This window comes from Aequorivita soesokkakensis (assembly GCF_001641085.1).
Classification (GTDB): domain Bacteria; phylum Bacteroidota; class Bacteroidia; order Flavobacteriales; family Flavobacteriaceae; genus Aequorivita; species Aequorivita soesokkakensis.
This window is the reverse complement of record NZ_LXIE01000022.1, coordinates 1-45,388: the sequence shown is the minus strand read 5'-3', so window position 1 is coordinate 45,388 and position 45,388 is coordinate 1. Positions and strand designations below refer to the sequence as shown.

Sequence of the window (45,388 nt, the reverse complement as noted above, 5' to 3'; positions counted from 1 at the left end):
AATAATGAATAATGAATAATTCATAGATTAACCAACTTGTAAAAAAAGGCAACCTTATTCAGGCAAGCTCAAACCTGAAACCTGAAACCTGCAACCTGCAACCAAGAACAGAAACTAAGAACCTAAAACAATAAACAACCAAATGTTTCATTATTAAATACGTTACTTTATATTTGTCCATTAACAACCCTGCCTTTATGAAGCTTACATATCTATTGTTGTTTTTGATTGTTGCGGTTTGCGCCACTTCTTGTGTAACCACTAAACAACTTACCTATTTACAGGAAAATACCAGCAGTACCGATACGTTGGCGCTTTTAAGAAAAAGACAGGAGCCTTACCGACTTCAAATAAATGATTTGTTGAGCATTCGCGTAAAAGCTTTGGATCAAGAAACAGTGGGTATTTTTAATCCGATAAGTGATGCAAACCCTAATGCTACAGGGGAAGAAAGACTGTATTATGACGGTTTTGTGGTTGATGACCACGGAAATATCCGCATTCCAAGTTTGGGGGAAATGAACGTGCTGGGCTATACTGTTGATGAAGTTCGCGTGAGACTGGAAGAGATTTTATTAAAAGATTATTTTAAAGCCGAAGCCAATGTTTTTGTAACGGTGAAACTGGCGGGAATACGTTATACCATTAATGGTGAGATAGGAAGTCCTGGATCAAAGATTATTTACCGCGATCAAGTGAGTATTATGGAAGCCATTGCCAACAGTGGCGATATTGCAATTACGGGAGATAGAACTGATGTTGTGATTATTCGTCAATATCCAGCGGGGCAAAAAGTACATCATATAGATTTAACAAGGCTAGATGCAATGAATTCGCCTTATTATTATGTAAAACCCAACGATTTAATTTTGATAAATCCATTGCCACAAAAATCCTTGGGAACAGGAACTACTGGACTTCAATCTTTCACAACAATACTTACCATCGTTACCGCGCTGGCAACTACTATATTGCTATTTAACAAACTATAATTAGATGAGTGAAGAAATTGATATAAACGAGTCTCATACCACTTTTGATTTTAAAAGTTTTCTTTTTAGACTTTTAAGGCATTGGCCGTTGTTTCTTATTTCATTCATTATTGCTTTTTCAATTGCGTACTTTATCAATGTTCGCAAATTGCCCATCTATCAAATGGAGAACCTTATATCCATAAAGGATGACCAAAACCCTTTTTTTACAAGCAATACCAGTCTAACATTTAACTGGGGAGGAACTACTGACAAAATAAATACTGCAATAATTACTTTAAAGTCACGCTCTCACAACGAAAAAGTGGTGGAGCGGCTGCAGTATTATCTGGATTATCTTAAAGATGGGGAATACCAACAGGTTGATGCCTATAAACAAACTCCTTTTTTTGTTGAAGTAGATACCACCCATCTTCAAATGCTCAACAAGCAATTGAAAGTTGTTTTTAAGGATTCAGTAAATTTTAATTTAAGCACTGTTTTTGAAGGTGGGAATGTCACCCTTCAAGACTACCTTTCAAGTGAAAAATCGGTTATTTATATTGAAGCTGAAAATTTTTCCAAAGACTATAAAATAGGGGAGAAAATAGTGTTGCCTTTTTTTAGCGGCATTTTTATGCCCAACCCTGAAGTTATTGCCAAACCTGGAAAACCCTATTATATTGTTTTTAATAATTATAACGCAGTTGTAAAAAACTATCTTAAAATTAGCGTCGAGCCAGAAAACAAAGGATCTTCCGTATTAAAATTGAAGCTCAATGGGAATAACAAGGCTAAATTGGTAGATTATTTGAATACGTCGGTTGAAGTTTTGAGCCAGGATATGTTGGAACGCAAAAACCTATTTGCCACCAAAACCATCAAGTTTATTGACAGTAGCCTTGCCTTAAAATCTGCAGAACTCTCCGAGGTTGAAGACGAACTAAATACGTTTAAAAATAAAAATGCAATATTCAATCTTGAAAGTGAGGGAGCCGAAATAAACACAAAACTGAATGGCCTTGACCTAAGAAAGGAAAACGTAAACCGAGAGCTTAACTATTACAATACACTTCAAGATTATTTAATTAACCGTTCAGATTATCGCGACGTGCCCGCTCCTTCTGTTGCCGGAATTTCTGAACAAAGTGTAGTTACGGGAGTTGGCAGAATCGTGGCTTTGGCTGAAGAGCGTAATAAAATGCAGTATTCGTATAAGGAGAGCGCGCCAATTTTTAATGACATTGACCGCCAAATTGATGCTGTTAAATCGGTTTTGCTTGAAAATATACGTTCTTCAAAAAGCTTAAAAAATCAAGAACTAAATTCAATAAATAAGGATATAGGGAAATATGAAGGTGAAATCCGCAAACTTCCAAAGGAACAGCAAGACCTTTTGAACATTGAAAGACGTTATAGTTTAAGTGAGGGCACCTACAATCTTTTTTTGGCAAAGAGAGGTGAAGCCGGAATGGTGAAAGCTGCCAATGTAAGCGATGTTATGGTTATTGATATGGCTAAAGATACTGGTGGCGGAAAAGTTGGGCCAAATACACAGCTTAATTATATAATGGCAGGCTTGCTTGGGCTCATGTTCCCTATTTTATTTGTGTTTATAAGAGCATTTTTCGATAATAAAATAAGCAATGTAAAAGACTTGGAATTAATTACATCAATTCCTTTATTAGGCGTTATAGGACAAAGCCACATGGATACCAATCTTGCTGTGCTAACAAAGCCTAAATCTGCTATTGCTGAAGGGTTTAGGGCTCTACGCTCTAGCCTTCAATTCATCTATAAAAAACAAGGGATAAAAGGTGCAAAAACAGTATTGGTTACCAGTTCGGTGAGCGGGGAAGGGAAGACTTTCTGTTCCATAAACCTTGCTTCTGTTTTTGCTTTAAGTGAAAAAAAGACAGTACTTGTTGGCTTGGATTTACGCAAACCTAAAATATTTGGCGATTTTCATAAAGATAATTCCATCGGAGTGGTAAATTACTTAATCAATGAAGCAGACTTGGATGCAATTATTCAAAAAACACAGATTGAATATTTGGATGTGATTACTTCCGGCCCTATACCTCCAAACCCTTCCGAATTATTATTGGGAGAAAAACTGGATGAACTTATTGATAAACTTAAGGAGGAATATGATTATATTATTCTTGATTCCCCCCCATTGGGACTGGTTTCTGATTCGTTGGAATTAATGAAGCATGTAGATGCTACTATCTATATGGCAAGATTTAATTATACCCATAAAAACATGTTCACTTTTGTGAATGAGAAATACAAGACTGGAGAAGTAAAACATATTAGTCTTGTTCTTAACGATTACGAAGAAAAATCAGGTAGAGGCTACGGTTATGGATATGGTTACGGCTATGGATATGGCTCCTATGGAAATGGATATCATGAAAATGTTAAACCACCAACCTTTATTGAAAAAGTAAAGAAAGTTTTTAAGAAAAAATAATATCTATTTTCTTCAAACAATCATTCAAAGAGGATGTTTTTAAATTTAACATCACCTTTTCTAATAAAACCCTTAATTTTGCCATTTTAAATATTTTGCCACAGCTTTGGCATTCCCCAAACTTTTTAAACCCAAAATGAAACAAAACCCCACAATCGCAATAATAGGCCTTGGTTATGTAGGTTTGCCGCTTGCCGCAGCCTTTGCGGAAAAATATAAAGTAATTGGTTTCGATATTAATTCATCTCGTATTCAGCAACTTCAAAATGGCGAGGACAATACTTTGGAACTTTCTTCCGAAGAATTGAAAAAAGCCTTGTCGCAAAACGAAACCACGGGGCTTACAGTTACAGACGATCCATCAAAGATTGCTGACGCCACTGTTTATATTGTAACGGTGCCAACCCCTACAAACAAATACAACCAACCCGTTCTTATACCGCTTCAAAAAGCAAGTGAGACTGTTGGTAAAATTTTGAAGGAAGGCGATGTGGTTATTTATGAATCTACTGTATATCCAGGGGTAACAGAAGACATTTGCGTGCCAATTTTGGAAACATATTCTAATTTGAAGTTTAATAAAAACTTTTACGCAGGCTATTCCCCAGAGCGAATAAATCCGGGAGATAAACAACATACAGTTACCAAGATCTTAAAAGTAACCTCTGGTTCCACGCCAGAAGCTGCAACATACATAGATAATCTGTACGCTTCAATAATTACGGCAGGAACCCATTTGGCACCTTCCATTAAAGTGGCCGAAGCTGCAAAGGTTATTGAAAACTCGCAACGCGACATCAATATTGCTTTTGTAAATGAGCTTTCCAAAATATTCCGCTTGTTAAATATTGATACACAGGATGTTCTTGAAGCTGCAGGCACCAAATGGAACTTTTTAAAATTCACACCCGGTCTTGTGGGCGGGCATTGCATTGGGGTTGACCCGTATTATTTGGCACAAAAAGCGCAGGAAGAAGGCTATAATCCAGAGATTATTTTAGCGGGAAGGCGCATGAATGATGGTATGGGCAATTACGTGGCCCAAGAGGTTGTCAAGCTAATGATTCAAAAAGAATGTAAGGTAAAAGGGGGGCATGTGCTTATCTTGGGAATCACCTTTAAGGAAAATTGCCCTGATATCCGCAATAGTAAAGTTATAGACGTTATCCAGGAATTGCGCAAATATAATCTCAATATAGATGTTTATGATCCTTGGGCAAAAGTAGCAGAGGTTTCCAATGAATTTGGGTTGCGTTTACTAAGCGAGGAATCGCAACTAAAAAAGAATTACGAAGCAATAATATTGGCAGTTGGCCATAAAGAGTTTTCAGATTTTAATCTTGAAAACCACAAAGCCTCTCCTTCCGTTATTTTTGACGTAAAATCATTTTTTCCGAAAAAATTGGTGGACGGATGTTTGTAATTTTCGGTGCTCAGTTCTATGATTGCAATAACGGCTTTCAATATTACTAATGTCATACTGAGCGCAGTCGAAGTATAGTTTAATGAATTAACAAAATGTCATACTGAGCGCAGTCGAAGTATCAGTTTAATGAATTAACATAACTATTAACAAAGAAACCTCCAAAGGCACAATAAAACTTTGTGATCTTTGTGAAAAGCTCTGTGCCCTCTGTGGTTAAAAAATAAAACCTTATTTAAAAATTAGCGCATTGAAAACTTCTAAATATCATTCAGCCGACCTCTCAAAACTTACCTTCTTAATAACCGGAGGCGCAGGTTTTATTGGTTCTAACCTTGTTGAATATTTACTGCATAACAACGCCAAAAAAGTTCGAGTACTAGACAATTTATCAACAGGGTTTATGAAAAACCTTGACGCTTTTCAAGACAATCCCAGCTTTGAATTTATGGATGGCGATATTCGCGATCTGGAAACCTGTAAAAAGTCGATGGAAGACATTGATTATGTTTCCCACCAAGCAGCTTTGGGTTCTGTACCACGCTCCATCAACGATCCGGTTACTTCCAATGAAGTGAACGTGACAGGTTTTCTGAATATGTTGGTGGCGCAAAAAGAAAGTAAAACCGTAAAGCGTTTGGTTTATGCCGCATCCAGTTCTACTTATGGCGACAGTCCAAACCTTCCAAAAGTGGAAGATACAATAGGGAAACCGCTTTCACCGTATGCGGTCACCAAGCTTGTAAACGAACTTTACGCCGATGTTTTTTATAAAACTTACGGCACACAGACCATTGGCCTGCGTTACTTTAACGTTTTTGGTCCAAACCAATGTCCAACAGGAGCTTATGCGGCAGTAATTCCGCTCTTTATGCAGGCTTTAAAGGACGAAAAAGCACCAACCATTAATGGCGATGGCGAGCAGACCCGCGACTTTACCTTTGTGCAGAACGCCGTACAGGCAAATGTGCGCGCCTTTTTTGCGGAAGAGGAAGCCGTAAACCAAGTTTTCAACGTGGCTTATGGGGAAAGAATAAGCTTGAATACCCTTTGGAATGATCTTCAAAACATATCAGGTAAAAAGATAACCGCCATTTATGGTCCAGACCGCAAAGGCGATGTTCGTGATTCGTTGGCAAATATTGACAAAGCGCGAAAGCTGCTGGGCTATGAACCATTGTTTTCAGTAAAAGATGGATTGGGAATTACATGGGAGAAGTTCTAAGTAGTTTTCCGTTGTCCATTCTCAACTCACAGTTCTGAGTTATCGGTTATTTTTTTAAGTTTTAACCCATAACCTTTCATGCTGAGCTTGTCGAAACACACAACTCCCGATTCACAATTCACGATTCACTATTCCCGCTTCAAGTTTTACCCTTCACTTTTCCCAAACAAAAAGCCTTTTTCGGAAGAAATTTCCCTCATATTGAAGTTTTTAAAATGTTAAAGTTTTAAAAGCCACTCTTTTGACTTACAGCAAAATAAGTGTTTTCCTACATAAAAAATCCCCTTATCGAAAATAGAAAACATCTTGACGGATATTTTGAACTTTTTGCACAACCCCTTTAAAGACAGTAACTAACCACTCTAAAACTTGCAAATTTTCTAAATATGGGGTAACATTGAACAGCCCCTCTTTAACACAATTTAGTTTTTTTTTAAAACCATTATTTATGAAAAATATGTACGTTCCTCAACTAAAGGCTTTTGCTTTTTTTTGTCTTTTAACAATTTTTTCTCTTAGTGCTTTTGCACAAGTTGGTATAGGAATACCAACTCCTGCTGATGCATCTGTTTTAGATGTTACTAGCAGTACTAAAGGGGTATTGGTGCCAAGAATGAGTATTTCAAACTTAGCTACAATTGCTCCGGTTACAGGGGGGTCAACTACAAGTTTGTTGGTTTACAATACCAATACTACTACTGGGCCTGGATTCTTCTTTTGGAACGGTTCACGTTGGACGCCTATTGATGGTGGAAACGATTGGCAAACTAGTGGTAATGCAAATACAAACCCAGGAACGGGTGTAGGAGAAAACTATTTGGGGACCAGCGATAACACAAATCTTATAGTTGCCACCGATGGTACAGAACGTATGGTTGTTGAAAATGACGGGCAAGTTTCCGTAAATGGAGGACCCTTATATTCAACCGATAGATTTACTTCCTTAGGTGAGGATGGTGAAAGAGCAATTAGTGGATATTCCTCAGGCAGTGGCATTGGGGTTTATGGAAATAATAACGGTACAGGTATTGGAATTTACGGTGTTTCAGCTAGTGGCAATGGAGTTAAGGGTGAATCTGATTCAGATACAGGTACAGGGGTTTACGGTGTTAACACCAATACTGCAGGTACTGGCGTTGTGGGTTCCGGAAATAATTTTGGAGGTGTATATGTTACAGGCGGTAGCGGAGGTGCTTTTAGAGGCGCAACTGTAGGTGCAGCTTCTTGGGCAACTAATGCATCAAATGGAGTTGGTCTTTCGGCAGCAGGAAATAATAGAAATGTTACTACCATTGGTACAGTAGGTGCCGGAGGTTCATTTATTGGTACACAATGGGGTGTTACTGGTATCGCTGCTATCTCAGGGGCTTTTTATAATGGTGTAGATAGAGCAGCTTTTATAGGACGCTATGTTTCTGCTGATAATACTCAACAAACGGTTTATGTTGGTGCTCGTATTGGTAATACTCATTACAAAATATTGGGCACGGGCGGTGGCTCTGTCTCTACCACGATGTCCACATCACAGGGCGAGCGTGTTCTTTTCGCCCCTGAATCACCTGAAAACTGGTTTTTCGATATAGGGGAAGTACAGTTAAACAATGGAAAGGCAGTGGTGCATCTGGATAAAATATTTGGTGAAATAATTGCGGACTCCAAACCCTTTAAAGTATTTGTTCAAGGTAGTGAAGGTGCTATGGGCACCATACGCATTACGAGAAACATAAAGGAAAAAAGCTTTTTGGTGGAAGACTTGGGAGGGAGAAGCAATGGTACTGTCCAATACAGTATCTACGCTATTTGGAAAGGAAAAGAAAATCTTCGCTTTCCAGAACTTAAAAAAGAAAGTATTCCTGCAACATATAATTTAGAAGCCACCAATCCTGCCCCAGACGGGCCTTCACTTCCGTTAAAGGATAAACAATAATAAAAACGTGTAAATTATGAAAAATCTAAATTTATATCTTTTTCTTTTATTGCTGTCCACTACTGCTTTTTCGCAAGTAGGTATAGGCACAACTAATATGCAGGGTGATGCCATTCTACAATTGGAAAGTGCTAATAAAGGTCTTTTGATTCCGCGAATAGCATTGACAGATTTAACAACATTTGCTCCATTAACAGGAATTCCTGTAGAAAGTTTAATGGTTTATAACACTAGTAATGCTACGGGGCCTGGTTATTTTTATTGGAGCGTAACCGATACCGAATGGAAACCCATAGATGGTGGAAAAGATTGGAAAAGAGTTGGTAATACACCCACTACTCCTGGGACAGCGCCTGGTGAAAATTATGTGGGCACACCTGATACCGAAAACTTTATTTTGGCTACCAATGATACTGAGCGCATTACTTTTACAAGTGACGGTTTAGTTTCGGTGAATGATAATACACCTGCTGCTACAGATAGGTTTAGCGTTACTGGCCCTAACGACCATATTGCAGTTGCAGGATATGGTATAGGTGTTGGTGGTGGCGTATATGGTGAAAATACTACAACAGGAGGCGAAGGTGTTAAAGGAGACTCGCCAGGAAGCATAGGTGCTATTGGAGTTGGTTATACCGGAACTAATGTAGGTGCTTTAGCAGGTATTAATACTAATGCAAATGGAACAGGAATAATTGGCTTAGGTAACAATGTTCCGGAAAAAATAATTCCTACTGGAAGTGGTGCCGCTTTTTCTGGAACACAATATGGTACTGTAAGTTGGGCGCTTTATACTAATCCGAGTTATGGATATGCAGGCGCTGGCAATGGTTTAAACTTAGATGCTGAAATAGCAGCAAACTTTGCCGATAATACTGGAGGTATTTTTAAAGGCAATCAATGGGGAATAACTAGTATTGCAGCCATTACCGGAAGTGGAAATAATGGAACCAATAGAGCTACATTTATAGGTAATTATGTTAGTAGAAATAATAGTCAAGAAACTATATATGTAGGAGCTAGAATCGCAAATACCAATGTTAAGATTGCAGGAACAGGTGGTGGTTCTGTATCCACAACAATGCGCACAGCAAATGATGGGGAGCGTATTCTTTTTGCCCCTGAGGCTCCTGAAAATTGGTTTTTTGATATAGGAGAGGCCCAGTTAGTAAACGGCAAGGCAACTGTAAAGTTAGACCCTCTTTTTGTGGAAGTGCTTTCTACGGAAACACCGTTTAAGGTTTTTGTTCAAGGAGGTGAAAACACTTTGGGGAATATTCAATTGAAAAGAAACCAAGAAACCAAATCCTTCACTTTGGAAGACCAAGGCGGTAGAAGCAATGGAACCGTTTATTACAAAATTTATGGTATTTGGAAAGGCAAGGAAAATCTTCGCTTTCCAGAGCTAAAACCAGAAGATATGCCGCAGCAAGTTGCAGTACCTTCCAAAAAAGTGGAAGCCCAATTTGATTCTGAAAAAACAACAGCTCTTTTACAGTCAGCAAACCAAGAATAGTATAAATAATAATTTTTAGTAGGTTAATTATTAAAACCCTGTATAGCTTTTGTTACGCAGGGTTTTTTATTGGAGGATATTTGTTTGTTTTTAGTAAAATAAGCGCTGTAAAAAATGTTCCAAAACACAAAGCAAATATTTATGGGTCCCTAAAGTCTAAAGACTACTTACTATAGACTAACAACAAATTTCCTATCTTAGCACCCATCAAAAAAACAACAGCTTGATCCCCCATCAAAAAGATACTTGGCTTTACGAGATTTCTTCCAAAAAAAAAGCGTTTGACCTTAATTTAAAAGAAGTATGGCGCTACCGCGACCTCCTGATTCTTTTTGTGAAACGGGACATTACCACGGTTTACAAACAGACTATTTTGGGGCCATTGTGGTATTTTATACAACCGCTATTTACTTCGGTAATCTTTACCTTGGTATTTAACAATTTGGGAAATATATCAACGGGCGGCATCCCGCCTTTTCTGTTTAACCTTGCGGGTATTACGGCTTGGAACTACTTTAAGGAATGCCTCAGCAAAACTTCAAATACCTTTGCCAGCAACCAAAGTATTTTTGGGAAGGTATATTTTCCGCGCGTAATTATGCCAATGTCCATAACCATTAGCAATCTGTTGAAGTTTGGTATACAGTTTTTAATATTTATGGGTTTCTATATTTATTATCTTACCCAAGGGTATCAATTTGGGCTTAATATCAACTTATTATTGTTCCCTGTTTACATAATGATGATGGCCTTTTTGGGCTTGGGCTTGGGGATGACTATTACAGCTATGACCACCAAGTATCGCGATTTAAATGTATTGGTTGGTTTTGCAGTTTCGTTGCTTATGTATGTATCGGCAGTGCCTTACCCACTAAGCGAAGCCCGAAAAAAATTACCGGCCTTTGTAGCAGATTTTGTGGCGTACAATCCTTTGACACAAATTATAGAAGGTTTTAGATATATGTTGCTGAATACGGGAACGTTTACATGGTCTGGATTTATCTATACCTTATTTATTTGTATTGGAGTATTTTTTTTAGGCCTTGTGGTTTTTAATAGAACGGAGAAGAATTTTATTGATACGGTATAATGGGAGTGATTTTAAAAGCCGAAAACATAAGCAAGCAATACCGCCTTGGATTAGTAGGTACAGGAACTATTTCTCATGATCTTAATAGGTTTTGGCATAAGGTTCGCGGCAAGGAAGATCCGTATTTAAAGGTAGGTGCTTTAAATGACAGAAACAGCAAAGCTGCTGAGGATTATGTTTGGGCGCTTCGGGATATAAATTTTGATGTGCAATACGGTGAGGTATTAGGTATTATTGGGAAAAACGGTGCTGGAAAATCTACACTTTTAAAAATATTGTCGCGAGTAACCAGCCCAACTACAGGAGTAATAAAAACAAAGGGTAGAATAGCTTCTTTATTGGAAGTGGGAACAGGTTTTCATCCAGAACTTACAGGCCGGGAAAATATCTTTTTAAACGGTGCCATATTAGGAATGACAAAGGCTGAAATTAACAGTAGGCTTGATGAGATAATTTCCTTTTCTGGTTGTGAAATGTATGTTGACACCCCTGTGAAACGATACAGTAGCGGTATGCGGGTGCGATTGGCATTTGCTGTAGCAGCGCATTTGGAACCGGATATTTTGGTGGTAGATGAGGTGCTTGCCGTGGGCGATGCCGAATTTCAGAAAAAGGCAATCGGCAAAATGAAGGATATTAGTCAGGGAGATGGAAGAACCGTATTGTTTGTAAGCCATAATATGGATTCCGTGCAAAGTCTGTGTACAACGGGAATGGTGCTTGAAAACGGATATACAACCTTTACAGGTACTGCCAATGACAGTGTAAAATTCTACACAAAAAAACAACTTCAAAAAATATCCAGTTATCTGGAATTTGAGAACAAAGGAAACAATTTTGCCAAAATACATTCCATTGCCGTAAATAGAGATAAGGAATATTCCTTGATAGCAGACGATATAACTGTTGAATTGGAGTTTAGCCTCATGCAGGAAACCTCAAACCGTGTAGATATTTCGGTGGCAATTATCAATGAATCGGACTTAATGATTGCAAACGTAGGTACAGGCTTATTGGACGAATCGCCTATTGAAATTATTAAAGGGAAAAAGCAAAAGTTGAAATTCCAAATTAAACGTCCAAGTATAAATAGTGGTATTTACGGCATTACACTTAGGGTAATAGAAAACAGGGCCGGCCGAGCCCAGTTGCGTATAGACGATATTATTTTCTTCCAAATACGGAATGTTGCTACCGATACTATATTTGTAAACAATAGCGGCATTATACAGCCTAATTTTGAAGTAAACCTTTTCTAATGATTATAACCGATAAGTTTGTAATGATCAATTTCCCCAAAACGGGAACCGCTTTCACTAGAAAGATTTTAATGGATCTGCACAAAAATCACTCAACAAGGGACAAAATTCTATTTAAGTTAGGGTTAAAAAAGCAAGAACATTTTCAAAATCTGTTGCTGCCAAATATTCGGACAATTTCTGAAAGGAAAGACTTTATGAATGAGCACGGCATTTGCGACCAAATACCGGAAGACCATAAAAGCAAGCCTATTGCTTCTATAAAACGCGACGTTTTTGCACGCTATATTTCCATTTACAATTACGAACACTGGAAAAAATGGCCTTTTTTGGATTTGGAAATTGTTAGGGAAAAATTCCCGAAATATCCAGAATTGGGTTTTGAGGAATTCGTGCGTTTTTTGATAGAATTTAATCCGCTTTCCTATCTTCCACAAATCAACAGAAAAATACCAGTGGGACCACTTACTTCTCAATATATTCTGTTCTACTTTAAAAACTCCTTTCAGGTTTTAAAAAAAATGGATGCTGAATACCTAAGTGAAAAGAAATATTTAGCAGACCGTTATAAAGTTCACTTTTTAGACCAAGCAAATTTGAATAAAGATCTTTATGATTTCCTGTTGCAAATGGGCTATGAAAAGAATAGGATTGCATATATTTTGGATGCACCAAAAACAAACAATTCCACCCCAAAAGACAAAGGTGTGGATGATTATTTTTCAGATGAATTAAAGGCGTTAGTGCTGAAAGAGGAATCTTTATTGTTTGAATTGAATGCAATTGAAAATTAATCTATTTTAAAATTTATATCTAAAAATGGGCGAGCTTAATTTTGGAAGAGTAAAGCCAACTTTTATGATTATAGGTGCTCAAAAATGCGGCACCACTTCGCTGCATAAATATCTTTTGCAACACCCACGGTTGATTTCCCCAGAAAAAAAAGAGCTTCATTTTTTTGATAAAATGGGGAACGAAGCTATTTCAAATTATAATAGGCAATTTCCAGTACGGTTTTTTTCAAACCAACTTTCTTTTGAATCCACGCCAAGTTATTTGTATTATCCAGACGCAGCAAAGCGTATTTATGAATACAACCCAAAAATGAAATTTATTGTTTTGTTGCGCAATCCTGTGAAAAGAGCTTATAGCGCTTGGAATATGTTTAAGAATCACGCCAAACTTCCTGAAAAAGTAAAAATATATAAAGAAAATGGCGAAAAGGAAAGCTCGAATAAATTATATGAATTTTTTTATAAAAATGATTTCCCATCCTTTGAAGAATGGATGGAATATGAAATTGGGAACATTTTACAAACTAGTGTTTTGGAGCCTTCCATCATTAAAAGAGGATATTATAAAAAGCAGATTGAAAATTGGTTTTCGTATTTTTCCAAAGAGCAATTTTTGTTTATTGATTCAAGTGAATTAAAAAAAGAACCCTTGAAAATATTAAACAATATTTCGGATTTCTTGGGAATAGATGATTTTGAAGGTTCAAAGCTTAATTTGGAAATAAAACATAAAAGTGAATATGAAACACCAATTAATGACGAAACCTACCGTTATTTGTTGGCACATTATCAAAATAAAAACGAAGGATTGGAAAAATTGATCGATTTAAAACTTGATTGGTTGGAAAACTAAAAGCAACGAATGATTTTTAAAAAGAAAAGCAACGATAAAATTTTCTGTATTGGCCGAAACAAAACGGGAACCACAAGCCTTGAAAAAGCTTTGCGGGATTTGGGTTATAAAATGGGCAATGTTCCAAATGGGGAACGTTTGCTGAAAGATTACGAAAAAAGCGATTTTGGACCTATTGTAAAATTTTGCAAAACTGCCCAAGCTTTTCAAGACGCTCCTTTTTCTTGGCCTTACACGTGGTTGATACTTTTTGAGCACTTTCCAAACGCAAAGTTTATTTTAACGCTTCGTGATGAAGAAGAATGGTATGAATCCATAACATCCTATCATTCCAAACTTTTTGCAGGAGGAAAGCGCATTCCCACAATGAAAGATTTACAAAATGCAAAATACCGCTACAAAGGTTTTGTTTGGGATGCAAGCAGAGCTGTTTGGAAAACACCGGAGGATAATGTTTATAATAAGGAAATGTTTATTGAAAACTTCAAAAGGCATAATGAAGATGTGCTGCACTTTTTTAAGGATAAACCCAATTTTATTTCTTTGGATGTTTCCGAAAAAGGTTCTTATCTTCAACTTTGTAAATTTTTGAACAAGAAACCTCTTTATGAAGATTTCCCACATTTAAACAAAACCAGATCCTAACCGGAAAAGAACCTATGAGTTTTAAATCATCCTTAAAAAATATTGTTTCTGTTCTTATAAAACCAATTGCAACAAAAGCTGGTTATGTGAAGAAAAGTGGCTCAAAAGCCCCAAGTTTTGAAAAAGATAAACTGCTGGAAAACTTTTTCAGCAATATAAAAACGATGGGTTTCACCCCGAAACATATTGTGGATGTAGGAGCCAATCACGGAACCTGGACACGTGAAGCAATTAAATACTTTCCAACCGCACAGTTTTCTTTAATAGAACCGCAAAATTGGCTTCAACCATCCTTTCAGGATTTGTTGGATAACAATCCCAAAATAAAATACTATCCAATGGGTGTTGGTTCTGAAGTCGGGTCGTTTAAGTTTACCATTGTTGATAGGGATGACAGCTGCTCCTTTCGATTTACTGAGGAAGAAGCAAAAGCAAGAGGATTTGAACAAAAAGAAATTGCAGTTTCCACTATAAACGAATTGTTTAAAGATGCCCAGCCAGCCCCAGATTTAATAAAAATAGATGCAGAGGGTTTGGATTTAAGAGTTTTGGAAGGTGCCAGCAATTTTTTTGGAACTACAGAGATTTTGATGGTAGAGGCAGGCGTTGGCAATAAAAACATTGAAAACAACGCTTTGAATGTGATCGCTTTTATGGACAAAAAGGGTTACAGTTTATTTGAAATTACGGAAATGAACAGACCCTTTAAGCCTAAAATGCTTTGGCTTTTGGAATTGGTTTTTGTGAAAAGAGGTGGAATTTTGGATAAATTTGAAGTAATTTAAAAGGGAAATGATAAACGTAACCAAAACTTTTTTACCACCACAGGAAGAATACAACGCTATTTTAAAACGCGCTTGGGACAAGGTTTGGATAACCAATCGCGGGGAATTGGTTTTGGAACTAGAGCAAAAATTAAAAACCCATTTAAATGTTCCGAATATAATTGTCACTACAAACGGCACCTTACCTTTGCAGATAGCGATAAAAGCCTTGGGACTAACGGGAGAAATTATAACAACCCCTTTTAGTTATGTTGCCACCACCAGCAGTATTGTTTGGGAAGGCTGTACCCCAGTTTTTGTGGATATTGACCCAAAACATTTAACCATAGATGAAACAAAAATAGAAGCTGCCATAACCTCCAAAACTTCTGCGATTTTGGCTACACATGTTTTCGGTAATCCATGTGCGGTTGAAGAAATTGAAGCCATTGCCGAAAAACACAACCTTAAAGTAATTTATGATGCCGCCCATTGTTTTGGGGTTACTTATAAAGGCAAAAGTGTTTTTAATTTTGGCGATGTAAGTACTTGTAGTTTTCATGCCACCAAGTTATTTCACACTGGCGAAGGCGGGGCCATGTTTACTAATGATGGGGAACTTCATAAAAAATTGTTTTACCACCACAATTTTGGGCACAAAGGCAAGGATGATTTTTACGGAATCGGGATCAACGCCAAAATGAGCGAATTGCAGGCAGCTATGGGTCTAGCTGTTTTACCGCACTTAGATTTTATAATTGAAAAACGTAAAGCAGCTGTTTCAGCATATAAAAAATCTTTACAAAAAGATGCTGTTCAATATATGCACATTCGGGAAGCCGCAGAATGGAATTATAGCTATTTCCCCGTGATTTTGCATTCCGAAAAAGTTTTAGATAACGTTTTGGAAGAGCTGAATGAGAATAATATTTACCCCAGAAGATATTTTTATCCTTCCCTAAATACTTTGGAATATATTGAAAAATCTAATATGCCACATTCTGAAAATATCAGTAAGCGAATTTTATGTTTACCTTTATCCCACGATATAGAATTTGGGGTTATAGAATTTATTTCTGCAATAATAAACCAACATTCCAAGAGATAGACAAATGAAAATTTCCCACTCCAGAATTATTGACTTCCTTAAAGGGAACGATATTAAGTTTGAAGAAATTACAGCTTCGAACTTTGCTATGGAACAGGAATACATTTTTGCAAGTACCAAAAAACCAATTGCCGAAGGATTTTATTACATCAGCAAAGAATATCTCTCTACTGTAGAAAATGTTTCAAAAAGTATAATCCTTACAGACGCTGAAAAATCTGAGGTTAAGGATGCTAAAAATTCCTATATTTTTGTTGAAAACCCGCAGCTTGTGCATTATAAATTGGCGGCATTGTTTACCAATCAAAACAAGTCTGGGATTCACGAAACGGCAATTATTTCAAAAGAAGCCAAGATTAGTCCAACGGCTTATATTGGTCCGTTCTGCATTATTGAAAACTGTGAAATTGGCGATGCGGTGCAGCTTATCAGCAATGTTACGCTTCGCGATAATGTAGTGATTAAAGAAAATACAATTATTGAAGGAAACTCCGTTATAGGTGCAAGAGGTATGGCTTGGATTTGGGATACGGATGGCAAGCGCATTATACAGCCACAAACGGGAGGAGTTATTATTGGCGCCAATTGCATCATTGGAACAGATATTTCCATAGTAAGAGGCTCTCTTTCTGAAAATACCAAAGTTGGTGACCATACAATTATTGCCCACGGAACAAAAATTGGCCATGGTTCAAATATTGGTAGCCATGTTCATATCGCAAATAATGTTAGTTTGGCGGGGAATGCCCAAATAGGCGACCGCACATTTTTGGGAAGTGCCTGTGTGGTTTCCTCAAACGTTAGTATTGCGCCCAACTGTATTGTTGGTGCTGGCGCGGTAGTAAGTAAAAGTGTTGCTATTGAATATGCAACCTTGGCTGGAGTGCCAGCAAAAATTATTAAGACCGAAAATTATAAAGATAAACCCAAAGGTGCTCCAAAGCCTTTTCTAAAAGATAAATAGTATGAATACGAATGTAATTTCTTCAGATTTTAAGAGTGGTGAAAATTTTAAAATAGGTCATTTTTGTGTGATTGAGGAAGGAGTAGAAGTTGGAAACAACGTTTCTGTTGGCAATTACACTATTTTGCACAAAGGGGTTAAGATTGCAAACGATACCGTAATTGGTAGTTATTGCGAAATAGATTCCAACTGCGATATTCGTAATAATGTAATTATTCAAGGTCGTATCAGAATGGGCAGTAGCTGTTTGATTGAAAATAAAGTTGTTATTAAATATGGAACAATTCTTACTTCAAATGTTCTTTTAAAGGAAAACTGTTTCCTTGGGCCGAATGTAATTACCTTAGGTTCTACCCACAAACGTGTAACGGTTCACGGAACAACAATTGGCAACAATACATATATTGGTGCTGGCAGTAAAATTGCCGGAGGAATAATTATAGGAAATGACCTTACGGTTGGGGCGCTTAGTTTTGTAAATAAAAATTTGGATGAAAGTGGCATTTACGTTGGAACGCCAGTAAGAAAGATCCGTTAGTTTCTATGGAAAGTGGGAAAACACTTTTAAGTATATGTTTTATAACCTACAATCACGAAAGGTTTGTGAAGGATGCCTTAAAAGGTTTCGCATCGCAAAAAGTAAATTTTCCTATTGAAATTATTATTTATGACGATTTTTCAACTGATGCTACCCGCGATTTATTGTTGAAATTTAAGGAAACTTCGCCGTTTCCCGTCACCTTATTGTTCCCCGATGAAAATAAATATTCAAAGGGAGAACGTATTTTTCCAAAGACATTTGAGGTAGCCAAAGGAAAATATTTGGCATTATGTGAAGGCGATGACTATTGGATAGATCCTTTAAAACTTCAGAAACAAGTGGATTTTTTGGAAGCACATGAAGATTATAACATCTGTTTTCATAAAGTGAATATTTTCAACCAAGAAACGGGCGAAATCATAACCGATACCATTACCCGAAACACTTCAGAAACTACCGATATTACAGAACTCGCCAGAGGAAATTATATACATACAGCATCAGTAGTATTGCGAAATAATTTTAAGCTTCCTGATTGGTTTAGGGAAACCTTTATTGGAGATTGGAGTATGTATATGATTATGATAGCAGATAAGAAGATTAAGAAGTTTGATGAAGTAATGGCGCTATATAGAGTTCATGATTCAAGTATGTGGTCATCAAAACCATCTGAATTTATAAAGGTAAAAACGTTGAAATCGGTTATCTTAGTTTATGAAAACGCGCTCTTGCCTGAAGAAGTGAAGGGCATACTACATAGAAGAATTCACAAGAAAAAGAAAACGTTTTTGCAACGCTTCAAAAAAAAGGTAAAGAAATTTATAAAAAGAATTTTAAACGCCGAATAAAGCTATAGATGGTTACTAAAAACACGCCTTTACTTAGTGTGATTGTGGTTACTTATAACCACGCAAACTATATCGGGCAATGTTTGGATGGCATCCTTATGCAACAAACCAATTTTCCGTTTGAAATTATTTTGGGAGAAGATGAAAGTAGCGATGGCACCCGTGAAATTTGCCAAGAATATGCGGAACGATTTCCGCAAAAGATAAAACTTTTGCTGCAAAGTAGGGAAGATGTACTTTATATAAATGACAGACCCACAGGGCGAGCCAATTATATAGCTTGTCTTAATGAATGTAAGGGAAAATACATTGCGCAATGTGAAGGTGATGATTACTGGACAGATCCATTAAAATTGCAAAAACAAGTAGATTTTCTTGAAAACAATGATAACTATGTGGTTTGCTACCATGATGCCAGTGTAATAGATCAGCATGGAAATGCTGTGAGTGATTCAAAGCTTAAAAAAAATTATAAAAAAGACTTTACGTATAATGCTTTGAAAAAGGCACCTTTATTGATTTTCCATTCAATGTGCTATCGTAATGTGCTTAAAGAATTTCCATCACAATTCTACGAAGTAATCAATGGGGACTCTTTCATTATCAGTATGTTGGGAAATTACGGCGATGGAAAATACATGGATGAAATAGTTCCTTCCGTTCACAGACAACATAGTGGAGGAATGTGGACGTCCATTAAACAACTGGAAAAAATAAGTTTAAGACTCCGGTTTTATGAAAATTGCATCAGCTATTATAGGGAGCTGAAAGACAACGAAACAGTTTCTTATTTCAATCTGCAAGGGGTTAAAACGATTCAAAAGTATTTGACACTCACAGCCAAAAACCCAGTTGGAAACCATTTTTTTTTAGGTTTAAAAAAATATTTTGAATTTTCACCAAAATCAAAATCCCTCAGTTGGTTAATTTTTCCAATTAAAAAATCGGCTATTTATTTTTACTATTTTGTAACAAATCCATTTCGGCCTTATGGAAACAAATAGCTTGGTTTCGGTAATTATTCCCTATTACAACCGCCCCAAAAAATTTGAGCGGTGTTTGGATTCTGTTTTTGCACAAACGTATTCAAATATTGAAGTTATAGTTGTGGATGATTGCTCCGAAGTTTTACTATCTGTTGAAAGGGTTGATGTTATTTATATAAGAAACAAGAAAAATTCCGGTCCCGGCTATTCCAGAAATCAAGGTTTGGCAATTGCAAAAGGCGATTTTGTTGCTTTTTTGGATTGTGATGATTATTGGCATCCAGAGTTTTTAGAAAAAGCATTAAAGCCATTTTCTGAACAAAAAGAAATTGTTATGGTTTATGCCCAAGGTATTGAGATAGACGTGAACGAAAAGGAAATCGGAACAAGACGTGGAAACACGAAATTTGTAAAGCATATTCTGCCATATGTGCTTTTAAAGGCCCGACCATGGGGCACGGGCGGATGTCTTTGGGATTGTCATAAAATAAATGGTTTGCAGTGGCTAAATAATAGATCGTGGGAAGATTATGCATTTGATATTACTGTAGCGATTCAGCATAATAGAATAGTTGGCTTGGAAGAAGCGTTGGTTTATTATGACAGTTCAGGTGCAGATAAACTTTCAGGGCAGGGTGAAACTAAAATGATTGGCGAAAAATTGAAGTCGTTCCAAATAATTTCTGAGGCATTATTCAACTCAAATTTTAAAACAGATGAACGTGTGAGTAGAGGCGTTACATCACACATAATAAGCAATATGATTTCTGTGATGAGCTGCGAAAATATTGACAAAAAACTTGTGAAGCTACTGTTTTCAGAATTACGGAAATGGAAAGGAAAACGTTTCTATGCTTATGTTGTTTTTGTTACAAAATTGCCACTTTCCAATGCATTGCCAAAATTAGCGAGTTTAAAGACCAAGGTTTTGTCGGGAAAGAATTTTTACCAGTCCTCTTCTGAATAAAAATGTTGCCAAACAATACGGGTTTCTTCTTTAATTCTCCCAATCTCCTCCTTGGAGAGTCTATCTTTCCAAGTTTTTATATTTTGTCTGGCATCCCTTTTATGGGTTGTATTAATAGTTGAAGTAGTGGTTTCCTTAATTTTATTTTTTATTTCTTCAGAAAAATTAAGTTGCAGAAATTTGAAAATCTTTTCAAATTCATCAAGAGGGTCTATAGATAAATCCTCGTGTTTCACAAAGTACAATTCATTGCAATATTTCTCACGATACTGTAAAATTGTATAATGAAGTACATTCCACAATAAAATTCCCTGTTCAATAATATCTTTTTTGGAAGCAGCTTGTTCAACGATTTCGTTCCGATAAGCTTCCAAATATTTCTGCATCAAAATATCCTGCTTTAAAAAATTGTTGAAATTGAACTGCCAATCCTTCACTTTTAAACTCGCTATAAAAGCTGCGGGATGGCGGATCGTCAAAATTATATCACAATTCATTTCAGTGTAAAACCACTCAGCAGCCATTAAGGCAATAGGGTCTTTAAAAAGAGTTCTGCAAGTGTTTCTTCTTTTTACATCCAAAAGGAAGGAATAAAGATTTGTTGCAGATCTTATTTGCTTTAAATTTTGAAATGAAGTTTGAAACGAAGTTGAATAAAATGATTGTAAATATCTTTTAACCACTTCTTGATAATTTGCCTCAGTTTCAGAATTTAAATGTTCAAACCAATGTTTTAGCGGAGTTTTATATTTTTTAATTGCAAGATTAAATGGTTCCTGCACATACCGAACTTGTTTGGATTCAGCTATAATTTTGCCTGTCCAAGTAGAACCGGAACGATGGGCGCCCGTAACCAGAATATTTCTCTTCATAGTTTATGAAAATGATTTTCTTTGGGGAAGATATTATTTATTGCTTTTATACGAAGAAAATGTTGCAACAATTATTTTTTTATAGAAATGTCTTGACACATTTTTGCTAAGTTTGTTGGCAATGAAGAACGATTTGGTTTCCATAATCCTGCCCAATTACAATCACGCGCCATATCTTCAGGAGCGGTTGGAGACTATTTTCAACCAAACTCATCAAAATATAGAAGTTATAATTCTTGATGATGCCTCAACGGACGATAGCCTTTCCATATTAAAAGCTTACGAAAATCATTCAAAAGTCTCGCATTTCGTTTTAAATAAAAAAAACAATGGCTCTCCCTTCAAGCAATGGAAAAAAGGATTGGAGCTGGTGAAAGGTGATTATATATGGATAGCTGAGAGCGATGACCGCAGCGAGCTTAATTTCTTGGAAACTCAATTGGAACAATTGCAAAATTGCGATATGAGCGTTGCAAAAACAATTGTTTTTAATGAAAAAATTGATGGAAAAGAACTGTCGCATCCTGCTTTTATGAAAGGTAATGAAGCAATTTTAAATGAAGACTTGATATTGTATTGCCCAGTTCTTAATGTGAGTTCCGCATTATTTCATAAAATAGATAAGAGCAAACTTCACGATTCAAAATTCGGGAAATTCCGGATAATTGGTGATAGGGTTTTTTATCACGAATTTTTTCACGGCAAAAAATTGGCTTTCAATGACAGCACCCTAAGTTATTTTCGGCAGGAATTGAAAAACCTTTCAAATTTAGACTCCAAAACCTTAAAATACCTATCTGAATACTTTTGGGAGCATATAAAGTTTATAAATCTGGCTACCAAAAAAGATAATGCCTTGCAGAAAGCTCGAAAACCATATATCCATCGTTTTTTTAAAAGAGTGCGCGATAGGGTTTCCCGTAAAAATAAGTTGTCCGTTGCCTATTTGAAACTCTATCTTTACTATCGTTTTCAATTGTTGAAACCTTATTGAACCATGAAAATTGCTGTGGTGCTTACCGTAAAAAACGAAGAACGCTTGTTGCGAAACAATTTGTTTTACCATAAAACCATTGGCGCGGACCGCATATTTGTATATTTTGACAATACTACTGACAATGGAAAGGAATCCATTTCAGACCTCGATTTTGTGACCATTAATGATTCGGTATCTGCAAAAAAGTATGCGCATTTGGAATATCTTGAAAAATTCACATCCCAAGCAGAAGAACACCATACCGCCCGACAATGTTTAAACACTTTTGATGCACAACAGCAATGTGAAAAGGAAGGGATTGATTGGTTGATTTCTTTGGATGCGGACGAATTAATTTGCACAGATTTTAAAGAATCTTCAAATTTGAAATCTTTTTTCGAAGGAATTGATGAAAATGTTGAGGTTATAAATTTTAAAACCCTTGAAGCCCTTCAGCAAAAGGAAAGCTATGGCAATGTTTTTTTGGAGGAAACGCTATTTAAAAAAAATAGGAAACAGAAAAAAGGGGAGGATTTTCACAAAAACCTTTTCAACCCATTTACCAAAACTTCAGAAAAGTTTTCTTGGTGGTATGGGCAACATCTCGGAAAGGGAGCGGTTCGAATAGGAAAAGGAATTATCCCACATAATGTTCATAGATTTAAAAGAATCGATGGAAGTAAAGCCGAAACCCTAAATGCTGGAAATGTATTGCACTATCATGCCTATGACGCTGCAGATTTTATAAAGAAATTTACAAATTTTAGCGAGCATCCCAATACGTTTTTATCGGGAAACAAAGTGGAAGGTATAAAGCTTTTGTTGCGCGATATTGTTAATACTTCTGGCATGGATTCTGGGGAACTTAAGAAATATTTTAAGGAAAACCTTCTTTTTACTGAAGCGGAAGTACAAGATTTGAAAAAGGAAAAGACTTATTTTCTATTTAAAAAATTGTCTTCCCCTTTAAATGAAATAATTTCCGTCCAAAGAGTTTTCAAAAATATAATCCCTAAAAAGTGAAAGAATCCTTGACCATAGTCCTTTTTGATGGCAGTCTAAAAACCACGCCATTTATAAATAGATTGGCAGAAGGACTGGCAAAAAAGCACGCCGTTTATATCATTGGCTTCAATGACAGCTTGAAACAAAAAGTAAAAGGAGTTAATTATATGGCTTTGGGTGGTTCAGAAAAGCCTATGGATCTTTTGTTTCATTCTTTAAAAATTGCAGCACAGACTTTATTTAAAGTTGGCGATTTCAATCAGTTTTTTCAAACTTTTGAATATTTGTTCACTAGAAATTTAGAAAGATTAAAAAGGGAAAATTTTAATAAGGCAATCCAATTAATTAACCCAGATATACTTCACATTCAGTGGCCATCACTTTTGGAAATATGTAGGGATGCAATAACAAATCCAGAAATAAAAACTATTTTAAGCCAAAGAGGTTTTCAAAACAATGTTCGCCCATTTGTAGATGCTCAAAACTATTCAGAATTGCAAAAGTTCTACCCAAATATAGATGGTTTTCATTCTGTATCGCAAGCAATTTCAAAGGTTGGGGACAAAATTTTTCATTCGCCAAATAAAATTGATAAAGTTGTTTATTCCGGTTTTGATTTTGAAAAACTGCCGTTTAATTTCAATTATAGAAAAAACCAAACCTTAAAATTGCTTTCCATCGGGAGGCCACACTGGGTCAAAGGGTATGAATATGCTTTACGGGCCTGTGCTATTTTAAAAGAGAAGAATATCAGTTTTGAATATACTATCGTGGGCGGACAAGGAAATGAGGAGCTGCAGTTTTTGGTTGATGACTTAGGAATAAAAGAATATGTTCAGTTTACAGGAAGAGTTCCCCAAAAACAAGTTTACGAAATGATGCGGCAAAGCGATTTACTGCTGTTGCCATCAGTAATAGAAGGCTTGCCAAACATTGCCGTGGAGGCTATGGCCGTGGGTCTTCCGGTTATTTCAACAAAATGTGGTGGCGTAGAGGAATTGATTGTTGACAATGAAACGGGTTGGTTGGTTTCTGTACGAAGCCCGGAAGCGTTCGCAAAAGCAATTATTTCCTTTTTATTGGTTTCTGAAGATAGGTTGGAGGATATTCGTAAATCAGCTCGGATAAAGGTAGAAGCTCAGCATAATGAAGCTCAAATGATAGATGAAATGGAGGTTTTATATTTCAGGATTTTGGATAGTTTGTAAAACAATATCGCTGTTTTTCACGGCAATACTTTTTATTTTCACAGAGAATTATTAATTACTTTTACGAATATTACAAAACCCAATGTCAACTATTAAAACCCCAATAATTCCCAGCCGCCAACACTTTGTTCAAGTGGAAGGGGATAAAGAATTGGACAAGGAAGCTATTTGTATTTTTGTTGCGACGGGTTTTTTTTTGGATACGGATACCTATTGGAAAAATCAAAAAGTTTTGGCGCCTGCTTCCCAAAATTTGGTTGATGAAAGCGGTATTTTGATTGAAAGCAAACCTTGGTTCCAATGGCAATATAATCAGCGGGATATTACTTTTGAAAAGGCTTTAGAGGAATTTACTTCCCTTTTCGAGCAAATTATTGCGGAACAACTTCAAGATAATAAAGTAATCCTCCCCCTTTCGGGCGGGTTGGACAGTAGAACGCAGGCAATCGCGATCTCAAAATTAAAGAATTCAGTAACTTCCTATAGTTACTCTTTTAAGGGAGGATATCCCGAAAGTAATATTGCAAAAAAAATTGCCAAAAGTTGCGGGTTTGATTTTAAGGAATTTAAAATTGAGGCTGGGTACCTATGGCCAAACTTAGAGGAGCTGGTTGCAATAAATAATTGCTATTCCGAATTTACACATCCACGGCAAATGGCTGTTTTGGAAGACTTCAAAAAAATGGAAGGTGTTTTTTCCCTGGGCCATTGGGGCGATGTGCTTTTTGACCGTGGAGCTCCCGAAGGAATTGCCAGCGAACAATTGATGCCCATGATTTTAAAAAAGGTAGTTAAAAAAGGAGGGATGGAACTCGCCCAAGCGCTTTGGGACGAATGGAGCTTGGATGGCGATTTTGACTCGTATTTAAAAGATAGGATCGCGACTTTGCTTAATAAAATTGACATTCAAAATACAAGCGCCAAGTTCAGAGCCTTTAAAAGTATGTATTGGGCGCCACGGTGGACTTCCATAAATCTTTCAGTTTTTGAAGCTGCGCATCCTATTTCCCTTCCGTACTACGATGATAGAATGTGTCAATTTATCTGTACAGTTCCAGAAGAGTTTTTGGCAGATAGAAGGTTGCAGATTGCCTATATAAAACAGCAAAATCCGCAATTGGCAAAAATAACTTGGGAAGCCCAAAAGCCCTTCAACCTTTATACTTTTGAAAAAAATATAACGCCACATAATTTGCCTTATCGAGCTGGAAATAAGTTGAATCGAACAATCAAAGAAGCAATAGGGAAACCTTATGTGCAGCGCAATTGGGAGCTTCAGTTTTTGGGTATGGAGAACGACGAAAAATTACAGGATCATCTTTTTTCCGAAAATTTGCATCCTTTTATTTCGAAACCCTTAATTGCGAAGTTTTACAATCACTTTAAAAATGTGGATGCCGTAAAGTATTCCCATCCTTTAAGCATGTTGCTTACCTTGGCAGTTTGGAACAAAAACAGGAAAAATGGATAAGCGGATAAAGATTTTATATACTATTCCTAATTTTAAAACAGCAGGTAGTCAATATGTTTTGTTGTCACTTTTCAATAAAATAGATAAAACGCTTTTTGATCCCTATATATGCGTTGAAAAATTTCCTGAAAATATTCCAAATGTATTTCCTATTGATCGTCGCCTTACCTTTGAATTTACTGGAAATAAAAAAAAGGATATTATTGGTTTACGTAAAATTTTAAAGGAAAATAGCATAGACATTCTTCATTCCTGGGACTACAAATCCAATTATTTGGAACCTTTGGCTTGCAGGTTTTCAAATGTGAAATATCTATATACTAAAAAGAATAATGCTTGGTCCAAAAGATGGAAACTGAAAAGTTTATTGGCAAACCATATTGCTTATGACAATCCCGAGATGAAAAAGCGGTTTTTTGATTCATTTTTATTTGGAAAAAAAATTACTTTCATTCCCCACGGTGTAGATACTGAAGTTTTTAGGCCTTTGGAAAAAATGCTGCGTCAAACCTTTAATATTGGATGTATCGGGAATATAGGCATTAATAAAAACCAACTTTTTATAGTTGAAGCATTAAAAGATCTTCCAGAAAATGTGGTTTTGCACTTGTATGGAAATGAAGAAGAGGAATACAGAAAGCTTTTGGATAAACATATATTTAAATACAATTTAAAAAATCGTGTTCAGTTTCATGGATTTATTGAAAACAAAGAGCTGCCGGAATTTTTCAGAAATCTGGATGTCTTTATGCTTGCTTCCTTTCAAGAAGGAATGCCTGTTTCCATATTGGAGGCTTTGGCCTGCGGTGTGCCTGTACTGAGCTCAGATTCGGGTGGCGGAGCGAAATATTTGTTGGATTCTGAAAGTATTTTTTCGTTAAAAGACACCAGTGAATTGGTTGAAAAAACAATGAAGATTTACAATTTGGAAGAAGAAGAAAGAGAAGTTTTAGCAGCAAAAAGAGTTCAAACTATTCAAGAAAATCATTCTTTGGAAAAGGAAGTTAGAGCTTATGAAGCTTTATATAAAAAATTGACACAATAAATTTATGAAGCGCTTCAACAAACATTTAATCATTACGGGTTCGGCCAGAAGCGGAACCAGTTGGTTGAGTGAAGTAATTGCGCGCCAATTTCGATATAGAATGCTTTTTGAACCGGAGCACGAATTCAATACAGAAAAAGGAAAACTGCTCTGTGACCGATGGATAAAACGTAAAGAAGAAGCTCCAAAAGTGCATCAATATTTAAAAAAGGTTTTCAGTAATCGTGTGGACAGTGATTGGATAGGGCAGGTGAGCAACCGCAAATACAAAATGCATCTTTGGCCTTTTCTTCCCAAAAAATACATCATCAAATTTGTGCGGGCCAATCTTTCTGCGAAATACATGAGTGAAACGTTTAAAATTCCAGTAATTCATATAATCAGAAACCCGTACGATGTTATTGCTTCCCAACAGCGTGTAAAATTTCCATGGTTGTATAATTTGGATCACTTCAAAAGTCAACCGGAATTGGTAAAACTAGTAAAGGAAAAATTCAATTTTGACCTTCTAAAAACTGAAAATTTAAGCGCTTTAGAAATTCTTACCTTGCGTTGGTGCTTGGAGAACGTATTGTCATTGCAGGTTTTTGAGCCCTATCAATACAAACATCGCGTAATTAAACACGAGGATTTGCGGAATGATCTACAGGTTTTTCTCAATCTTTGTAAGGATTTTAATATAACTCCAATAACCAATATTGAAAGTGAGTACAAACGCCCATCCTCAAAAACACATCCTAAGAGCACAATAATTGATAATGCCAAAAATGATCAAAAATTCACCGTGGAAGAAATGCGGCAGATAAATGGGATGTTGAAACTTTTTGAATGTAAATTATACCCCATAGTTGAATAAAATCACTTCCAAATAATGCGAATAGGTATTGTACTTTCCAGCACCCCGGCATATTCCGAAACCTTTTTTCGATCCAAGATTGAGGGACTTATAAGGAATGGTTTTGAAGTAATACTGTATTGCCAAAAGAAAGATAAAAAGTTCAATCTCTGCCCAGTAGTGGTTGGGCCGCAAGTAAGCTCCAACCCGTTATTGCAGGGATTTTATTTTATAAAGGAATACTTATTATTGCTATTTTATCTTAAACGTGTTTTAAAATATATTAAACTGGAAAAAAAAGAAGGCAGCACGTTATCCCAAATTTTAAAGAAAATTTATCTGAATGCCCATTTGCTTAAAGCAGAATTGGACTGGCTTCACTTTGGGTTTGCAACACAAGCCATAGGCAGCGAAACGGTTGCAAAAGCCATAAATGCAAAAATGGCGGTGAGCTTTAGGGGGTTTGATATAAATGTTTACCCAATTAAAAATCCCGGCTGTTATGCGAAACTGTGGAAACACATTGATAAAGTGCATAGTATTTCGAATTATCTATTGCTTAAAGTTCAACACATGGGGTTGAATGAAAATGTCCCCTTTGCAATAATAACGCCTGCAGTTCAATTGGATTTGTTGCCAAAGACCGATTGTATTGAAATTCCGAAAACTCTTAAAATTGTCACCATTGCAAGACTTAATTGGATTAAAGGTCTTGATTTGGCAATAGCGGCAATGAAAATTTTAAAAAAGAAAGAGATTGATTTTGAGTATTCCATAATTGGCGATGGCGACCAAAAACAAACCGAGCGCTATAAATATATGGTGCATGAATTTGGTTTGCAAAATGAAGTTGTATTTTGCGGAAAAATGACTCACAGGGATACTTTGGAGGAATTAAAAAAGGCAGATATATATATTCAACCTAGTTTGAATGAGGGTTTTTGCAATGCTGTTTTGGAGGCTCAGGCAATGGGCAAATTGTGTATAGTTTCAAACAAAGGAGGTTTACCGGAAAATATTGTGGACGGGAAAACGGGATGGATATTTCCAGATTACAGCGCACAATGCTTAGCGGATACGATGCTAAGGGTTTTAAGCTTATCAAATAATGAAAAACAATTAATATCTGAAAACGCACGAAAAAGAGTAGAAAAAGAGTTTAATATTGAAAAACAGCAACAGGAATTTTTAAATTTTTACAATTAATAAAACCAATCGAAAGTTGAAACTCTACTACCCAAAAGCACATTATAATGAAAATTTTAGGACGTTGGTATTTCCTTTGCTAAAACCATTTATTAAAGGGGAAAACTTTACTGACGCGGAACGGATTGCGTTATATGGAATTTCAGAAAACGATTTTATTTTTACCGAGGTTTTGGAAGAAGCCGATTTGGTTTTTTTAACCATGGCCTGGAATTATTATGTAAATACAGATCGGAAAGATATAGCAATCTCTTTTGTAAAGCAATGTGAATTATTGAACAAAAAAGTAATTGCTTTTAACGCCGGCGATTTTGGGGTGAATATTCCAATTTTTGATAATTTGATTGTTTTACGTCCCAGCGGCTATAAATCCAAATTTTCCAAAAATGAGTATTCCATGCCTGCTTTTATCGAAGACCCACTTCCACAATATTTTAATTCAAATGAAATCATACAGCGTCCCTATAATCCAAAAGCCACCATTGGTTTTTGTGGGCAAGCGAATTCTTCACAAATAAATGCTGTCAAGGAAACTTTTAAAACGTTTCTACGGAATTTTAAATTTCACGTTGGTATCTCCAAAAACGATCCACAACTGTTGCTTTCAACTTCTTATTTAAGAGCATCTGCTTTAAAGTCATTACAGAAATCAAGTTTGGTTACCAGCAATTTTATATTTAGAAAGCAATATCGCGCTGGGGTCAAAAAGCAAAAAGAAACCCACAAGACGACGCTTGAGTTTTATGAAAACATAAATAGTTCCGATTATGTGGTTTGCGTACGTGGCGCAGGGAATTTTTCAATAAGATTTTATGAGACTCTGGCAATGGGTCGCATTCCAATTTTTGTAAATACAGATTGTGCGCTGCCCTTGGAAAACGAAATTGATTGGAAAAGGCATGTTGTTTGGATAGAAAAAAAAGAAATAAAAAACATTGCAGAAAAAGTAAAAGACTTTCATAGTGCCTTATCTTCCAATGATTTTATAGATTTACAAAATGCAAACCGAACCCTTTGGAATGAAAGGTTAACTTTGAATGGGTTTTTCAAAACATTTAGAATTAAATAAATGAAGATTAAAAAGTTACTTTCAGGAATTTTCTATTCCTTTAAAAAAGAAGGGGATCAACTTGTAAACTCTACTCTTTGCGGTATTCCATTAAAAACATTTCCGGGAACTGTAAGAAAAAAAACAGATCAAGATGATGCTTGGTTTTTTCATTTGGCAAAAAACCATAAAATTATTTTTGATGTTGGTGCAAATGTGGGTTACACGGCATTGCTTGCAATGATCCAGCAGCCCGATAGGGAATATCTGCTTGTAGATCCAAACCCATTGGCACTGCAAAAGGCCCAAGGTAATTTATTGAATAATAATATGGGGTTTAAAGCAAATTACTATGCAGCTTTTGTAAGCAATAAAAATAACGAGACTGTAAAGTTTTACACCATTGGAGCCGGCGCAGCTGGAAGTATGCATGCAAGTCATGCCGAATCTGCCGCTGCGGTTAATTCGTTTAAGAATGTTTTCACGGTAACCCTTGATTTTTTGTATTCCTATTACAAGCTAAAGCCCGATTTTGTAAAAATTGATGTTGAAGGAGCCGAAACTTTAGTAATGGAAGGTGCTTCTAAATTAGCTACAGAAACACAATGTACTTTTTTTATTGAAATGCATGATGTTGCGGATTTACGAATGGAAAATGCTGCAAACATAATGATTGATTGGGCAAAAAATAATGACTACAAAGTATGGTATTTAAAAACAGGGGAAGAAATTGTTAACGGAGAAATTGTAAAGGAAAGAGGAAAATGCCATCTCCTGCTTCTTCCAAAGGATAAACCATATCCAGAATATCTTGTGGGCATCAAGCAAAATATGCCACTTCCAGAGTCAATTTAAAATCTAATTTGAAAGCGTTTTACAGAAAACATGAATTTCAACAACTTAATAAAAAACCCAAAACCCTATGCTATTGCAGCATCGGAAAAAATTAAGAACAAGCTCCGTGTCTATTTTAGTAAAGGCAATAAAGTGCATTGCGAAATATGTAATTGGAACGGAAATGGGTTTTTTAATGGTAAATGTCCAAAATGCAATAGTCTTCCACGAACTCGACTAATTCCTTTTTCCCTTCGGCATTTCGGTTTAATAAAAAACAATCTGAACATTTTGCACATTGCACCAAACCTAAATGAATACAATTATGTAAAAAATACCTTTCAAAATATTAAACAATACGATAGGTTAAATATCCGGGCTGTACCGCACATTAACATGGAACAGGATATTACCAAAACAGATATTGCCGAAAATACATACGACCTCGTAATTGTTTGGCATGTTTTGGAACATATTGTCGATGATGAAAAAGCAGCTTCCGAAATTTACAGAATCTTAAAACCAAAGGGAAACCTATTGATGAGCGTGCCAATATATCCAAAAGGAAATATGGTTACCTATGAAGATCCATCAATTCCTTATGAAGATTATATGAAAGTCCATGGACATCCCGACCATTGTAGAAGCTGTGGTATGGATTATTGTAAAAGGTTTGAAAAAGTTGGTTTTAGCACAAAACTTCTAAACGTATATCAAAATGAGGATTTAAAAAAATATGGGTTAAGCAAAGACCACGTTGTATGGGCTTTCAATAAATAATTGTCTATGCTTTTTTCCTTTCTAAAATACTTGCAGCCAACACATTACTTTCAATTATACAGAAAGGATGGGAGTTCCATTTTCCCAATATTTGAAACCCTACCGCCCGAAGTTATCAGCCAGTTGGAACCAGAACAGCGGTTTAAAAGTGAAAAAGCTAAAGAATACGACCTTTCTTGGCAGGCGATTCATAAAGGATATATTGGCAATTCAGAAACTTATACTTCTTTCCAGAAACTGCCAATAATTGACGAATACCGTTTTCTGCGAAAATATTTCAATCCGGTTTGGGTTTTTTACGTTTTGATGTTGCGGATAATTTCCTTTAAAAATCCTTTTAAAGAAATAGCAGCTTGGAAAAATAGTAGAAATGTAAAACGCAGTAATTATCTAAAAACCCCAGTTCATTATTCAAATTGGAGTGATTTTCAGTCATCTTTGATTGCCGAAAATCCATTGATAAGTATTGTAATTCCAACATTGAACAGATATGAATATCTAAAAGATGTTTTGGAAGATTTACAAAAACAGGATTATAAAAATTTTGAAGTAATTGTTGTGGACCAATCCAATCCATTTCAGAAAGATTTTTACAGTCAGTTCAAACTTGAAATAAAACTTATCCATCAAACCGAGCGTGCATTGTGGCTTGCAAGAAATCGCGCTATTGAAACATCCAAAGGTGAATATTTATTGCTGTTTGATGATGACAGCAGAGTGGAACCTAACTGGATAAGCAACCACTTAAAATGTCTTGATTTCTTTAAAGCCGATATTTCCTCAGGTGTTTCTATATCTAAAGTTGGTGCTGAGGTGCCAGCACATTATTCTTTTTTTAGAATATCAAGTCAGTTGGATACAGGAAATGTTTTATTGAAAAAGCAAATTTTTAGGGAAATAGGGCTGTTCGACAGGCAATTTGAAAAACAGCGTATGGGCGATGGTGAGTTTGGCTTGCGTTCCTTTTTAAATAACTATAAAAATATATCCAACCCTTTTGCAGGAAGAATCCATTTAAAAGTGGGCTCTGGCGGCCTTCGGGAAATGGGGAGTTGGGATGCATTTAGACCCAAAAAACTCTTTGCCCCGCGCCCCATCCCAAGCGTGCTTTATTTATATAGAAAATACTTTGGCAAAAAAAGAGCCTTTTTGGCCATTTTGAGAAGTGTACCCCAATCCATTATCCCATACCGCTACAAGAAAAACAAAAAAATGTTGGTCTTGGGTCTTTTAATCTCGCTATTTTTGTTTCCGTTCGTAGTTTTGCAGGTTTTTATTTCTTGGAGGTTGGCGACGAAGAAATTAAGGGAAGGGGCAATGATTGGGGAACTGGATCTATAAACCACAAAGGCACAGAGAACACAAAGAAAAGATTATACACTCCGTGCCCTCTGTGTCTCTGTGGTGAAAAAATAAAATGATGCTATCTATTTTCTAAATTTGATGACCAAAATCCTCTTAATTACCTCCGAATTCCCTCCCCAACCGGGTGGTATTGGCAATCATGCCTTAAATTTGGCAAAAAATTTACAGGCCAATGGTTTTTACATCCAGCTAATCTGTGACACCCGTTCTACAAATGAAAACGAGGAACGTGAATTTGACAAAAATCTATCCTTTGATGTAATTCGAATTCGCAGAAAACAAATTATTTTTCTCAGTTATATAGATAGGATTAAGACGGCTTTTTCCTTCAGCCGAAACAATGAAATAATAATTTCTTCGGGTAAATTTTCAATTTGGATGGGCGCCTTCCTTTCATTTTTTTTTAAAAGGAAATTTATTGCGGTAATTCATGGCAGTGAGCTAAAGCTTCCAAATTTCATATTGAGAAAGTTTACCGATATTTCATTGAAACGTTTTGATAAAATTATTGCAGTTAGTAATTATACAAAATCCCTGGTTTCCCACCTTAACTTAAAAAATATTGAAGTCGTTCCAAATGGTTTTAAAATGGAAGCCCCTAATGGCTATAGGGAAAAAAGTGAACCGATACCAGTTATAATTACAGTGGGTAACGTTACCCAGAGAAAAGGGCAACATAATGTTATCAACGCTTTGCCATCTCTTTTAAAAAAATTCCCCGACCTAAAATACCATATTGTTGGCATACCAACAGAAAAGAGTAGGTTGGAAAAATTAATTTTAAATTTAAAGATTGAAAATGCGGTGGTTTTTTTTGGAAAAGTTTCGGAAGATGAAAAAACTGAATTGCTACAACAGGCCGATGTTTTCGTTATGTTGAGCGAAACCACAAAATCAGGTGATGCCGAAGGCTTTGGGATTGCAATCCTTGAAGCAAATTCGCTTGGAGTTCCAGCAATTGGGGCAAAGGGATGTGGAATTGAGGATGCCATTAATGAAGGGATCTCGGGAAAATTAATTAATAATAAAGATTCAAAAGAGTTTGTTGGAGCTTTGGAAGAAATTTTGAACAATTATGAAAGCTATTCCAAAGAAGCTAAAAACTGGTCGCAGAATTTTACTTGGGATAAAGTAATCGAGACTTATTTGAAAATTTTAAATGAATAAAGAATAAAGAATAAAGAATAAAGAATAAAGAGTAAAGAACAAATAACAATGGTAATAAATAATAAAAAATAACAATAAATAATAGTTAGTTTGAAACTCGCAATCATCTCCCATACCGAACACTACAGACAATCAGACGGAACAGTGGTTGGTTGGGGAGCTACAGTTAGTGAGATAAATCATCTAGTACAGGATTTTGATGAAATCATCCATATAGCTTTTTTACACCCGGGAGTACCGCCACCTAGTTCTTTACCCTATACATCTTCCAAAATAAAATTTGTTTCTTTAAAACCAGTTGGAGGGAAAGATTTTGCAGCAAAACTTAATATAATATGGCAGGCTCCTAAAATTATAGCTACTGTTCAAAAGACTTTAAAAGAAGTTGATGTTTTTCAATTGCGCACTCCTACTGGTATAGGCGTATTTCTCATTCCTTACCTAACGCTTTTCAACAATAAAATGGGTTGGTACAAATATGCGGGAAATTGGAACCAACAAAAGGCGCCTTTGGGATATGCTTTTCAAAGATGGATGCTAAAAAAGCAAAAAAGAAAAGTAACCATAAATGGCAATTGGCCACATCAGCCAAAACATTGTTTAACTTTTGAAAACCCTTGTCTAACAGGAGAAGAACGACAAGAGGGAATTAAAATAATAGAAAATAAAATTTACAGCGCCAAATTCACATTCTGTTTCGCCGGAAGGCTGGATAATGATAAAGGTGTACAAAGAATTATAGATGCTTTTGCAAATTTAAAATCATTGGAAAAAGTTGAAACCATTCACTTTATAGGAAATGGGGAAAATATGGAACGTTATATTGAGGAATGTAATAGTTTAAAATTACCAGTTGTTTTCCATGGATTTATGGAGCGAAAGAAAGTTTTTCAAATTTATAAGCAATCAAATTTTATCTTGTTGCCCAGTACAGCTTCTGAAGGATTCCCAAAAGTGATTGCCGAGGCTATGAACTATGGTTGTTTGCCTTTGGTTTCAAATGTTTCCAGCATAACACAATACGTTGGTTTGGAAAACGGATTCATTTTAGAACCGTGTACCGCAGGTGAATTGACACATAAATTGGAGAAAGCTTTAAATGAAGAAGCAAGTAAATTGAAAACCATGGCATTTCAAGCTCATAGAGATGTTGTTGATTTTACCTTTGAAAATTACCGACATAAAATACAAACGATTATTCTGAAATAACTCTATATAAAACTAAGAAATATCAAACCAAATAGATTTCAAAATATTAAACCTTTATCAGCAATCCTATTTCATATAGGTATTGGGTTTGTTGCTTCGGTTTATAGGCCGTTGATTTTGATTTATATGATAGCGGTTTTTCTGTATTTTACATTTGCTATTATTATAAAAAAGGATAAGCAAAAGGTCGTTTTTTTAGCCTGTGCTTATTTTACGGGGGCTGAAGTTTTTTTTAGGATGACAAAAGCCTTTATTTTTTATGAAACGGGTAAATATTCCGTGATATTTTTTGCTATTCTGGGAATGTTTTTTCTGGGTTTTAAAAAAAATGCCTTCCCCTATGTTTTATACCTTCTTCTTTTGATGCCGGGTATTTTAGTTTCTTATGAAGCAATAAGCTATGATGTTGATTTTAGGACTGCTGTGTTATTCAACATCAGCGGCCCTATTTGTTTAAGTATTGCGGCCGTATATTGCTATGGTAGAACTTTAAAGCTAAAAGATTTTTTTACGGTATTGGATTATATAGTTTATCCTTTGATAAGCATGACGGTCTATATTGTTCTATATACGCCAGATTTAAGGGATGTGATTACGAGCACTGCTTCAAACTCAGCAGTTTCGGGGGGCTATGGTCCAAATCAAGTTGCAACTGTATTAGGGTTAGGAGTTTTTATATTATTGACACGTTTGGTAATACCCTATAAAAATAAACTCGTGCATTTAGTAATGATGTTTTTTTTGGTTTTAATGGCATATCGTGCATTACTAACATTTTCTAGGGGTGGAGTATTGGTTGCGATTATCATTTCCATAGTATTTATAGGTATATTTTACTTTTCTACAAGTTTGAAAACCAAAGCAAAGGTTAGCTTGAAAATGTTTGGAATTATTGGGGTTACTTTGGGAATTTGGGCCTTTACGGTAATTCAGACTGGAGGTCTTATAGGCAATCGTTATGCTAATGAAGATGCCTTGGGAAGGGAAAAAGAAGATGTAACAACAGGCAGAACGGAATTACTTTCAACTGAAATAGATGCTTTTAAGGGAAGCCCAATATTTGGTGTGGGCGTTGGGCAAGTAAAAACATATTTTGAAACCGAAATTGGGGTAGAACTTCCAACCCATAATGAAATATCCCGAATGCTTTCAGAGCATGGAATGTTTGGGATATTTGCTTTACTGGTACTTATTTTTGCGCCAATAATTTCAAAAATGAAAGGCAGGAAAAACATTTATTTTTATCCCTTTTTAATATTTTGGGCTCTTACAATAGCCCATTCCTCTATGCGAATTGCAGCTCCAGCATTTATTTATGCACTTTGTTTATTAAACATTGACTATGGATCTCCAAAAAAACAGATAAAAGCAAATAAAGCTTTGCAAAACAACTAAGAATATATTGTTTACAGATGAATAAGAAAAAAAACCTACTTTATATAGGTAACAAACTTTCCAAAAAAGGCAGTACGGTCACATCCATTGAAACCTTGGGAAATTTTCTTAAACAAGAGGGATATTCTGTAATTACCGTTTCTTCATTTAAAAATAAATTGTTTCGAATACTAGATATGCTCTGGTCCACATTTCTAAATAGAAATAAAGTTTCTCTTGTTTTAATTGATACCTATAGCACGCAAAATTTCTATTACGCTGTTGCTGTGGCAACTTTATGTAGAATAATCAAAATACCTTATGCTCCTATATTAAGAGGGGGAAACCTTCCCAATCGTCTGGATAAAAGCAAAAAAACCAGCCAAAAAATTTTCAATGGAGCCAAAATGAATATAGCCCCATCCAATTATATACTGCAAGAATTCAATAAAAGAGGCTTTGAAAATCTTATCTATATTCCAAATACTATAGAAATAGAAGATTACCCTTTTCAACTTAGACAATCAATAACCCCAAAGCTTTTATGGGTGCGTTCCTTTTCAGAAATATACAACCCGGAAATGGCACTGGAAATAGTGGAATTACTAAAGAAAAAAGGATTGAATGTCACTCTTTCCATGGTGGGCCCAGACAAAGATGGTTCTCTGGAAACCTGTAAAAGAAAAGCCGCTGAATTAAACCTACCCATTACATTTACAGGAATGCTGAACAAAAAAGAATGGATAGCACTTGCCAAGGACTTTGACATCTTTATAAACACCACCAATTTCGACAATATGCCAGTGAGCGTAATGGAGGCCATGGCTCTCGGATTGCCCGTTATTTCAACAAACGTGGGAGGGATGCCTTTTTTGATTGAAAATAGTATTGATGGTATCTTAGTGTCTCCAAACTCCCCGGAATCTTTTGTGCAAGCCATTGAAGAATTATGTACCGTCCCTTTAAAAGTTCAAAATATCACAAAAAATGCCCGCGCCAAAATGGAAAATCTTGATTGGGAAATGGTAAAACATAAATGGATTAAACTTATAGACGATTGAATTTGAGTAAATTTGAAGAATTGGCCATTTGTTAATAATTTAATATTAGATGACAACCACAAAGAACACTGAGTAGGCACAAAGAACACCAAGCAAAACTTTGTGCGCATTGTGAAACCTTTGTGCACTTTGTGGTTAAAAAGACGTCCTTAGCAAAACCAGAAAACGATTACTTATGTCTAAAAATAGCAGCATTCATTTCGATATATCCGAACGTAAAATATTACTTCGTATTCTGGATATTGTTTGTGTTTTGGCATTGCTTTATGTTGTAGGTACTGTTTTTAATTTTGATTATTTCAAGATTAATTCCCAGCACTGGGTTTGGTCAATCGTTTTGGCAGTATATCTTACCGTTTTCGCAACTATTTTTGAATTGTATAACCTTCAAAAAGCAAGCAAGTTTGATGTTGTGGTAAAAAACGTTATTATCACTTCTTCAGTTACCGTATTGTTCTATTTGTTGACGCCTTTTTACACCCCTATGTTACCGTCAAACCGCTTGCAGATAGTCTATTTCTTTTTGGCGATTAACATTGCTATGTTGGCATGGCGTTATGCATATATAATCCTCATATCGGCGCCGCGTTTTTATAAGCGGGTTTTGCTGATAGCAAATTCGCAAGACGTGGATGCAATTGTTGAGTCACTTCAAAAATCCGATCCAAATTATCGTGTAATTGGTTATTTTAATACAGGCCCAAATGACGGAACTATTGTCAATAATCTTGAAATAGATGTCATCAGTATCCGTGATATTGCTTTATTGACGAAAGAAATGACCATTTCTGAAATTGTTGTGGGCACCCCGCTTTCGGAAGGAATGACGGTGGAACTCAACAACCAACTGATAAAACTGCTCGAAAACGGAATCCCAATTCGCGAATACACCCAGGTTTATGAAGAATTGACACATCGTATTCCGGTGCAACACGTTGAAAAGGATTTCTATCGCTATTTCCCGTTTAGTAGAAGCAATCAAAACAAGCTCTATCTTTTTTTCAATAGAATTTTGGATCTTTTCTTTTCAATCATCGGCCTCGCTTTCGGACTTATTTTGTTGCCTTTTTTTATAATCGGAAACTTGTTGGCAAACCAAGGCCCTTTGTTTTACAGCCAAACTAGAGTTGGAAAAAATGGCGTACACTTCAAGATTTATAAATTGAGAAGTATGATAATTAATGCGGAAAAGAATGGCGCCCAATTTGCAAAATTAAAAGATAGGCGCGTCACAAAGTTTGGTCGTTTTTTAAGAAAATCCCGATTTGATGAAATTCCGCAGTTTATAAATGTTATAAAAGGCGAAATGAGCGTAATTGGCCCTCGCCCGGAACGCCCTGAATTTGTTGAGGATTTAATAGAGAAAATACCTTTTTATGAAGTACGCCATCTTGTAAAACCCGGTGTAACTGGCTGGGCGCAAGTAAATGCGAAATACGGGTCTAGTGAAGAAGATTCCCTTGAAAAACTCCAATACGATTTATATTATATAAAACATCGAAGCCTCTTTTTGGATATTACAATTATTATTAAAACGCTAAGTACTATTGTATTTTTTAGGGGACAGTGAGTTAGTGGTCAGCAATCAATGTTCAGTATTCAAGGAGCAGTTGGGACAGATTTGAAAGTTGTCGCGGCGGAAGGATTTGCTACTATTTGAATTTGTGATTTGTGATTTGGAATTTGGAATTTGGAATTTGCGATTTGCAATTATCAACATTTTTTCCTGTCCAAAATACTACCTCCATAGCTACTCCATAGTAGAGCCATAGTAAAGCCATAGATAGTTCATTAAAACGTAAGAAAAAGGTGTGTTTTTCCTACAAAATTTACACTACCTAAAATTGATATGAAAAGTGCCAATTTTTCATATCAATTCATAACGATTTGATACGTGATATATCTTAGAAAAGAATTTAATTTCAACAACCAACAACCAATAACCAACAACCGACAACCGACAACCCACAACGGACAACTTACTCTTTCTTTCCAATAAAATACATCAAATAAATATACCGAACTGCCAAAGCTACCAATAGCGGCAATAAGCCAATGGCAAATATCTGAACTCCCGTTAGCCAATGAATGGCCAGAAGTACTAAAAGCAATAGTAAAAGAAGGACATATCGCTTTATTTTAGGTGAAATGTGTTTTTTTGTAATTGCAAAAATCAGTAAAATTGAAATAGGAAAAGCCCACAATAAATTATAATTATTGGCAGTGGCAGTGTGGTCTGTGGCAAACCAGAGCAACAGAAGAAACACACCGATCAAGCCCGTAAAAAAGAAAAGGAACGTATCTAAATAGCGACTTCTCACTTTTCTTTTATAATCTTGATAGGTAATAAAAACAATCAAAAGCCCTAATATTCCCAAAATAAATAGAGGACTCAGAAAGAAATTATTTTCAGTTGGGGTAGGAGTGTTTTCAAAAAGAACGGCTGTATGTTTCACTAAACTTTCTGAAACCCCATTTCTGTTTATAACAGCATTTGCAGCTCCTTCGTAAACATATTCCGGAAGAAATTGATATTCTATGGGTTTTGCTTTTCTATCTATCACTGCGCCCAAAGCAATGTCTATGCCCAAACTTCCCCAAGAATTTGCTTGCAGATTTTGCTGTATAAGTTCCCGGAAAGTAAGCTCTTCTTTTATATGGTCTTCCTTAAATTCCAATTTATTGCCTAATACTTTTTGAACTACATCGCGAATTTTGGTAGCGCAATTGTCAAAAAAGAAATCGTATTTATATTTTTTGTTTTCGGGCTTTAAATTATTCCACAAATAATCAGAAATAGCTTGTTTTTCTGAAAGGGTAAGATTTAAAGTCTGCTCTTTCATCCAGCGGTTTTGGGCTACATAACGCGAATGGAAAGAATTGTAATAGTCTGCACCCAATTGATAAAGCAGTTTTCCCTGGGCAAACTTGAGGTAGAAATTCGGCGTGTTAAAATCGTATTCACCATAATTGAAAACTACATCCTGCCCTGTTGCAGGATCTTGAATTCGAAATGCACTGTGACCAAACTTATCATAAAGCTCAGCTCCCGGACCGATAGTAATGATGCTTATTTCCGAACCTTCAGACAAGGGAACGAATTGTGCTTTTACGGAAAGACTAATTATAAATAGTAAAAGGAAAATGTATTTTTTTTTCACCACGAATACACTAATATTTTTGTTGTTGTAAATCTTGGGTCTTATTTAAGATTTATTGCTTATAAATTCGCCGATTCCTAAACTCATCGACTTCTCAACTCGTCTACTTTTACCTAAAAATCTCCCAATCCAGTTTCAACGAAAAAACATTGGAATATAGTGCCGCACTTTGGTCGCCAATATCTGTCAGGGCATAATCTACTTGAATACCTTTGTATTTAAAGCCTACGCCAATATTCGGTTGAAAACCTACCGAATCACCTCCGTCCAATTGTTTTATGTTCTGAAAATTCCCTACGCCACCACGAACGTAAACCATATCTATATATGCAAATTCAAGACCCAAGGAAGGGGTAATACTCGCAAAGGAAGTAGAAATAATATCATTTGTTTCAGCAAAACGGAAATTTAGATCAACTTCAGCCAACAATGAAAAATCATAGTGATACACAAATTTTCGTGCCATCCCCAATTGCAGTTTTGGAATAGTAATTTCAGTAGTCTCGGGCAATTCTTGGTTTTGGCCTTCAACGGCTCCCTGAATTTCGGCAAACTTTTCCTTGTCAATGCTCCACGCGTTGAAAGTGGTTGTAATGTCTCTTGCCATTAATCCAAACATCCATTTGTCACTTTTAAATTGAATGGCAGCATCCAATCCAAAACCCCAAGAGGAAGCAAAATCGCCAATAATCCTTCTGATTACTTTTGCGTTTACACCATAATTTAAACCATCCAAGGGAAGCCGGCGTGCGTAAGAAAAAGTCACCCCATAATCAGCTGTAGAAAAAAGACTGATGCGATCGTAAGAAATATTTCCTTCGTCGTCAATCAATTGGGTTGTGTTCAAAATATCGTCCACCCCAAAGCGGATCACGGAAAGCCCAACTGCACTTCTATCATCCAGTGGCATTGCAAAAGCGGCATAATCGTAATTTGCAATGTTTGCAAAATAAGAGGCGTGCATCAATGAAATTTGTTTGTCCTCAAGATTTACCAAACCAGCAGGGTTCCAATAACCTGAGTTTACGTCAGCTGAAGAAGCAACCACAGCATTGCTCATCCCGAAAGCGGCGGCATCAACACCTATATTCATAAATTCATTGGAATATTTACGCACGGTCTGCGCACTCAGCGTGGCTGAAACGAGAATTAAAACAAGTAAAAATTTTTCTTTCAAGCTTTAAAATTTTGAACAAATATGGCACTATTTTACAGAATACTAAACTTTAAATTTATGCACATATTGTGTTTTGATAGCTTTGGACGGAAATACTTTGTTATTTTTACACAACTTTGTCTGGTCGAGCCCTTCGGCTTCGCTCAGGATAAACTAAAGTCGAGACCTTGTTAATTATAAATATGATAAAACAAATACCAAACATCATCACCTCCCTAAACATCCTTTGTGGTTGTGTGGCTATACTTTTTGCGGTTTCTGGCGATTTGATAACAGCATCTTTCTTTGTTTTCCTCGGAATTTTCTTTGACTTTTTTGATGGGCTTGCGGCAAGATTATTAAAAGCCCAAAGTGAAGTGGGACTGCAGCTGGATTCCTTGGCAGATGTTATTACCAGTGGGGTAGCGCCGGGAATTGTAATGTTTCAATTGTTTAATCTGTCCTATTTCCATCAAATGCAAACACTTACAGAAACCTTTTCGTTGGAGGGGTGGAATATAAGTTTTAAAAATTATCTACCTCTTATTGGCTTGCTGATTGTAATTGCCTCTGCCTACCGTTTGGCAAAATTTAATGTGGATACACGCCAAACGTCGGGTTTCATTGGTCTTCCAACTCCTGCAAATACACTTCTTATTTTAAGTTTACCTTTAATTTTACAATTTCAGTATTCTGAATTGGCGGAAACCATTATCCTTAACCAATGGTTTTTGATAGGAATGACAGTACTAAGCTGCATCTTGCTGAATGCCGAAATTCCGCTCTTCGCATTAAAATTCAAAACGTGGGATTTTAAAAGCAACGCCGTCCGCTATGTATTTTTGATACTTTGTGTTGTGCTTTTAGTACTCTTGAAGTTTTTAGCAATCCCCTTTATAATTCTTCTTTATATATTGCTTTCTCTGTTTAAACACAAAGATCACTAAGTAGGCACAAAGGACACAAAGTAATATCTGTACTTTGTGATTCAAAATAAAAGTTAAATGTGTTTATTATGACTGAAAATCAAATAGCCAATAAGATTATAGGATGTTCCCTAGAAGTCCACAAGGCACTTGGTCCTGGTTTGTTGGAATCTGCTTATCAAGAATGTCTTTTTTATAAGTTAATGAAAGAAGGCCTAATTGTTGAAAAACAAAAGCCTATGCCACTTATATTCCAGGAAGTGAAATTGGAGATAGGTTATAGAATCGACATATTAGTTGAAAATAAGGTTGTTATTGAAATAAAAAGTGTGGAAGCATTAAACGACGTACATTTAGCACAGACCCTTACATATTTAAGACTTGGGGATTTTAAGTTAGGGCTTCTGATAAATTTTAATGTGAGTCTGTTAAAGCACGGTATTAAAAGAGTTATAAACGGAACATTGTGAATTTAAAACCTTTGTGATCTTTGTGGTAAAAAAAGCATAGACACAAAGAACACCAAGAAGGCTCAAAGAGCACAAAGTATATTCAGTCAATTTTAAGAAAACCTTATTTACTCGTGTTTAAATTAGAAAGGAAAAAAAACAATGAAAGCTTTGTGAACTTTGTGCAACCATTGTGTCCTCTGTGGTTAAAAATCCCGTATTGTAATCAAAACTCCAATTTCTTCTTCCTAAGCTCGAAATTCTGCCCAAGATATACTTTCCGAACCATTTCATCTGCGGCAAGTTCTTCCGGCACTCCGTGTTTTAGGATACTTCCTTCAAACATCAAATAGGTTCTATCGGTAATTGCCAGTGTTTCCTGCACGTTGTGGTCGGTAATAAGAATTCCGATGTTTTTGTTTTTAAGCTGTGCCACAATGCGCTGAATATCTTCAACTGCCACGGGGTCAACTCCTGCAAAAGGTTCATCCAAAAGAATAAAATGCGGATCTGTAGCCAAGGCACGGGCAATTTCGGTTCTTCGTCTTTCGCCCCCGCTTAAAAGATCGCCACGGTTCTTGCGGATATGTCCCAAACCAAATTCCTCGATAAGCGATTCCATTTTTGCGCGCTGCTCTTTTTTTGAAAGCTTCGTAAGCTGCAATACACTTAAAATATTGTCCTCAACGCTCAACTTCCTAAAAACCGAAGCTTCCTGCGCCAAATAACCAATTCCATTTTGTGCACGTTTGTACATTGGGTATTTGGTGATTTCTGTTCCTTCCAAAAAGATATTCCCACCGTTTGGTTTTATCAGCCCAACAATCATATAGAAGGAAGTGGTTTTACCCGCACCATTCGGTCCAAGTAAGCCCACAATTTCACCTTGGTTTACCTCCACAGTGATTCCTTTTACAACCTTTCGGCCTTTATAGGATTTCATTAAATTTTCGGCTTTTAGCTTCATTTTGATTTTGTTTTTAAACTTGGCTTATGCTATAAATTTACCACAGAGACACAAAGGCCACAAAGTTATAGTTTGCCATTTATAATTCTTTTTAGGCCATCAATAACCTTTACTTCGTTAAAGTTGATTAAAAGTCCGAGTTTTAAATCTTTCAATTTTAAGTAAGTTAATAATTGTGCTGTATGGATAGGCGCCAAAGAATCAACTGATTTTATTTCAACAATTACTTTGTTTTCCACAATCATATCGATTCGATAACCAGCATTAAGCTTGATATCTTTGTAAATTACTGGAAGTGGAATTTGTTGTTTAACATCCAAGCCCAATAATTTTAATTCGTGACCTAAACACATTTCGTAAGTGCTTTCTAACAAACCAGGCCCTAGTTGTTTATGAACCTCAATACTCGCACCTATTATTTTTGAAGAAATTTCGTTTTCGGTCATTATTTAATTTTCTTTCTTCGTGCCCTCTGTGCCTTTGTGGTTAAAATATTTTGAGCTTATAAGGTAAAGTTAGCAATTATTATTTTGCTTCCAAAGCTTCCCAATATTCAAAAGCCCTGCGCAAATGAGGAATTACGATAGTTCCCCCAATCAAAAGCGAAATGCTCATCCCTTCAACCACTTCTTCTTTTGTCAAACCAAGTTTGTGGCATTCCTCCAAATGATAACGAACGCAATCATCACAACGAAGCACCAACGAATTGCCCAATCCTAAAAGCTCCTTTGTTTTCTTCGGAAGCACGCCTTCCATATAGGCATTGGTGTCCAGATTAAAAATTCGCTTGATGATTTTATTGTTGTCAGCAAGCATCTTCTCGTTCATCTTTTCTCGATAAGCATTAAATTCCTCAACTATATTATTTTTCATTCGAATTTTTTAAAAATGAATTTTTTTTATTGAACATTGAACA

At 36.0% G+C, this 45,388-nt stretch carries 42 protein-coding genes; 36 read left to right on the top strand and 6 right to left on the bottom strand.

Annotated elements, in window-relative coordinates; translation table 11 throughout:
* The first annotated feature begins 197 nt into the window (after nucleotides 1-197).
* The 18 genes from A7A78_RS08550 to A7A78_RS08465 all read left to right on the top strand — a co-directional run bounded on the left by A7A78_RS08550 (nucleotide 198) and on the right by A7A78_RS08465 (nucleotide 20,357).
* Complete coding sequence (locus tag A7A78_RS08550) at nucleotides 198-992, top strand: polysaccharide biosynthesis/export family protein (protein ID WP_068762039.1); 795 nt, start codon at nucleotides 198-200, stop codon at nucleotides 990-992.
* Between the two features lie 4 nt (nucleotides 993-996).
* Entirely contained in the window at nucleotides 997-3,447 is a 2,451-nt protein-coding gene (locus A7A78_RS08545; protein WP_068762038.1) for a GumC family protein, read from the top strand.
* A gap of 136 nt (nucleotides 3,448-3,583) precedes the next feature.
* Nucleotides 3,584-4,870 (top strand): nucleotide sugar dehydrogenase, encoded by a 1,287-nt coding sequence (locus A7A78_RS08540; protein ID WP_068762044.1) that lies wholly within the window; start codon nucleotides 3,584-3,586, stop codon nucleotides 4,868-4,870.
* A 250-nt stretch (nucleotides 4,871-5,120) separates the two neighbouring features.
* Nucleotides 5,121-6,095, top strand: a complete 975-nt coding sequence (locus A7A78_RS08535; RefSeq protein WP_068762037.1) for an SDR family oxidoreductase — start codon at nucleotides 5,121-5,123, stop codon at nucleotides 6,093-6,095.
* A gap of 448 nt (nucleotides 6,096-6,543) precedes the next feature.
* Nucleotides 6,544-8,022 (top strand): hypothetical protein, encoded by a 1,479-nt coding sequence (locus A7A78_RS08530; protein WP_068762036.1) that lies wholly within the window; start codon nucleotides 6,544-6,546, stop codon nucleotides 8,020-8,022.
* Nucleotides 8,023-8,038: 16 nt separating this feature from the next.
* Nucleotides 8,039-9,538 (top strand): hypothetical protein, encoded by a 1,500-nt coding sequence (locus tag A7A78_RS08525; protein WP_131811121.1) that lies wholly within the window; start codon nucleotides 8,039-8,041, stop codon nucleotides 9,536-9,538.
* 223 nt (nucleotides 9,539-9,761) lie between these two features.
* Nucleotides 9,762-10,628 (top strand): ABC transporter permease, encoded by an 867-nt coding sequence (locus A7A78_RS08520; RefSeq protein WP_242649264.1) that lies wholly within the window; start codon nucleotides 9,762-9,764, stop codon nucleotides 10,626-10,628.
* On the top strand, nucleotides 10,628-11,887 hold the full coding sequence (locus tag A7A78_RS08515; RefSeq protein ID WP_068762034.1) for an ABC transporter ATP-binding protein: 1,260 nt from the start codon (nucleotides 10,628-10,630) through the stop codon (nucleotides 11,885-11,887). Before A7A78_RS08520 ends, A7A78_RS08515 begins: the two co-directional genes overlap by 1 nt.
* The gene (locus tag A7A78_RS08510) at nucleotides 11,887-12,681 is read left to right on the top strand and encodes a hypothetical protein (RefSeq protein WP_068762033.1); all 795 of its coding nucleotides are present in this window, start codon (nucleotides 11,887-11,889) and stop codon (nucleotides 12,679-12,681) included. The genes A7A78_RS08515 and A7A78_RS08510 overlap by 1 nt, the downstream gene beginning before the upstream one ends.
* A 25-nt stretch (nucleotides 12,682-12,706) precedes the next feature.
* Nucleotides 12,707-13,534, top strand: coding sequence for a sulfotransferase family protein (locus A7A78_RS08505; protein ID WP_068762032.1), 828 nt, complete (start codon nucleotides 12,707-12,709; stop codon nucleotides 13,532-13,534).
* Between the two features lie 9 nt (nucleotides 13,535-13,543).
* On the top strand, nucleotides 13,544-14,179 hold the full coding sequence (locus A7A78_RS08500) for a sulfotransferase (RefSeq protein ID WP_094746088.1): 636 nt from the start codon (nucleotides 13,544-13,546) through the stop codon (nucleotides 14,177-14,179).
* A gap of 14 nt (nucleotides 14,180-14,193) precedes the next feature.
* Complete coding sequence (locus A7A78_RS08495; protein ID WP_068762031.1) at nucleotides 14,194-14,964, top strand: FkbM family methyltransferase; 771 nt, start codon at nucleotides 14,194-14,196, stop codon at nucleotides 14,962-14,964.
* Nucleotides 14,965-14,971: 7 nt separating this feature from the next.
* Nucleotides 14,972-16,051, top strand: a complete 1,080-nt coding sequence (locus tag A7A78_RS08490) for a DegT/DnrJ/EryC1/StrS family aminotransferase (RefSeq protein ID WP_068762030.1) — start codon at nucleotides 14,972-14,974, stop codon at nucleotides 16,049-16,051.
* Nucleotides 16,052-16,055: 4 nt separating this feature from the next.
* Complete coding sequence (locus tag A7A78_RS08485) at nucleotides 16,056-17,015, top strand: hypothetical protein (protein WP_068762029.1); 960 nt, start codon at nucleotides 16,056-16,058, stop codon at nucleotides 17,013-17,015.
* Nucleotide 17,016: 1 nt separating this feature from the next.
* Nucleotides 17,017-17,553 (top strand): DapH/DapD/GlmU-related protein, encoded by a 537-nt coding sequence (locus tag A7A78_RS08480; RefSeq protein WP_068762028.1) that lies wholly within the window; start codon nucleotides 17,017-17,019, stop codon nucleotides 17,551-17,553.
* 5 nt (nucleotides 17,554-17,558) lie between these two features.
* Nucleotides 17,559-18,404, top strand: coding sequence for a glycosyltransferase (locus A7A78_RS08475; RefSeq protein WP_068762027.1), 846 nt, complete (start codon nucleotides 17,559-17,561; stop codon nucleotides 18,402-18,404).
* A gap of 8 nt (nucleotides 18,405-18,412) precedes the next feature.
* Entirely contained in the window at nucleotides 18,413-19,408 is a 996-nt protein-coding gene (locus tag A7A78_RS08470; protein ID WP_068762026.1) for a glycosyltransferase family 2 protein, read from the top strand.
* On the top strand, nucleotides 19,395-20,357 hold the full coding sequence (locus A7A78_RS08465; RefSeq protein WP_068762025.1) for a glycosyltransferase family 2 protein: 963 nt from the start codon (nucleotides 19,395-19,397) through the stop codon (nucleotides 20,355-20,357). The genes A7A78_RS08470 and A7A78_RS08465 overlap by 14 nt, the downstream gene beginning before the upstream one ends.
* On the opposite strand, the gene A7A78_RS08460 is transcribed toward A7A78_RS08465, so the two are convergent.
* Nucleotides 20,336-21,229: a sulfotransferase gene (locus tag A7A78_RS08460; protein ID WP_068762024.1), complete on the bottom strand. Its 894-nt coding sequence runs from the start codon at nucleotides 21,227-21,229 to the stop codon at nucleotides 20,336-20,338. The two genes, A7A78_RS08465 and A7A78_RS08460, sit on opposite strands and share 22 nt — an antisense overlap.
* Nucleotides 21,230-21,350: 121 nt before the next feature.
* On the opposite strand from A7A78_RS08460, the gene A7A78_RS08455 reads away from it, so the two are divergent.
* From A7A78_RS08455 to A7A78_RS08380, 16 genes are all read left to right on the top strand, one after another.
* Nucleotides 21,351-22,223, top strand: coding sequence for a glycosyltransferase family 2 protein (locus A7A78_RS08455; RefSeq protein WP_068762023.1), 873 nt, complete (start codon nucleotides 21,351-21,353; stop codon nucleotides 22,221-22,223).
* A 3-nt stretch (nucleotides 22,224-22,226) separates the two neighbouring features.
* Nucleotides 22,227-23,228: a glycosyltransferase family 2 protein gene (locus A7A78_RS08450; RefSeq protein WP_068762022.1), complete on the top strand. Its 1,002-nt coding sequence runs from the start codon at nucleotides 22,227-22,229 to the stop codon at nucleotides 23,226-23,228.
* Entirely contained in the window at nucleotides 23,225-24,418 is a 1,194-nt protein-coding gene (locus A7A78_RS08445) for a glycosyltransferase family 4 protein (RefSeq protein ID WP_094746087.1), read from the top strand. Before A7A78_RS08450 ends, A7A78_RS08445 begins: the two co-directional genes overlap by 4 nt.
* Before the next feature lie 82 nt (nucleotides 24,419-24,500).
* Nucleotides 24,501-25,889: an asparagine synthase-related protein gene (locus A7A78_RS08440; protein WP_068762021.1), complete on the top strand. Its 1,389-nt coding sequence runs from the start codon at nucleotides 24,501-24,503 to the stop codon at nucleotides 25,887-25,889.
* A complete protein-coding gene (locus tag A7A78_RS08435; RefSeq protein WP_068762020.1) occupies nucleotides 25,882-26,934 on the top strand; it encodes a glycosyltransferase family 4 protein in 1,053 nt (350 codons plus the stop codon). Before A7A78_RS08440 ends, A7A78_RS08435 begins: the two co-directional genes overlap by 8 nt.
* Before the next feature lie 4 nt (nucleotides 26,935-26,938).
* Complete coding sequence (locus A7A78_RS08430) at nucleotides 26,939-27,790, top strand: sulfotransferase domain-containing protein (protein WP_068762019.1); 852 nt, start codon at nucleotides 26,939-26,941, stop codon at nucleotides 27,788-27,790.
* Between the two features lie 15 nt (nucleotides 27,791-27,805).
* Nucleotides 27,806-28,975 (top strand): glycosyltransferase family 4 protein, encoded by a 1,170-nt coding sequence (locus A7A78_RS08425; RefSeq protein ID WP_068762018.1) that lies wholly within the window; start codon nucleotides 27,806-27,808, stop codon nucleotides 28,973-28,975.
* Between the two features lie 16 nt (nucleotides 28,976-28,991).
* Nucleotides 28,992-30,044, top strand: coding sequence for an exostosin domain-containing protein (locus A7A78_RS08420; RefSeq protein WP_068762017.1), 1,053 nt, complete (start codon nucleotides 28,992-28,994; stop codon nucleotides 30,042-30,044).
* On the top strand, nucleotides 30,045-30,878 hold the full coding sequence (locus tag A7A78_RS08415; RefSeq protein ID WP_068762016.1) for an FkbM family methyltransferase: 834 nt from the start codon (nucleotides 30,045-30,047) through the stop codon (nucleotides 30,876-30,878).
* 30 nt (nucleotides 30,879-30,908) lie between these two features.
* Complete coding sequence (locus A7A78_RS08410; RefSeq protein ID WP_068762015.1) at nucleotides 30,909-31,637, top strand: class I SAM-dependent methyltransferase; 729 nt, start codon at nucleotides 30,909-30,911, stop codon at nucleotides 31,635-31,637.
* Between the two features lie 6 nt (nucleotides 31,638-31,643).
* Nucleotides 31,644-32,978 (top strand): glycosyltransferase family 2 protein, encoded by a 1,335-nt coding sequence (locus tag A7A78_RS08405; protein ID WP_068762014.1) that lies wholly within the window; start codon nucleotides 31,644-31,646, stop codon nucleotides 32,976-32,978.
* A 102-nt stretch (nucleotides 32,979-33,080) separates the two neighbouring features.
* Entirely contained in the window at nucleotides 33,081-34,169 is a 1,089-nt protein-coding gene (locus tag A7A78_RS08400) for a glycosyltransferase family 4 protein (RefSeq protein ID WP_068762013.1), read from the top strand.
* A gap of 90 nt (nucleotides 34,170-34,259) precedes the next feature.
* Complete coding sequence (locus A7A78_RS08395) at nucleotides 34,260-35,378, top strand: glycosyltransferase family 4 protein (RefSeq protein WP_068762012.1); 1,119 nt, start codon at nucleotides 34,260-34,262, stop codon at nucleotides 35,376-35,378.
* 237 nt (nucleotides 35,379-35,615) lie between these two features.
* On the top strand, nucleotides 35,616-36,773 hold the full coding sequence (locus A7A78_RS08390; RefSeq protein WP_165593557.1) for an O-antigen ligase family protein: 1,158 nt from the start codon (nucleotides 35,616-35,618) through the stop codon (nucleotides 36,771-36,773).
* A gap of 17 nt (nucleotides 36,774-36,790) precedes the next feature.
* Nucleotides 36,791-37,813: a glycosyltransferase family 4 protein gene (locus A7A78_RS08385; RefSeq protein WP_068762010.1), complete on the top strand. Its 1,023-nt coding sequence runs from the start codon at nucleotides 36,791-36,793 to the stop codon at nucleotides 37,811-37,813.
* A 175-nt stretch (nucleotides 37,814-37,988) separates the two neighbouring features.
* Complete coding sequence (locus tag A7A78_RS08380; protein ID WP_068762009.1) at nucleotides 37,989-39,383, top strand: sugar transferase; 1,395 nt, start codon at nucleotides 37,989-37,991, stop codon at nucleotides 39,381-39,383.
* Between the two features lie 409 nt (nucleotides 39,384-39,792).
* Here A7A78_RS08380 and A7A78_RS08375 read toward each other — a convergent pair whose 3' ends face one another.
* Nucleotides 39,793-40,974 carry a lipoprotein N-acyltransferase Lnb domain-containing protein gene (locus A7A78_RS08375; protein WP_068762041.1) on the bottom strand — a complete coding sequence of 394 codons (1,182 nt, stop codon included), beginning with the start codon at nucleotides 40,972-40,974 and terminating at the stop codon, nucleotides 39,793-39,795.
* 109 nt (nucleotides 40,975-41,083) lie between these two features.
* Nucleotides 41,084-42,151 carry a putative type IX sorting system protein PorV2 gene (locus A7A78_RS08370; protein ID WP_068762008.1) on the bottom strand — a complete coding sequence of 356 codons (1,068 nt, stop codon included), beginning with the start codon at nucleotides 42,149-42,151 and terminating at the stop codon, nucleotides 41,084-41,086.
* A 182-nt stretch (nucleotides 42,152-42,333) separates the two neighbouring features.
* Here A7A78_RS08370 and A7A78_RS08365 point away from each other — a divergent pair, with 182 nt between their 5' ends.
* Together A7A78_RS08365 and A7A78_RS08360 are read left to right on the top strand one after the other, a co-directional pair.
* Nucleotides 42,334-43,077 carry a CDP-alcohol phosphatidyltransferase family protein gene (locus tag A7A78_RS08365; RefSeq protein ID WP_068762040.1) on the top strand — a complete coding sequence of 248 codons (744 nt, stop codon included), beginning with the start codon at nucleotides 42,334-42,336 and terminating at the stop codon, nucleotides 43,075-43,077.
* A gap of 68 nt (nucleotides 43,078-43,145) precedes the next feature.
* On the top strand, nucleotides 43,146-43,526 hold the full coding sequence (locus A7A78_RS08360) for a GxxExxY protein (protein WP_068762007.1): 381 nt from the start codon (nucleotides 43,146-43,148) through the stop codon (nucleotides 43,524-43,526).
* Between the two features lie 205 nt (nucleotides 43,527-43,731).
* On the opposite strand, the gene lptB is transcribed toward A7A78_RS08360, so the two are convergent.
* From lptB to A7A78_RS08345, 3 genes are all read right to left on the bottom strand, one after another.
* Nucleotides 43,732-44,472 carry an LPS export ABC transporter ATP-binding protein gene (gene lptB, locus A7A78_RS08355; protein ID WP_068762006.1) on the bottom strand — a complete coding sequence of 247 codons (741 nt, stop codon included), beginning with the start codon at nucleotides 44,470-44,472 and terminating at the stop codon, nucleotides 43,732-43,734.
* A gap of 65 nt (nucleotides 44,473-44,537) precedes the next feature.
* A complete protein-coding gene (locus tag A7A78_RS08350) occupies nucleotides 44,538-44,918 on the bottom strand; it encodes a GxxExxY protein (RefSeq protein WP_068762005.1) in 381 nt (126 codons plus the stop codon).
* 79 nt (nucleotides 44,919-44,997) lie between these two features.
* Nucleotides 44,998-45,345: a carboxymuconolactone decarboxylase family protein gene (locus tag A7A78_RS08345; RefSeq protein ID WP_068762004.1), complete on the bottom strand. Its 348-nt coding sequence runs from the start codon at nucleotides 45,343-45,345 to the stop codon at nucleotides 44,998-45,000.
* Nucleotides 45,346-45,388 lie beyond the last annotated feature (43 nt).

What these genes read in the sequence shown, in the direction of transcription:
- A7A78_RS08390 (WP_165593557.1), top strand. Translation starts at nt 35,616, where the DNA reads ATGACAAAAGCCTTTATTTTTTATGAAACGGGTAAATATTCCGTGATA.
- A7A78_RS08550 (WP_068762039.1), top strand. Translation starts at nt 198, where the DNA reads ATGAAGCTTACATATCTATTGTTGTTTTTGATTGTTGCGGTTTGCGCC.
- A7A78_RS08405 (WP_068762014.1), top strand. Translation starts at nt 31,644, where the DNA reads ATGCTTTTTTCCTTTCTAAAATACTTGCAGCCAACACATTACTTTCAA.
- A7A78_RS08510 (WP_068762033.1), top strand. Translation starts at nt 11,887, where the DNA reads ATGATTATAACCGATAAGTTTGTAATGATCAATTTCCCCAAAACGGGA.
- A7A78_RS08480 (WP_068762028.1), top strand. Translation starts at nt 17,017, where the DNA reads ATGAATACGAATGTAATTTCTTCAGATTTTAAGAGTGGTGAAAATTTT.
- A7A78_RS08460 (WP_068762024.1), bottom strand. Translation starts at nt 21,229, where the DNA reads ATGAAGAGAAATATTCTGGTTACGGGCGCCCATCGTTCCGGTTCTACT.
- A7A78_RS08430 (WP_068762019.1), top strand. Translation starts at nt 26,939, where the DNA reads ATGAAGCGCTTCAACAAACATTTAATCATTACGGGTTCGGCCAGAAGC.
- A7A78_RS08360 (WP_068762007.1), top strand. Translation starts at nt 43,146, where the DNA reads ATGACTGAAAATCAAATAGCCAATAAGATTATAGGATGTTCCCTAGAA.
- A7A78_RS08450 (WP_068762022.1), top strand. Translation starts at nt 22,227, where the DNA reads ATGAAAATTGCTGTGGTGCTTACCGTAAAAAACGAAGAACGCTTGTTG.
- A7A78_RS08365 (WP_068762040.1), top strand. Translation starts at nt 42,334, where the DNA reads ATGATAAAACAAATACCAAACATCATCACCTCCCTAAACATCCTTTGT.
- A7A78_RS08440 (WP_068762021.1), top strand. Translation starts at nt 24,501, where the DNA reads ATGTCAACTATTAAAACCCCAATAATTCCCAGCCGCCAACACTTTGTT.
- A7A78_RS08425 (WP_068762018.1), top strand. Translation starts at nt 27,806, where the DNA reads ATGCGAATAGGTATTGTACTTTCCAGCACCCCGGCATATTCCGAAACC.
- A7A78_RS08350 (WP_068762005.1), bottom strand. Translation starts at nt 44,918, where the DNA reads ATGACCGAAAACGAAATTTCTTCAAAAATAATAGGTGCGAGTATTGAG.
- A7A78_RS08410 (WP_068762015.1), top strand. Translation starts at nt 30,909, where the DNA reads ATGAATTTCAACAACTTAATAAAAAACCCAAAACCCTATGCTATTGCA.
- A7A78_RS08530 (WP_068762036.1), top strand. Translation starts at nt 6,544, where the DNA reads ATGAAAAATATGTACGTTCCTCAACTAAAGGCTTTTGCTTTTTTTTGT.
- A7A78_RS08540 (WP_068762044.1), top strand. Translation starts at nt 3,584, where the DNA reads ATGAAACAAAACCCCACAATCGCAATAATAGGCCTTGGTTATGTAGGT.
- A7A78_RS08485 (WP_068762029.1), top strand. Translation starts at nt 16,056, where the DNA reads ATGAAAATTTCCCACTCCAGAATTATTGACTTCCTTAAAGGGAACGAT.
- A7A78_RS08475 (WP_068762027.1), top strand. Translation starts at nt 17,559, where the DNA reads ATGGAAAGTGGGAAAACACTTTTAAGTATATGTTTTATAACCTACAAT.
- A7A78_RS08435 (WP_068762020.1), top strand. Translation starts at nt 25,882, where the DNA reads ATGGATAAGCGGATAAAGATTTTATATACTATTCCTAATTTTAAAACA.
- lptB (WP_068762006.1), bottom strand. Translation starts at nt 44,472, where the DNA reads ATGAAGCTAAAAGCCGAAAATTTAATGAAATCCTATAAAGGCCGAAAG.
- A7A78_RS08490 (WP_068762030.1), top strand. Translation starts at nt 14,972, where the DNA reads ATGATAAACGTAACCAAAACTTTTTTACCACCACAGGAAGAATACAAC.
- A7A78_RS08455 (WP_068762023.1), top strand. Translation starts at nt 21,351, where the DNA reads ATGAAGAACGATTTGGTTTCCATAATCCTGCCCAATTACAATCACGCG.
- A7A78_RS08345 (WP_068762004.1), bottom strand. Translation starts at nt 45,345, where the DNA reads ATGAAAAATAATATAGTTGAGGAATTTAATGCTTATCGAGAAAAGATG.
- A7A78_RS08495 (WP_068762031.1), top strand. Translation starts at nt 14,194, where the DNA reads ATGAGTTTTAAATCATCCTTAAAAAATATTGTTTCTGTTCTTATAAAA.
- A7A78_RS08400 (WP_068762013.1), top strand. Translation starts at nt 33,081, where the DNA reads ATGACCAAAATCCTCTTAATTACCTCCGAATTCCCTCCCCAACCGGGT.
- A7A78_RS08545 (WP_068762038.1), top strand. Translation starts at nt 997, where the DNA reads ATGAGTGAAGAAATTGATATAAACGAGTCTCATACCACTTTTGATTTT.
- A7A78_RS08515 (WP_068762034.1), top strand. Translation starts at nt 10,628, where the DNA reads ATGGGAGTGATTTTAAAAGCCGAAAACATAAGCAAGCAATACCGCCTT.
- A7A78_RS08470 (WP_068762026.1), top strand. Translation starts at nt 18,413, where the DNA reads ATGGTTACTAAAAACACGCCTTTACTTAGTGTGATTGTGGTTACTTAT.
- A7A78_RS08380 (WP_068762009.1), top strand. Translation starts at nt 37,989, where the DNA reads ATGTCTAAAAATAGCAGCATTCATTTCGATATATCCGAACGTAAAATA.
- A7A78_RS08415 (WP_068762016.1), top strand. Translation starts at nt 30,045, where the DNA reads ATGAAGATTAAAAAGTTACTTTCAGGAATTTTCTATTCCTTTAAAAAA.
- A7A78_RS08465 (WP_068762025.1), top strand. Translation starts at nt 19,395, where the DNA reads ATGGAAACAAATAGCTTGGTTTCGGTAATTATTCCCTATTACAACCGC.
- A7A78_RS08505 (WP_068762032.1), top strand. Translation starts at nt 12,707, where the DNA reads ATGGGCGAGCTTAATTTTGGAAGAGTAAAGCCAACTTTTATGATTATA.
- A7A78_RS08500 (WP_094746088.1), top strand. Translation starts at nt 13,544, where the DNA reads ATGATTTTTAAAAAGAAAAGCAACGATAAAATTTTCTGTATTGGCCGA.
- A7A78_RS08385 (WP_068762010.1), top strand. Translation starts at nt 36,791, where the DNA reads ATGAATAAGAAAAAAAACCTACTTTATATAGGTAACAAACTTTCCAAA.
- A7A78_RS08525 (WP_131811121.1), top strand. Translation starts at nt 8,039, where the DNA reads ATGAAAAATCTAAATTTATATCTTTTTCTTTTATTGCTGTCCACTACT.